Source organism: Xanthomonas sp. NCPPB 2922, assembly GCF_041520885.1.
GTDB classification, from domain to species: Bacteria; Pseudomonadota; Gammaproteobacteria; order Xanthomonadales; family Xanthomonadaceae; genus Xanthomonas; species Xanthomonas campestris.
This window is the reverse complement of record NZ_JBGOFY010000007.1, coordinates 115344-172816: the sequence shown is the minus strand read 5'-3', so window position 1 is coordinate 172816 and position 57473 is coordinate 115344. Positions and strand designations below refer to the sequence as shown.

Genomic DNA, 57473 nt, shown 5'->3' with positions numbered 1-57473 from the left:
TGAAGATCGGCGACGAGCTGGTTGACCCGTTCGCCAACACCATCCACGACCTGCCGTTGGACAGCATGTGCCGCACGGTGGAAATCGATGCGTTGCAAGCCATCGGTGAGCGCGCACCGGAGCCGATGCAGCCGGTGGATGGAGTGTTGTGGTGAAGGAATAAGGCGCCGAGCACGTGGCTGCGTGCTGTGGTGCGTTGTCTTTGGTGGTGCGGCAAATCGCTGAGCGATTGTGTGATGGCTGCATGCCGCGCGTGCCGCACGCGTGCGGATGCCAACTACACGCGCACTGCCAAAGGGCTTCGCGGAGATAGACGCGATCGCTCGGCAGCAAACATTGGGTGTCACTAATAGCGCGACGCGGATGCTTTAGCCCGGCGCTACATTCGCTCCGTCGCCACGCTCGACCTGCGTAGTGCAATGCGCATTTCTTGCCAAACTGGTGTGCGAGAAAAATCCACACACAGTGGCTCTACGGTGCAGCCATCAACGTGGCGCGGCTGCTCACCGCCTCCGCCTGCTGCCCACGCGTCAGCCACGCATCAGCGCGGCGGGCCATCGCGCTGTGCAGCACTCTGTTCGGACTGAGCCGCGGTGGCGGGGTGCGCGGCAGAGGGCTCACGCCGCGGGCCGCCGTGCGGTGTTGCGTCGATCAGCATCACCGGCACCTGCGAGCGCCGACGTTGTTCCACCCGATACGGCAGCGGCCCCAGTGCATCGCGCAGTGCGCTCAGTGCCGGGTCCACACCGCGCAGCGGGTACCACAGCCCGACCAGGCTGAAATGCCGGCTGTAACGCAGCGTCTGGGTGCTGCCGACCCACAGCGGTTGTGCGTCTGGCAGCAGTCGCGCGGTGGCCGGCCAGAGCCGCAGCACATGCACATGGCCGGGTGCGGCCGGGCGCACCATCAGCAGGGCTTCGACCTGCGTATCCAGGGTGGCCGGCAGGATCGGCACTTCATCCGGGCGCCCGCTCACATCCAGCAGATGCAGCGCCTGCTCCCAGCCGGCTTGCGGTTGCGCCCGCCAGCCACGTGCTTCGAGCTGACGCTGCAGCGGTGCCAGCGGGCCGGCGAGTTGCACATCCAGCGGCCAGCGCTGGTCGTCGTCGAACTCATTGCGGCGGGCCGGCAGCAGACGCCACTGGCCGCTCCACCAATCGCTGGCCTGCAATTCCATCAACAGCGGCGGTGGCGGTTCGAACTTGGCGAGTTTGGCCACCAGATTGCGCGGCGCGAATGCGATCGCGCAGGCCAGGAACACGCCGTAGAACAGCCATGACACCGGCTTGACCCAGAACGCGCGGGTGGCACGGCGGCGATAGGCGATGCCCAGCACCAGCAGCCAGAAGATGCCGAACAACATGCCGCCGACCACGTCGCTGAGCCAGTGCGCGCCCAGGTACAACCGCGCGAACCCGATCAGCGAGACGATTGCGCCGCTGACCAGGTACGGCCACACGCGACGCCGCCCGGGCAGCTCACGCGCAATCAGCAGTGCGAAGAAGCCGAACCCGATCGTGGCCATGGTGACGGCCACCGACGGGAAGCCGAAGCCGCTGCTTGCCGCCGGTGGGCGCACCACCTGCACGGTGGCGCCCAGCAGCTGGGTCAAGGCGAGCCCAAACGCCAGCGCGATCACCCAATGGGTCACGGCCATCCAGCGCCCACGCCAGGCCAGGTAGCCCATCGCCGCGGCGATCGCCGGCAGCAGCACCTGCCAATCGCCCAGCGAGGCCAGCGCCACCATCGGGTAGTCGGCCAGCGGGTTACGCAGGGCCAGCATCAGATCGTGCACGGCCAGGTCCACGCGCAGCGGCTCGCCGTGTGCCAGCACCACCATCAACAGCACGAACCAGCCCCAGCCCAGCAACAGCAGCATCAGCGCCATCATCGCCAGCGGCACCGACTCGCGGCGGCGCGGGTCGAACACGCTCACCGACCAGTTGCCCAGCACCGGGTGACGGTGCGACCACTCCAGCAGCCGTGCCAGCAGCGCATCGAGATGGCCGGCCGACCAGCGGTACGAATACAACACCACCGCCCAGGCCAGGCCGATCACCGCTGCCAGCAACGCCACCACCACAAACAACCGTCCGGCCACCGCGGCCACCGCGTCATACGCAGTGCCCAACACCCAGCCGGGCACCAGGAACAGCAACGCCCACGAGATGCAGGCCAGCCCGCTGGCGATCAGATAGCGTTTGAACGGCATGTGCGACATGCCGGCGATGGCCGGCACGAACGGCCGCACCGCCCCCACGTAGCGCGCGATCACGATGCTCTTGAACGCATTGCGCCGGAACAACAATTCGCCGCGCTCCAGCAATTGCGGGTAGCGGCGGAACGGCCAATAGGTGTGCAGCTGATGGCCCCAGCGATGGCCCACCCAGAAGCTCAGTGCGTCACCGATAAAGGCGCCCAACGTGGCGCAGATCACCGCATAGGGCCCGTTGATCTGGCCAAGCCCGATCAACACGCCAATGGCGAACAACAGCGGCAAAGCGGGCACGATGGCGCCCAGCACGATGACCGCATCGCAGAAGGCAATCGCAAAGATTACCACGCCAGCCAAGGTGGGGTGGTGTCCGATCCACTCCAGCGTGGCGTCGATCCATGAGTTCATCCCCCGAATTATAGGTGGGCCTGGCGGCGGCTGACTTGCGTGGTCCTCACATCGGCCGGCGCGCTTCACCTGCGGTTGCGACGCTGCGCGTGAAGGCGCGCGTGCTGCGCGCAGGTGCGCGCGCTTCGCTGTGATGGTGCGAGCGCCGCCTACAATGGGGGATGCATTCAGACCCTTCCGGCGAGCTGCCACTCAAGTCCGACACCTTCGGCCGCATTCTGCTGGTGCGCGAGGGCGAGCGCATGTTCGTGCGTCGCGATCTGAGCGCTGCGCCCTGGCTACTGCGCGGCGTGGCCTGGTGGCTGGCGCGGCGCGAGGCACTGGCCTTGCGGCAACTGGACGGAATGGCGCGCACGCCACGGCTGCTGGGCTGGAACGGCCGCCAGCTGGATCGCAGCTATCTGGCCGGCGATGCGATGTACCAACGCCCGCCACGCGGCGACCTGGCGTATTTCCGCGCCGCCCGCCGCCTGTTGCAGCAACTGCATCGGCGCGGGGTGGCCCACAACGATCTGGCCAAGGAAGCCAACTGGCTGGTGCAGGACGATGGCAGCCCGGCGGTGATCGATTTTCAGCTGGCGGTGCGTGGCCCGCCGCGCGCGCGCTGGATGCGTCTGCTTGCACGCGAGGACCTGCGCCACCTGCTCAAGCACAAGCGCATGTATTGCCCGGCGGCCATCACCCCGGTGGAGCGCCGCGTGCTCAAGCGCCCCTCCTGGATCCGCGAGCTATGGTTCGCCACCGGCAAGCCGGTCTATCGTTTCGTAACCCGCCGCGTGCTGCACTGGGAAGACAACGAAGGGCAGGGGCCCAAGCCCTGAGGGGCAGCGATTAGGCATTCGGGATTGGGGATTCGTCAGGGCGTAGTGCCGTGCGCTGTAAGCTTTTACCAATCCCCAATCTCGACTCCCTAATCCCATGACGTTATCCGGCAAAACCCTGTTCATCACCGGTGCTTCGCGTGGGATTGGCCTGGCGATTGCGTTGCGTGCGGCGCGCGATGGCGCGAACGTGGCCATTGCGGCCAAGTCGGCGGTGGCCAACCCCAAGTTGCCGGGCACCATCCACAGTGCGGCGGCGGCGGTCAACGCGGCGGGCGGGCAGGGGCTGCCGCTTAAGTGCGACATCCGCGAAGAAGACCAGGTGCGCACGGCGGTGGCCGCAACCGTGGATACCTTTGGCGGCATCGACATCCTGGTCAATAACGCCAGCGCGATCTGGTTACGCGGCACCCTGGACACGCCGATGAAGCGCTTCGACCTGATGCAACAGGTGAACGCGCGCGGCAGCTTCGTCTGCGCGCAGGCCTGCCTGCCGCATCTGTTGCAGGCACCTAACCCGCACATCCTCACGCTGGCGCCGCCGCCGTCGTTGAACCCGGCATGGTGGGGCGCGCATACCGGCTACACGCTGGCCAAGATGGGGATGAGCCTGGTTACCCTGGGGCTGGCCGCCGAGTTCGGGCCGCAGGGCGTGGCCATCAACGCGCTATGGCCTCGCACGGTGATTGCCACCGACGCAATCAACATGCTCCCGGGCGTGGACGCGGCCGCTTGCCGCCGGCCCGAGATCATGGCCGATGCCGCGCATGCGGTGCTGACGCGCGATGCGGCCGGGTTTCATGGTCAGTTCCTGATCGATGACGAAGTGCTGGCACAGGCCGGCATTACCGATCTGTCCGGCTACGCCGTGGACCCACAGCGTGCGCTGCTACCGGATCTGTTTCTGGAGTGACCACGGCGGGTTCACGGCCGCGTTTGCTATCGTGCGCTGCTGAAATCGTTTTCAACAAGGATGTGTGCCGGTGTGCGTGCTTGGGAAAGGAGCCGTCGTTGGAGTGTCTGTGGGCGTCAAGGTTGCGGCGCAGCCAGGTCAGCGGCATGTCAGTCCGAGGGTCTCTCCGTTCGGTAGCGCGACGCAGCACCGTTGCGCTTGCGAGCGCACGGCTGTAGCTGACGCAGCCGGTGCATTCTCCGGTAAGGCTGCGGCGCGCCGAGCTGCTGCGCGATACGTGCGCGCGGACGGGATGCCTCAGTTGACTGCACACATTCACGGCAGATCTCGCCGCGGTCGGCCCATCAAGGGCGCTGGCGTTTACCTTGTGGCCGCGTCGGCCCTGACGACCTCGTGGATCGGCATGCGCTCGGCAGCCTGGGCCTGCAGCGAATCTTCAGCGCTCCCCTTTCGGCAACCCACCGGTCGGGCGTGCATGGCACTGCCGCACCGGCAATCCACATGCCCGCATCTACACGCGTGCATGCCGTGAAGCATGTACCGCCATCCAATCACGGCCTCATCGGTGGGGACGCTACGTCCGCCCACTGTGGCCATCGCATCGCGCATTCCTACATCAACCCCATGGAGCTCTCATGACCCCGCATTCCCGCCTTGCGCCACTCGCCACGGCAATTGCATTTGCCGCACTGCTCGCCGGTTGCCACAAGGGCGACACCGCCGCCGCTGCCGTGGAAGGCGCCGACAAGATCAATGCCTACATCGCGTGTTTCAACGCGGTGGAGCAGCCACTGCACGAGAGCTACCAGCAATACATTGGCTGGATGAAAGACCCGGAGGCGGGCCCGACCGGCAAGGAATCGCAGATCCGCGGCCCGGGCACGGTGTTGTCGCATCGGGTCGAAGCCTGCGGCGCGCCAATGACCGCCGCGTTGGCGGAGCAACCGGCCAACGCGCAGCTGGATCCGGCAGCCAAGGCCTACCAGCAGCGCTTCACCGCGCTCAACGAGCGCATCGAAGAGGCCGCGCGTTATTACGACCGCGAGGACTATCGGCGTGATGACGCCAAGGGCATGCAGGCGCTGCACGCACCGCTGATGCAGGCCTACAGCGCGTTCTTCGAGGCTGGCGAGGCCATGGACGCGGCGCTGGAGCGCAACGAAGATCAACGCCGCAAGCAGCAGCTCGATGCGATTGAAAAGGACGAAGGCCGCAGCGCTGCCTGGTACCACCTGAAGATCATCGGCGAAGGCAAGCAGTTGGTGACCACGCTCAATAGCGACACGCCTGATCTGGCCGCCGCGCAAACGCAGCTGACCCGTTACCAGGGCATCCTGGAAGAGGCGCAGAAGGCGAAGATTGGTGATGGCGACCCGATGTGGGGCCATATGGAACGCTCCGCCGACAAGCTGGTCAGCGTGGCGGCGCGCCGCATCGAACGCGTGCGCAACAACGAGCCGTTGAGCCGCAGCGACCAGATGCTGCTGGAGAGCAACAGTTCGCTGCCGCCGGCCGGCACGCGACAGGCGCTGCTGGCGAGTTACAACGACCTGATCGACATGAGTAACCGCATGACGCGCTGAGTTGGGCGAGGACGCGCCTGATGAAATGGGCGCGTTCTTTTTGTTGCACGCATGTCCACTTTTTCTGACCGGCGGCCGTCATGGATGACGGAGCAGCCGCGCATCCTTACATGAAGTGGCGCGGCAATTGCGCTGGAGTAACAGCGCACGCTGACGCCAGTACAGCAGGCGCGCACACGCAGATGTCGTCGCACGCGACGGCACACCTCACCGCGTGCGCGTTTGCCTCAGTGAGTGAACGCAGCAGGGAGTGGCCCGGCACATTGCCGGCAGAACCGTGCGTCGGGCTCGTGGCCTTCCAGCCCGCAGGCCGGGCAGCCGCGCGCGTCGTGGTGCTGGGCGTCGTCCTTGCGCCGCAGATTGCTTGCCAGTTCGGCGGTGTAGATGCCGGTCGGCACGGCGATGATGCTGTAGCCGATCAGGATCAGCGCCGAGGTCACGAAGCGGCCCAGCGTGGTCTGCGGAACGAGGTCGCCAAAGCCCACCGTGGCCATGGTGACGATGGCCCAGTACATGCTGGTCGGGATGCTGGTGAAACCGTGCTGCGGGCCTTCGATCACGTACATCGTGGCGCCGGCAATCACGGTGATGGTGAGCACTGTGAACAGGAACACCAGCACCTTGCGCCGGCTGCGCCAGAGCGCATCGAGCAACTGGCCGCTTTCTTCCACGTAGCGGGTGAGCTTGAGGATGCGGAACAGCCGCAGGATGCGCAGCACGCGCACCACCAGCAGCGTCTGCGCGCCGGGCACGAAGAACGACAGGTAGCTGGGCAGGATCGAGAGCAGGTCGATCACGCCCCAGATGCTCAGCGCATAGCGCAGCGGTCGCCGTACTACCGCCAGGCGCAGCGCATATTCGATGGTGAACACCACGGTAAACGCCCATTCCAGCGGCACCAGCCAGTGCGCGGACTGCGCGTGGATGCGCGGCACGCTGTCGATCATGATCACCACCACGCTGGTGAGGATGGTGACCACCAGCAGCAGGTCGAAATTGCGCGACGGGCGGGTGTCGTGGCGGTAGATGATGTCGAACCACTGGCGACGCCAACCGTCGGTGGTGGCGGGATTGAGCTGGGGGTCGGAAAGCGGTCGCATGCGTGCATTGTGCCGCAGGCCGGCGAATGCGCGAGAATGCCGGTCTCCCTCCGCTTCCTCGACCCTGCCATCATGAGCACCGCTGCCGATTCGCCCCTGTCCCTCGCGCATTACTACCTGCCGGTGTACCGCCCGCGCCAGGTGGTGCTGGAGCGTGGCCAGGGCAGTCGCGTGTGGGACGACCAGGGCCGCGAATATCTGGATCTGTCCTCCGGCATCGCGGTCAGCGGGCTGGGGCACAACGATCCGGACCTGATGGCTGCGCTCACCGAGCAGGCCGGCAAGCTGTGGCACACCAGCAACGTGTTCTTCAGCGCGCCGCCGCTGAAGCTGGCCGAAGAGCTGGTCACTGCCTCGCGCTTTGCGCAGAAGGTGTTCCTGTGCAACTCCGGCACCGAGGCCAACGAGGCGGCGATCAAGCTGGTGCGCAAGTGGGCCAGCAGCCACGGTCGGCCGGCCGACAAGCGGGTGATCGTCACCTTCCGCGGCAGTTTCCACGGCCGCACGCTGGCCTCGGTCACCGCCACCGCGCAGCCCAAATATCAGGAAGGCTACGAACCGTTGCCGGGCGGATTCCGCTACGTGGATTTCAACGATGTGCCGGCGCTGGAAAGCGCCATGGCCAGCGGCGATGTGGCGGCGGTGATGCTGGAGCCGATCCAGGGCGAGGGCGGGGTGATGCCGGCCGCACCGGGCTTTCTGGCCCGCGTGCGCGCGCTGTGCGATCAGCACGACGCACTGCTGGTGCTGGACGAGATCCAGTGCGGCATGGGCCGCACCGGCAGCCTGTTCGCGCATTGGCAGGAGCAGGTCACCCCGGACATCGTCACCCTGGCCAAGGCGCTGGGCGGCGGCTTCCCGATCGGCGCGATGCTGGCCGGGCCGAAAGTGGCCGAGACCATGCAGTTCGGCGCGCACGGCACCACCTTCGGCGGCAACCCGCTGGCGGCGGCGGTGGCGCGGGTCGCGTTGCGCAAGCTGGCCTCGCCGCAGATTGCCGAGAACGTGGAGCGTCAGTCGGCCGCCTTGCGCGCCGGCCTGGAAGCGCTGAATGCCGAGTTCGGTGTGTTTGCGCAGATTCGTGGACGTGGCCTGATGCTGGGCGCGGTGCTGGCACCGGCGCATGCCGGCCAGGCGGGCGCGATCTTGGATCTGGCGGCCGCGCACGGCCTGCTGTTGCTGCAGGCCGGCCCGGATGTGCTGCGCTTTGTGCCGGCGTTGAATCTCACCGATGCCGAGCTGGCCGACGGGCTGGCACGCCTGCGCCTGGCGATCGCCGCGTACGTTGCGCAGCACTGACAGCAGCGACTGCGCGTTCTGCGCCATCGTGGCCGGCACCGCGCCGGCCAGCGTGGGGCACTGGCTCGCGTTCTATCGCGGCACGAGAGATTACTTAGATGCGAGCCTCAGCAGCAGCTGGGGCAGTGCCTGTTGATTGCATCGCGTCGTGCGTGCAATCCGTCATGCCTCTGGTCTCTGGCAACTGATGTCAAAACCGATGCGACGCAATGACTGGCCGCTGCCGCTGCGATCGGTTTGCGGCGATCAGCTCGAGTTGCAGTGAGTGGGAAAGCTGCAGCGTGTCTGGGCAAGTTGCGACGCGGCCTAGCAGACACATTCAGAAGCGCTAGGTAGCGCGACGACGCAGAGACACCCCAACCGCGCCTACGCCAGCCCATACCGCTTCAAGACCCGGCGCAATCCGCGTGCATCACGCACGGTGTCCGCTTCCAGGCCGGCCGCGCGTGCGCCGCGCACGTTGACGAACAAATCATCCACAAACAGCGTGTGTGCAGCGCGTGCGCCCAGCTGCGCGAGTGCGCGTGCATACACGCGTGCATCGGGCTTGCGGCCGCCCAGGGCACCGCTGCACAGCACCCGGCCGCGCAGCAGCGGGAACAGCGCCGGCACGATCTGCTCGATCGCCTCGACCATCAGCGGGCCGTTGTTGGTGAGCACGGCGACCGGAGTGTGTGCAGACACGGCAAGCACCTGCGCCACCACCGATGTATCGGCGCGGCAGGCGGCCACGCGTGCCGCCACCCAGGCCGCAGGATCGATGCGCTGGCCCACTGCATCGCTCAAACGGGCCAAGTACGTGGGCGTATCGATGTCGCCGCTGTCGTAGCTGCGCTCCAGCCCCTGCGCGAACAACACGGCGTGCACCTGCGCCGGCGTGCAGTTGGCCATCGCAGCCAGCGCCGCCATGCGTTTGGGCCGCGCATAGCTGGCCAGCACGCCATCGAAATCGAGCAATAACAGGGAGGGACGCGGGGTGGGCATGGCCGTGCTCGATGTGCAACGCGGCAGCGTCGTCGATCCGCGCATGCGCTGGCAAGTCGTCACTACCGCAGCGCACCTCCCCGCATACGGGTAGGGACATTCCAGCTTCATCTAGTTGAATTCGATAGCAGCCTACCCACCTGCGCCGCCCCTACCCTCCGCGCGCGGCATGCGCTGCGGTAGTGCTGGGTATGGTCGAGCTGTACCGCACAGCGCGGTGTCAACCGGGTTGGGGAGCTCCCGGTCATCCAGCACGTCACACGACTCCAGGGGTGGATTGCATGCGCAAGCGCTTGAAGACTGACCATCTGGCGACCTCGGTCGCCGCCGCTCTCACCACGCTCACCCGCCGCCCTGCCGCGGCCTCCATGGCACTGTTGCTGGGTGCCTCCAGCCTGCCAGCCATTGCACAGGAAGCACGCACGCTCGATGCCGTCAGTGTGGTGGGTACCGGCTCCACCCGCACCACCGCCTCCATCTCGGTGGCGGAAATCCAGGCGCAGGTGCCCGGTGTGGCCCCGCAGCAATTGCTGGCCAGCCTGCCGGGCGTGAATGTGCAGACCACCGACCCGTTCGGCCTGTACGAGTTCGGTGATTCGATGACCATCCGCGGGTTTTCCGCCAACCAGATCGGCGTGACCCTGGATGGCATTCCGATCGAAACCTTCGACACCCGCGAAGGCGGGCCGATCACCCGCTATGTGTCCAGCGAAAACCTGCTGGATGTCACCGTGTCTGCCGGTTCGGGCGATGTCACCCAGCCCTCCTACCATGCGCTCGGCGGGGCGATCCGCTACACCAGCCTGCCACCGAAAGGCGGTGATACCTGGAGTGGCAACCTTACCCAGACCATCGGCTCGGACGATCTGGTGCGCAGCTTCGTGCGGCTGGATACGCCGCAGTGGTGGGACGGTGGCCCGAGTGCCTACGTCTCGGCCTCGCGCACGCAGGGCGGGGTGTGGGACATGGAGCCGGCCACGCAAAAGAGCGATCACTTCGAAGCCAAGATCCGCCAGGCCTGGGACGCGGGCAGCCTGACGCTGGGCTGGATCTACAACAACCGCAAGGACTACGACGTGCAGTCGTACAACTCCGATGGCTCGGTGTCGTGGGACCTGCACGAACGCATCACCGGCAACCCCGAGGTGGACGCCGAGCACTACAGCGAGTGGCAGAACGGCCGCCGCGATTCCTTGCTAAGCCTGCATGGCGACTTCCTGTTCAACGATGCGATCGGATTCACCTTCACCGGCTACTACGAGAACAAGCACGGCTATGGCGTTGGCGGAACTCCGCCGAGCACGGCGACCGGTCTGTACAACGACGCCATCGCCGGCACGCCGGGGCGCACCGATATCGCCATCAACGACCCGCAGATTGTGGATGCCGCTGGTAACGTGACCCGCGTTGGTGCGATGACACGGCGCGAGGAAATCATGGGCGGCGACCGCTATGGCGCGACCACCGCGGTGTCGTGGGAAACCGAGCACAACAAACTCGAAGTCGGTGCCTGGTACGAGAACTACGATTTCGATCAGGTGCGGCCGTTGTACAACCTGGACCCGGCCACCGGTGCGTTGCTGAAAAGCGCCTTGCCGATCGTCATCTACTACGACAACCACTTCTCCACCGAAGTGAAGCAGCTCTACATCAAGGACACGCTGCGCCTGCTCGATGACCGGCTCACGCTGGAACTCGGCGCCAAGGGGCTGGATGTCAAACGCGACTACAACGGCATCGCCAATCTCGACGATTTCAATGTCGGCGTGCGCCGCGATGTCACCATCAAGAACAGTGACTGGTTCCAGCCGCAGGTGGGTGCCAGTTTCCAGCTGGGCGATGGCGTGCAGGTGTTCGCCAACTATGCGGAGAACTTCAGCTCCGCACCGCGGCTGGCACTGACCTCGGGCGCGTTCAATCCGGACATCGCGCCGGAAGAATCCACCAATATCGACATCGGCATTCGCGCCGAATCCAGCCAGTGGAGCGGCTACATCGCCGCCTACAAGATCGATTACGAAAACCGCATCATCGCGTTGACCGACCCGGACCCGTTGGTGGTGGCGCCCACGGTGTACGCCAACGTCGGCGACGTGCAGACCTATGGCGCAGAAGTCTCCGGCATGTGGAAGCCGGCACCAGGCTGGCGGCTGGGCGCCTCGCTGACCTGGAACAAATCCGAATTCCAGGACAACTATTTCGGCCCGGTCAGCGGCAGCCTGGTGCAGGTGGAAGGCAATGAAGTGCCGGATTCGCCGAAGGTGATGTTCAGCGTCAACGGCGGCTGGGAGGGCGAGAATTTCTTCGCCAACCTGGACACCAAGTACACCGGCAAGCGCTACGGCGACACGCTCAATACCGATCAGGTGGATGCCACCTTCATCGTCAATGGCAGTGTCGGCTATCAGGGCGGCAGTGACGGGTTTCTGGCCGGCGGCCGGCTGCAACTGTCGGTCTACAACCTGTTCGACAAGGACGACGCGATCGGCGCGGTGTTCCCGAATGAAAGTTCCGGCTCGTATCAGCTGATTGCACCACGGCAGGTGTTTGCGAGTCTTTCGTACAAATTTTGACGGCGCCAACGCGGCCGGTCGTGTTGCCGGCCGCGTGTGTGAGCGGTGCGGCAGGGTGCACGCGGTCGCCGCAGGCACAGCGCACGGTAGTTGGTCGCGTCCGGTCCATGACATGCAGGGGAACACGCGTTGATGCAAGGCAAACACACTGGGGCAATGACACGCCGGCAACTGCTGGCACGGATCGGCATGACCGCGGGCGGCGCGATGATGTATCAGGCGATGAGCAGCCTGGGCATGGCGGCCGAATCCACCTTTACCGGGCCGCTGCAGCTCGATGGTGACGCCAAGGGGGCATCGGTGCTGATTCTCGGTGCCGGCCTGGCCGGCATGACGGCGGCGTTCGAGTTGCGCAAGGCCGGGTACCGCGTACAGGTGCTGGAATACAACGACCGCCCGGGCGGCCGGAACTGGACATTGCGCGGCGGCGACCGTTACACCGAACTCGGTGGCGCGGCGCAGCACTGCCAGTTCGATGAGGGCCATTACCTCAATCCCGGTCCGTGGCGCATCCCGCATCACCACCGCGCGGTACTGAGTTACTGCAAGCAGTTCGGCGTGGCGCTGGAGGCGTTCAATCAGGTCAACTACAACGCCTTGCTGCACAGCCAGCACGGCTTCGATGGCAAGCCGCAGCGCTTCCGCGCCATCGATGCGGACTACAAGGGCCATGTCTCCGAGCTGCTCGCCAAGTGCACCCAGCAACACGCACTGGACAGCCTGGTGAGCAGCGAGGATCAGCAGATCCTGCTCGAATCGCTGCGCACCTGGGGCGCGCTCGACAAACGCTTTGGCTACGTCAAGGGCAAGGACAGCAGCGAGCGCCGCGGCTTTGCGCGCTACCCGGGCGGCGGTTTGTCCGGCAAGCCGGAGTTTTCCGATCCCTTCAGCGTGCAGGACGTGCTGCGGTCACGGCTGTGGACCACGCTGGCGGCCGGGAATAACTACGAAATGCAGACCACCATGTTTCAGCCGGTGGGCGGCATGGACCAGATCGGCAAGGCGTTTGCCCGCCAGCTCGGCAATGCCATCACCTATAACGCCAAGGTCACCAAGATTGATCAGGACGGCAGCGGCGTGCGCGTGTCCTGGCAGGATGCCGCGCGCGGTGGCGCCGAACAGGTGGCCAGTGCCGACTGGTGCATCTGCACGATTCCCCTCTCGGTCTTGAGCCGCATCCCGGTCACCGCCAGCGATGCGATGACCACGGCGATCGGCAAGGTGCCGTACGCGGCGTCGGTGAAGGTGGGGCTGCAGTTCAAGCGCCGCTTCTGGGAAGAGGACGAGGCGATCTACGGCGGCATCAGCTACACCGATCTGCCGATCACGCTGATCAGCTATCCCAGTACCGGCTATCACAGCCCCGGCAAGGGTGTGTTGCTGGGCGCCTACGTCTGGGGTCTGGACGCCTACCAGTTCACCTCGATGTCCCCGGAGCAGCGTGTGCGCAAGGCGGTCGAATACGGCACGCAATTGCATCCGCAATATCCGCGCGAATTCGAAATCGGCATTGCAGTGGGCTGGCATCGTGTGCCGTTTACGCATGGGTGCTTTGGCATGTGGAGCGAGGCCGCACGCGCCGAGCATTACGCGCCGCTGTGCCAGATCGATGGCCGTCTGGCGCTGGCCGGCGAGCACGTGTCTTATATCCCGGCCTGGCAGGAGGGCGCGATCTTGTCCGCGCACGACGTGGTCGGCCGCCTGCATCGCAAGGTGCTTGCCCAAGGAGCTCGCGCATGACGCTGTTCCCCCGTGTGTTCGCTGCGGCAGCGGTGCTGTGCATCGGTGCATTGCTGCTGCCGCCTGGCCTGCACGATGCACGCGCGCAGAGTTCCGATGCCACCGCGTTGTATCCGCAGAAAGGCTTTGCCACCGCCTCCGGCCAGCATGTCTACCAGGCCGTGTGCCAGGGCTGTCACATGCCCAGCGGCACTGGGGCGCAGGGGGCGGGCGAATATCCGGCGCTGGCCGGCAACCCCAAACTCGCCGCCGCGCCGTACGTCACCATGATGGTGCTCGACGGCCACGCCGGCATGCCGGGTTTCGGTGACATGCTCACCGACCGCCAGGTGGCCGAAGTGGTGAGCTATGTGCGCACTCATTTCGGTAATGACCACGCCGAAGTGGTGACCGTCGACGACATCAAACTGCTGCGCCACTGACCGTTTCCTCATGCAAGGAGTTGCCATGTTCCGTCCCGCCGTGATTGCCGCCACCGCCGCCGTGCTGTGGTGTGGAAGTGTTGCCGCCGCACAGGCCGCCGAGGTGATCCGCCACAAGATTCCCAACAGCGATTTCCCGATTGCCGCGGCCGTGGAGGTACCGGCCGGCAAGGCCACCGTGTATGTCAGCGGCAAGGTGCCGGCGGTGGTGGACACCACAGCGCCGAAGGGCTCGGCCGCCGCCTACGGCGATACCAAGGCGCAGACCATCAGCGTGCTTGCGCAGATCAAGCAGCAGCTGGAATCGCTGGGCCTGGGGATGGGCGATGTGGTGAAGATGCAGGTGTTTCTGGTCGGCGATCCGGCCATGGACGGCAAGATGGATTTCAACGGATTCATGGAGGGCTACCGGCAGTATTTCGGCACCAAGGAGCAGCCCAATCTGCCGGCGCGCTCGGCGTTTCAGATCGCCGCGCTGGGCAACCCGTTGTACCGGGTAGAGATCGAAGTGGTTGCCGTGCGTCCTTGAGTTCGTCTTTGTCGCCTTGCTGGAGGTTCACCATGCATACCGCTCTGTCGCGCCGCAGGTTCCTGCGTGATTCCGCCCTGTTTGCCGGTGCCGCCGGGAGCGCCCTGCCGCTGCTGGCCAGCGCCGCCGAACGCTCGGCCGCCATCGCGCCTGCCACAGCGGGCGCCTTGGCGCCGGTGATGATCGGCTCCAACGAGTTTCCCGATGGCCCGTGTGCCGCGGCGATCAAGGCAATCACCCAGATTGCGCCGCAGGGTGGGCGGTATCTGCGTGAGCTGCAGATGGAGCTGATGACCACCCTGGCCGCTGAGCTCAAGCTGCCGGTGAATCACCTGATGGCCTACGCCGGTTCCACCGAACCGCTCGACTACACGATGCTGGCCTTCACCTCGCCCAGTGCCGCGCTGGTCACCGCCGACCCCACCTACGAATCCGGCTGGCGCGCTGCGTCCCGCAACGGCGCCAAGCTGGTCAAGGTGCCGTTGCGCAAGGACTTCTCGCACGACGTGCAGGCGATGTGCGCAGCCGATGCCAACGCCGGCGTGATCTACATCTGCAATCCCAATAATCCCACCGGCTCGGTGACTGCGCGCAAGGACCTGGACTACGCGCTGGCGCACAAGCCCAAGGGCAGCATTTTGGTGGTGGACGAGGCCTACATCCATTTCGCGCAGAGCACCCGCAGCGTGGTGGACATGGTGGCCGCGGGAGAAGACGTGGTGGTACTGCGCACCTTCTCCAAGCTCTACGGCATGGCCGGCATCCGCCTGGGCTACGCGGCAGCACGCCCGGACCTGCTGGCCAAGCTGATGTTCTACAGCGTCAACAGCCTGCCGGTGACCGCGGCCGCGGCGGGCCTGGCCAGCCTGCGCGATGCCACGCTGGTGCCGCAACGGCGCGCACGCACTGCGGCCAACCGCACCGATGTCATCGACTTCCTCACCAAGCAGGGCTATGCCTGCACCGCCTCGGAAAGCAACTGCTTCATGGTCGATGTAAAACAGCCTGCGGCCGGCTTCAAGGACGCCATGGCCACCTTCGGTGTATTTATCGGCCGCAGCTGGCCCGTGTGGCCCACCTGGTCGCGGATCACGGTGGGCACGCCCGAGGAGATGGCGCGCTTCAAGCAGGCCTTCGTGCAGGTCATGGCCGGCAAACGCGGCCCGTTGCCGCTGCCCGACGCCACCGCAAGCGTACAGACGCCAATGGATGCCTTCTTCCGCTACGCCTAGCGCAGGGCGCCGCGTGCGACAAAAACATCGGGCAGGGGTTGCCTGCCGCGTGCCTGCTCGCGGTACCCTGACGGCGCCGACGCATGCGCGCCGCGTCAGGCATCCGGCACCGGCATCTACGTGGCCGGGCAGCGCGCAACCCTTTATTGCAGGAGTGTGTCCTTGAAGCTGCTTTCGACCATTGCCGTGCTTGCGCTGGTGTCATTGGCACCATCAGCGTGGGCGAAGACCTGTGCGGTGACCATCACCGGTACCGACCAGATGAAGTTCGACCAGAGCGCGATCACGATCGCTCCCGATTGCACCGAAGTCGCCGTGACGCTCAAGCACTCCGGCAAACTTGCCGCCACGGTGATGGGGCACAACTGGGTGCTGACCAAGAGCGATGACTTCCAGGCGGTGGCCAACGCCGGCGTGCGCTCCACCATCGCCGACAGCTACCTGCCCAAGGCCGACCCGCGCGTGATCGCGCACACCAAGGTGATCGGCGCGGGTGAAACCGCCACGGTGACCTTCCCGACCAGCAAGTTGAGCAAGGGCGGCGCGTATACGTTTTTCTGCTCGTTCCCCGGCCACTGGGCCATGATGAAGGGCACGCTGCGCTTTGGGTGATGCAGTGCACGCGCTGCATCGCTCTACGCCTGTCGCGCATCCAGCCACGGCTGTGATGCGCGGCTGAACTCAGGGTGTGGTTGGCCCTGTTGGTGGGTCCATCTCGCGCAACAAGCCGCGCTGCAAGGCCTGCGCCAGTGCAGCTTCGCGGCTGCGTGCATCGAGCTTGCGGTACACGTTCTTCAAGTGAAATTTGACGGTGTTTTCCGACAGGTGCAGGCAGCGTGCGATCTGCTTGTTGGAATAGCCGCGCGCCAGTTGCGCAAGCACTTCCAGTTCGCGTTCGCTAAACAGATCGTTGGCCGGATCGTCGTCGCCACTGAGCCTGTCCAGCAAGGCCTGGATGGTGAGCGCGCGGGTGGTGCCGCCCACGGTCTGCGGGTCGTGCTGGCGTAGCGAGCGCAGCATCGCTTTTGCCGGCAGCCCCAGTTCTGCAATGGCTTGCCAGCTGCGGGTCAGCGCAACGTGATCCAGCGCGCTGTACAGATACGGCAATGCCGCGGCCAGTTCGCCACGCTGTTGCAGTACCAGGGCGATGCGTGCGCGGGTGCGTGCCAGGTGGCAGAGGTTGTCGCTGGCAAGGCAGGCCTGTTCGATCTGGCCCAGGATGGTCAGCGCCGCGCTGCTGCGGCCGGCCAAACGATGCCAGCGCGCGAGCGCGAACCCCATCGCTGCTCGGTCGCGCCAGCGGTGCGGCGAGCGCAGGGTATGCGCCAGCCCGGATTCGCCGCCGGTGCGTGCAATCAGCACATCGATGGCGGCGTTGCCCGGGTGCTCCAGCATCACCATCAAGCGCCAGGCGGCGGCCAGTTCGGACAGGCGCGCGAGCTTGCGCCCGTGGGCGATCTGCTCCACGTGTTCCAGCAAAGCGGCCGCGCTGCGACCACTGTGATCGCGCAGGCGCTCCAGCCCCAGCGCGGTGTCGTAGCCGGCGGCCAGCACGTCGGTGCTGCCGTCGTGCTGCTCCAGGATGTCCAGCGCCGGATGCAGCAGGTCGGCGGCATCGTCGTGGTGCCCGCGTTCGTAATGCAATTGCGCCAGCAGGCAGTGTGCGGTGGCCTGCAGGACGCGGTCTGGCTGCGGCGCACGCAGGCAGCCGTTGAGTGCCTGCTGATAGCACGCCTCGGCATCGCCCAGCCGGCCGCGATAGAAAAAACTCTGCCCCAACACCAGCAGCGCATGGCCGGTGCCGAGCTCGCTGCCGCCGCGTCCCATGGCCTCGCGCCCGCCATGCGCATAGCGCTCGGCCAGCGCGAAGCCACCTTGCGCAAGTGCGGTGGCGGCGCAGATGCACAGCAGCATGCCGCGGCCAAGATGGTCGTCTTCGTCCAGTGCGGCCGCCTGGCCCGCGATCTGGGTCAGGCCATGCGGGTTGCCGCAGATTTCATCCAGCCGCTCGCGCAGTGCTGCCACCACCACGGTGTAGTCGCGTTGCAACGGCTCGCGCAGCGAGGCGGGAAAATCGCGGAAGCGCTCCAGCAGGAGACGTGCATGACTGAACTCGCCCAGCTTCATGTGCAGATGCGCCTGGGTGAGATTCAGTGCCGGCGTGTCGCGGATGGTGCGGTGGTCGAAGTGGCGCAGCAGCGCACGCACCTGATGGGTGCCATGGGTGAGCAGCAACTGCCAGGTGCCGGCGCGTGCCACGTAGCTGGCGGCCAGGTCGCCGCATTCGCCGCGCGAGGCGTGGCGGACCGCGTCGGAGAGGTACTGATGTTCGCCAAACCAGCGCGCGGCACGCTGGTGGATCTGCAGCGCGCCGGCGGGGTGTTCGCGATCGAGCAACTGCTGCAGGAAATCCGCGAACAACGGGTGGTAGCGGAACCATTCGCGCTCGCCATCCAGCGGGATCAGCAAGCCATGGAAATGTTCCAGCCCGGCCAGCAGCCGGCCACTGTCGTCGCGCTGGCGCACCGCATCGGCCAGTGCTGCGTTGACCCGCTCCAGCGGGCTGGTGCGCAGCAACAGGTCGCGCGTGTCCGCATCCAGGTCGTTGACCACCTGTTCGGCCAGATACGCCGCAATCTGCGCGTTGCGCCCGGAAAACCGCATGGCCACTTCCTGCTGGCGTTGCGCGCCGACTTCCAGCCACAGCCGGGCCAGATGCAGGGCGACCGGCCAGCCTTCGGTATAGCGGCGTAGTTCGTCCACCACCGGGGCCGCCACCTGCGCACCCAGCAGCGCCTGTGCTTCGTCCTCGTCCAGCGCCAGTTGGGTACTGCCGACGCGCGTGAGCTGGGCCTGCAATTCCAGCCGCGCCAGTGGCAGGCCGGGAACGCGGCGGGTGGACAACAGCAGGTGCAGGCGGCCGCCGGCGTGTTCGATCAGCCGCAACACCAGCTCGTCGATCGCGCTGCCGCCGGGGCGGTCGTAGTCGTCCAGGATCACGCTGATGCGGCGCGGTGCCGCGCGCAGCGCGCGGATCAGTGCATTGAGTGCGTCGCGCGGATCGTGGTCGCGGCCGTGCAGGGCTGGCGCACACAGGGCAGGGTCCGCACCGGCGCCTTGCAGGGCAAGCGCGAGGTGGCCGAGAAAGCGCGCCGGCTCGGCGTCTTCTTCATCCAGCGACAGCCATGCCACGGCGCCCGGCTCGCGCGCCAGCAGCTGCGCGTGCCACTGCGTCAGCAGCGTGCTCTTGCCGAAGCCGGGTGGTGCCAGCAGCAGGGTCAGCGGCCGCGCCTGCGCCTGATCCAGCACGGCCAGCAGGCCGCCACGCACAACCGCGCCGGCACGCGGCAACGGCGGCTCCAGCTTGCTGGCGAGCAGCCAATCGGGAAGGGTGAGGTCGCGCGACGGTGACGGGCGCGGGGTGAGCAACGCAACAGGCTTGAGCATGAGGCGAGGGCGGCCGTGGCAAAGCGTTGGCCGCGTGCCAACCGACACGCCGCGCAACACGATGAAGCAGCGGCGACGGCGCGGTGATCACCGCGAACGGTGAGATCGGCTGCACTGCGCTGCTTCGTGGGTCCCCACCCATGCCCATCCCTTGGCACCTGTCAGCAAGGTATGACAGCCACAAGACAAAAGCAAAGGTGGGACCAGGTCACAGCCGCGCGCCCGGGCTCAGCGCATGACGTCGGCAAATGCCTCGCGTGCGGCGGCCAGGGTCGCCTCGATGACGGCCTCATCGTGGGCGCTGGACAGGAAGCCCGCCTCGTAGGCCGATGGCGCCAGATACACGCCCTGCTGCAGCATCGCGTGGAAGAAGCGGTTGAAGGTGGTCACGTCGCAGGCGGTGGCCTGGGCGTAGTTCTCCACGATCTGGTCGGTGAAGAACAGCCCGAACATGCCGCCCACCTGGTTGGTGGTCACCGCTACCCCCGCGGCGCGGGCGGCGTCTTCCAGGCCTTCGCACAACAGGCTGGTGGTCTCGCTGAGGCGGGCGTGGAAGCCCGGTTCCTGCACCAGTTGCAGCATCGCCAGGCCCGCGGCCATTGCCACCGGGTTGCCCGACAAGGTGCCGGCCTGGTAGATCGGGCCGGCCGGGGAGATCTGTTCCATCAGGTCGCGGCGGCCACCGTAGGCGCCCACCGGCATGCCGCCGCCGATGATCTTGCCGAAGGTGGTCAGGTCCGGGGTCACGCCGTAGTGCGCCTGTGCGCCGCCCAGCGCCACACGGAAGCCGGTCATCACTTCGTCGAAGATCAGCAGCGCGCCGTGGCGGGTGCACAGCGTGCGCAGGTGCTGCAGGTAGCCGGCCTGCGGCGGAATGCAGTTGGCATTGCCGACCACCGGCTCGATGATCACCGCCGCCACTTCGGCGCCGATCTCGTCGAACAAGGCGGTGGCGCCTTCGAAATCATTGAAGCTGAGCGTGGCGGTGAGCTCGCTCAGGCCTGCCGGCACGCCTGGCGAGGTGGGCACACCCAGGGTCAGCATGCCGCTGCCGGCCTTGACCAGGAACGAGTCGCCGTGGCCGTGGTAGCAGCCCTCGAACTTGACGATGCGGTTGCGCCCGGTGGCGCCGCGCGCCAGGCGGATCGCCGACAGCGTGGCTTCGGTGCCGGAATTGACCATCCGCACCATTTCGCAGGACGGCACCAGCCGGGTGATGGTTTCGGCCATGGTCACCTCTGCCTCGCAGGGGGCGCCGAACGACAGGCCATCGCGGATGGCGCGTTCCACCGCTTCGCGCACGGCCGGGTGGTTGTGGCCGGCAATCATCGGCCCCCACGAACCCACGTAGTCGATATAGCGGTTGCCATCCACGTCGAACAGGTACGCGCCGTCGGCACGCGCGACGAAGAACGGCTCGCCGCCCACCGACTTGAACGCACGCACCGGCGAGTTGACGCCGCCGGGCATCAGGTTCTGCGCCTGGGAAAACAGGGCGTGGGAGCGGGAGTGGTTCATGAGCGCAGATCCTTGAGTGGTGCCGGTGGGGCGTCGGCACCCGGAGCGGGGCGACGCGCCGGCCATTGTCAGGCTTCGGCCGCCCGCCGCCTACCCACCAAGGCCATCCCTACCCGTTGCGGCCAAATTTCCGGGCAGGTGCGCTGCCTATTATCGAATGCGACAGCGGCCGCGACGTTTGGGCATGAGCTGATGGCGGCAGGTCATTGGCGAGCGGTCCACGTCTTCACACAGTGTTTCTGGCAACGCCGCGTCCGGCGTTGCCACGTTGGTCGCCTTGCGACCGTTTCAAACCCCGGGGAGAGAGCATGAACCGTAGTATCCAGAGACGTGCCTTGGCAGTGGCACTGCTCGTTGCACTCGGCGGCGCGCAAGCGCAGTCCACCACCGGCAGCATCGTCGGCAGTGTCGGCGAAGGTGTCGGCACCACCGTACTGGTCGAAAACAACAGCGGCTTCAGCCGCGAAGTGCCGGTAGACGCGCGCGGCCGCTACACCGCCGGCAACCTGCCGCTGGGCACCTACAAGGTCACCGTCAAGCGCGATGGCGCGGTGGTGGAAACGCGCGAGAACGTGGGCATCACGGTGGGCGCCAATACCGATGTGTCGTTTGCTGCCGCGGGGAGCGGCGTGCAGACGCTGGATAGCGTCACCGTCAACGCCGCCAGCCTGGCCACCATCGACGTCAGCAGCGTGGACACCCGCACCGTGGTCACTTCCGAGCAGCTGGCGCAGCTGCCGCTGGGGCGCACCGCCGAAGCGATCGCGCTGCTGGCGCCGGGTGTGGTGGTCAACAGCGGCGGCTTCGACAACGGCCCGCTCGGCGGCTCGCTGCCCAGCTTCGGTGGCTCGGCCGCCAGCGAGAACGCCTATTACCTCAACGGCTTCAACACCACCGCCATCAGCAACAACCTGGGCGGCCTGACCCTGCCTTACGGCGCCATCGACCAGCAGGAAATCTTCACCGGCGGCTACGGCGCGCAGTTCGGCCGCTCCAACGGCGGCGTGATCAACCAGATCGGCAAGCGCGGCACCAACGAGTGGAAGTTCGGCGCCGCGGTGATCTGGGAACCCAACGGCCTGCGCACCAACCAGCGCGACATCTATTGGCGCCCGGATGCACAGGCCGGCACCGTCAACAATGCCGCATACCGCTATGCGCGTGCAGCCAACGGCCTGTACCAGCCCTCCAGCGAAGCCGAAGCCAACCAGACCACCTACAGCGCCTATGTCGGTGGCCCGATCATCCAGGACAAGCTGTTCTTCTTCCTGGCCGCCGAGCAGGTGGATTCCGACGGCACCCGCACCGCGACCAACCGCGACTCGGACAACGGCCGCACCGGCGGCCTGACCGACTACGACTACAAGCAGAAGCGCTGGTACGCCAAGGTGGACTGGAACATCACCGACAACCACCTGATCGAGGTGACCGGTGCCAGCGATGAAGCCGAAACCAACGGCGCCATCTACCGGTACGACTATCTGGCGCGCGAACGCGGCAGCTACTTCACCAACGAATCCACCTGGAAGACCGGCCCAACGCTGTTCACCGGCAAGTACACCGGCTACATCGGCGACAACCTCACCGTGACCGCGCTGTACGGCAAGATGCGCACGCCCGATGAACTGACCGCCTTCAACTACGACCCGGCCGGCGGCCCGGTGATCAATAGCGCCGCGCTGCAGAATCCGGCCTACACCGGTGGCACGCCGCGCATCGGCAACCAGCTGGTGACCTCGGTCAGCTCGCCCGACCGCGAGTACAAAAAAGACAACCAGCGCCTGAATCTGGAATGGCGCGTGGGCCACCACACGCTCAACTTCGGTATCGACAACCAGAAATCCGAAGGCATCGACGTCGGCTCGGTACTTTCCGGCCCCGGCTACGCGTGGACCTACGGGCAGACCAACGATCCGAACGGCCTGGCGACTGGCGGCCTGGTCAGCCAGTCGGCCAACGAGGCTGGCGGCATCGGCGCGCCCAGCCCGGGCCTGGTCGATCCGGTCAACGGCTCCAGCGGCTATTACGTGGTGCGCAACATCAACACCAGCCTGTACTCCTACGAGGCCAAGCAGCGCGCCTACTACATCGAAGACAAGTGGCAGGTCACCGACAACCTGTTGCTGAGCCTGGGCCTGCGCAAGGACGAGTTCACCAACTACACCCCGTTCGGCGACCCTTATATCGAAGTCGACAACGCCTGGGCGCCGCGGCTGGGTTTCAGCTGGGACGTCAACGGCGATTCCAGCCTGAAGGTGTTCGGCAACATCGGCCGTTACTGCCTGGGTCTGCCGTTGTCGGCGGTGAGCCTGTTCACGCCGGCCACCACCACCGACACCTACTACACCTACAGCGGCATCAACGCCGATGGCACGCCGGTGCTGGCGCAGCAACTGGGGTCGGCGGTCTCGGCCAATTCGCGTTTCGGCCGCATCGCCGATGTGCGCACCGCCGTGGTCAAGGATATCGAGGGCGAAAACCAGGACGAAATCATCCTGGGCCTGAGCAAGCAGCTGGACAGTGGCTGGGTGTTCGGCGTGCGCGGCACGCACCGCCGCCTCAATGCCGGCATCGACGACCAGAACTACGACGTCTCCAACACCGCGCTGATCGATGCCGCCGCCGCGCAGGGCGTGACCATCGACTTCTCGCAGGTGGCCGGCGCCTCGCTGATCAACCCCGGCCAGACCAACAAGTGGGGCGTGATCGGCACCGATGGCCAGTTCCATGAAATCTCGGTCAGCCGCGAGGCGGCCGGGTTCCCGAAGTTCAAGCGCAACTATTCGGCCGTGGAGTTCAACCTGGAGCGCCCGTTCGACGGCAAGTGGTACGCCAAGGTCAACTACGTGTGGTCGCATAGCTACGGCACCACCGAAGGCCAGGTGCGTTCGGACCTGTGGCGCACCGGCGGCGCGTTGGGCAGCTACCAGGGCCAGGCCTCGGTCTCGACCACGCAGAGCTGGGACCACGCGGCGCTGATGGAGCACTTCAATGGCGATCAGTCCAACGATCACCGCCACCAGTTGAAGCTGTTCGGCTTCTATCAGTTCACCCCGCAATGGGGCGCGTCGGCCAACTTCAGCCTGATCTCGGGCGCACCGCACAACTGCCTGGGCAATTACTACGGCACCGAGTACAGCGGTCGCGATCCGGCCGGTTACGGCGGCAGCGCGATCACCGGTGGGCCGTATCACTACTGCTACAACCCGGAAACAGGCACCGGCAGTGCATCGCCGCCGGGCTCGCAGGGCCGCCTGGGCTGGATCGCCCAGCTCGACATGGGCGTGACCTACAAGCCGGCCTTCGCCGACGGCAAGCTGGCGCTGCGCTTTGATGTGTTCAACATCACCAACGAGCAGACCGCAACCAACATCTACCCGTTCTCGCAGTTGCCCGACAACACCACCAATCCCCTCTGGGACCAGGTCGTGGCCTACCAGGCGCCGCGCTCGGGCCGGGTGACGCTGAGCTACGACTTCTAATTGCGTTAGGCGACGGAGGCAAAACCAGCAGCGACGCGTAATGGCACGCGTCGCTGCTTTTTTTTTGCGCGGTATGGGGCTCTGACCAGCTTCAATCGTCTGAATAAGACGCGCGACGCGCGCGACTTTTTTACCGGGTCGACCAACGTTCTGGGTCGGCGAGGGCAGCGCGTCCCCGGCCCACTGCGCTGTTGCCTGCATCTATCCGACGCGACGACTCGATCATTCGCTTGTCTCGAGTGGGGTGGATGATGCGGATAGATCACTTGCAGAGCGGTTGATCTGCGGTTTGGCTGCAGGGCCCTTGCCCGCCTACCATCGCGGGACACGGCGCAAGTACGTCCATGTAGCCTCTTACGCGGCATCCATGCCGCGTAAGGTCCCGCGACGGTAGGCGGGCAAGGACCAGTCGAGATGGTCGGTATGCATGGTTGCCAGCAGGGCATGACGCGCTTTTAGTTCGTCAGCTAGCGTGTTCTGCGAACCATGCCAGCAAGCCTACGCAACTTGCGAGGCAGCCAGCTTTTGATCCGGCTACCGACCAACGTCCTGGTGCGGTGTCCTCGCCGATTGCGGGACTGTGTGGCGGCATGGATGCCGCCACCGAGCCTCAACGGGCGGACTCACGGTGTGTCGCGCGGGCGGTGGGGGCACCGCGCACGCGACGCATCTGGCGTTTCAAGCCAAGCACTGCGGCGAAAGAGATCTTGCTGTCTTGAAACGGATGACACCGCTGAGATAAAAATCTCAGCGCTTCACACTCGTTGCGCTACTGCGCAAATCCTGCGCGATACGCCTGCACTGCGGCGACCGGGTCCGCCGCCGCATACACGCCGCTGACCACCGCAATCAAGTCGGCGCCCGCAGTCACCAGCTCAGGCACCTGCGGAGGCGTGATGCCGCCGATCGCTACACGTGGCAATCCCAACGCAGCGGCCTCGTGCAGTAACGCAGGCGTGGCACGGCGCGTGGTCACCTTGGTGGTGGTGGGGAAGAACGCCCCAAACGCCACATAGTTCGCACCGGCCGCCGCCGCTGCGCGCGCGCGTTCGATCTCGTCGTAGCACGACACCCCGATGATGGCCGAGGCGCCTAGCAACGCGCGCGCTGCCGCCACCTCGCCATCGTCTTCACCCAGGTGCACACCGTCTGCGCCCACCTGCTGCGCAAGTGCCGCGTCGTCGTTGATGATCAATGGCACGCCATGCGCGGTGCATGCCGCGCGCAGTGCGGTGGCCTGGGCCAGGCGCAGCGCTGCATCGGCCTGCTTGTTGCGGTATTGCAACCAGGTGATGTGCGGCAGCAGCGGCAACGTGCGCGCAAGCAACTGCGCGGTGTCGCGGGTGTCGGGGGTGATCAGGTAGACGCCGCGGGCGTTTTGGAGGGTCGGCATGGCAGCGCTTCCGAAAGCGGTGGGTGGGATGGGACAATGCAGCCCCACCGTTGCGTGACCGCGATTATCCGATGAGCGAGACATCCACGACCACCTACCGCACCTGGATGTGCGTCGTCTGCGGGTTTCTCTACCACGAGGCCGACGGCATTCCCGAAGAAGGCATCGCACCGGGCACCCGCTGGGAAGACGTGCCCGACAGCTGGACCTGCCCGGACTGCGGCGTCACCAAGGAAGATTTCGAGATGGTGGAGATCGACTGAGCCTGCATGCGCAGCGCCGCAAGGCGTCTGCGCAACCGGCCTGATGCTGCCTGCGGTGCCCTGCAGCGCTGAGCAGTGCGTAGTGCGCAGTGCGTACCTAGTGCGCGCGCGAGCGCTGGCTGTTCAATTCCACCAGGTGCTCATGCAGGCTTGCGGCGTCCTGCGCGCTGGGGTGCAGCTGCAGGTAACGCGCCAGGTCGTGGCGGGCGCCGCTGCGGTGCCCGAGGTGCAGATACGCCATCCCGCGATCGCGCAGCGCTTCGGGCTGGTCCGGCACCAGCTTGAGAATGCGGTCGGCACTACGGGCGGCGCGGTCCCAATGCTCGGCATCGGCGTAGACGCCATGCAGGTTGCGCAGGATGCGGATCAGGATCGCCCGGTGCGGCGCCGGGTCCAGGATCTGCGCCAGTGCGCGGTCGTCGGGGATTTCCCCGCCCAGATGCGGGCGCGCGCGTTCGCGCAGCTCGTCCACGCCCAGCGGGCGGCCGCCGTTGAACGGGTCCATCACCAGCACCCCGTCGTCTACCGGCAGGCGCACCAGGAAGTGCCCTGGGAACGACACCCCGGCCAACGGAATGCCCAGCCGGCGCGCGACTTCGATCTGCACCATCGCCAGCGAAATCGGGTTGCCCAGCCGGCGCTCGAACACTTCGTTGAGGTAGCTGTTGCGCGGGTCGTAGTACTCGTCGTGGTTACCCGAGTAGCCCAGCTCGTCGAACAGGTAGCGGTTCACCGCGGCCATCTTCAGCGGCCACAGATCGATTGCGTCGACCTCGCGCCGCAAGTGCTCCACATGGCTTTGCACGAGCGTGTCATACAGCTCGGCGTCCAGCTGCGGATACTCGTCGCGCGCGATCAGCAGCGCGGTGGACATCAGCGGCACCGCGTCGTCGTCCAGGCTGGCGAGCGCGGTCCAATGGGGAAGTGGGAGCATGTCGACCATGACGACAAGAGTGTCGGCAAGCGGCGCGGGGTTCAAGTCCGGCACTTCCTGACAGGAGACACCACATCGCTGTGAATCACTTCAGCTTGGGAATATCCGGGCTGAAAACAAGCTCGGCCCCGTCACGCAGGTCGAGCTTGGCGGCCTGGCCGGCGTTGAGCTCGAGCACGTAGCGCGCCGGTTGCTTGCTGGGGTAGGGCGGGCAGGCATCGCCGGCCGAGCACGGCGGCACGTCGCGCTGTTGCGACACCAGCCGGCGCTGGTTGTCGAAATACAGGATGTCCAGCGCGATCTTGGTGTTCTTCATCCAGTACGCCTGCGGCGTCTGGCTGTCGTGGATGAACAGCATGCCGTGGTCTTCCGGCATGGCATCGCGGAACATCAGCCCTTGCGCACGGTCGGCATCGTTTTGCGCCAGCTCCACGCTGTAGCGGGTGCCGGCCAGCTCCACCCAGGAACTGCCGGCACTGGCGCAACCGCTGAGCGCCAACAACAGGGCCAGGCCAAACAGATGGAAAAGACGCATGGGCGATGCACCGCTGGAGGGGGAGCGCGCACCTTCTGCCAAGCGCCAGCGTGCGTCAAGCCGGTTCGGCCATCGCACGGCTGTGGCCGCAGCCTGTGGTGTGCCCAGGCTGCGGCCGCATGCGGCTGTGCTTACAGCACGCGCGGTGGCTCGCCGCCGACGATCACCACGTCGGCCGGGCGGCGCGCGAACAGGCCCACGCAGACCACGCCGGGAATCTGGTTCAAGTTCCGCTCCAGCGCCACCGGATCGGTGATGTGCAGGTTGTGCACATCCAGCACCACGTTGCCGTTGTCGGTGACCACGCCGTCACGCCAGACCGGCTGCCCGCCAGTGAGCGCCAGGATCTGCCGGGCCACCAGGCTGCGCGCCATCGGGATCACCTCCACCGGCAGCGGGAAGTTGCCCAGCACCGGCACCTGCTTGCTCGGGTCGACGATGCAGATGAAGCGCTCGCTCGCCTCGGCGATGATCTTCTCGCGCGTGAGCGCCGCGCCGCCACCCTTGATCAGGCAGCGGTTCGGGTCGCACTCGTCGGCGCCATCCACATACAGCGACAGCGTGCCGGTGTGGTTGAGGTCCAGCACCTCGATGCCGTGCTGGCGCAGCCGCGCGGTGCTCTGTTCCGAGCTGGACACCGCACCCTTGATGCGATGGCCGATGCGGCCGAGTGCGTCGATGAAATACGCCACCGTCGAGCCGGTGCCGACCCCGACGATCATGCCGTCTTCCACGTAATCGATCGCCTTCTCGGCGGCCAGGCGTTTTGCTTCGGACATGGGTAAGAGCTCGGGATTAGGGAATCGGGATTGGGGAATCGCAAGAGCGGCTGGGCTGAGCCGGGATTTGCAAATCTCAAATCCCGAATCTCTACTCCCGGCTACTCCATCGCCAGCAGCAACTTCCACTGCGCTGCGGTCACCGGCAGGATGGAGAGGCGGTTGCCGCGTGCGATCAGCGGGAAGCCGTCGCCCAGGGCATCGGCATGCTGCTTGATCTCGTCCAGCGCGATGGTGCGTTTGAGTTTGCGCTCGAACGCCACGTCCACCAGCATCCAGCGCGGGTCTTCGCGCTTGGCCTTGGGGTCGTGATAGTCGGATGCCGGATCGAACTGGGTCTCGTCCGGGTAGGCGGTGCTGGCCACCTTGGCGATGCCGACAATGCCCGGCACCTTGCAATTGGAGTGGTAGAAGAACACTCCATCGCCGACCTGCATGCCATCGCGCATGAAGTTGCGCGCCTGGTAGTTGCGCACGCCGTTCCACGGTTCGGTGCCAACGCGTTCCAGGTCATCGATGGAAAACGTGTCCGGCTCGGACTTCATCAGCCAATAGCGCTTGCGGGCAGTCATGCGGGAACGGTGTCGTCTTTCAGGAAGGTGGCGTGTTCGGTGCAGATGGCATCCACCGGCACGTCCCAGGTGGCGACGGGCAAGGCGGGAACCTGCTGCGCGGCAAAGCCCACGCCGACCAGCCAGGGCGGCGGCGCCTGGCGATGCCGGAACGCGAAGCTGCGATCATACCAGCCGCCCCCCATGCCCAAGCGCCCGCAGGCGGCGTCGAAGCCGGTCAACGGCGTCACCACCAGGTCCATGTCTTCCGGGCCCAACGTGTCGGCACGGTCCACGTCTGGCTCGGGGATGCCATAGCGGTTGCTGACCAGGCCCTGGCCCGGCTTCCACGGTGCAAAGCGCAGCACGCGCCCGTCCAGCACCGGCAGGCAATAGCGCACGCCTGGTGGCAGGCTCAGTTGCCAGCGGTGCAGCGCGATCTCGCCATCCATCGCCCAGTAGCCGGCCACCGCGCCCTGCTGCGGTGCAAACGGCAGCGCCAGCAAGCGCTCGGCCAGCGCGTCGGCGGCGGCGAGGCGTTGCGCAGCCGGCAGGCTGCGCCGCGCGGCACGTAATTGCTGACGCAGCGCATCTCGGTCGTCGGACATCGTGATCTCGGCGCAAAGGGAAGAGGCATTGTCGGCCGCGGGCGCGCGCATGCCTAGCTGCGCGGTGCTGCGTGGATAGCCGATCGCAGCGTGCCGCGTGGAGGTGCGGTCGGCGGTCGCACCCGGTTGCGGGAGTGCGAGGCGGCGCAGGCCACGTGATTCGCCGGAGCGCATTGAACACCAGTGAGTGCGTCACCACATCGCGGAGCGCGTGCGCCCGTGACATTGGACAACGCACAAAAAGAAACGACGCCCGAAGGCGCCGTTTCAGAAAAATTGCATTCTCCGCCATGACGATGTGTGCGAAACGACCTTGAACCCGGGGTTCAAGTGGGGACGTTGTGAGGCCATCGGGCTTCCCGCTACAAGGCGGACTTGCACTCCCGGCTTCGTCGCGCCCCCGTGGTCGTAATTAAGGGACAAGGCGAATGTTTTGCACACCGTCGTTCACAGCAGAGAACGCAGGTGAATTATAGACCTCCGCGCCCCGATGGCTAGCCCATTCGTCGGTAATGCGTTCCTGGAGATTCATATTTGCGATGACAGTGCGTATTGCACTTCAACGCGGTGTATCGATCACGCCATCTAGACGCCGATTCATGCTGTCCAGCGTGTTGGTGAGCTCGCGTTCGTACACGGCCTGCTGCTCGCGCAACTGCTGCAACTCATGCGCCAGATTCAACGCGGCCAGCACCGCGACCCGATCCACCGCCGCCATGCGGTTGCTGCCGCGGATCTCGCGCATGCGCAGATCCAGCAGGCGCGCGGCGGCGGTGAGGCTCTCGCGTTCCTCGGCGGTGACGCCCACCGTGTATTCACGATCCAGAATACGGACACTGACCGGCTCGTTGCTCACGTGTGCTGCTCCAGTGACTTCAATCGCACGATCATGGCCTCAACGCGCGAGCGTGCCTGTTCGTTCTTGGTCAGCAACTGCGCGCGCTCGCCGATCAACTGTTCCTGTTGGTGGCGCAGGCTGCGGTTTTCGTCGGTGAGCCGCTGGGTGCGCTCCACCAACGCCTCCACACGGGCGGCGAGTGCGCGGAGCTGGGCGAGGGCGGCGGCGTTGTCCATCCGCCCACGATAGGGGCGCGTGCGCGCGCCGGTCAAGCGCCTGCATGCGCCGGCCGCAAACGCCGCAATCGCAGCCGCCGCAAGGGCTGGCGCAGCGTTGACGGCCCACCGGACCCGTCGCGTGGAACGCGGCATGGAACATGGCAGTGGGGCGAGCGGCGGGTGCCTTGGTACACTGGGCAGTCATATCGCCGGCCCTGGGCCGGCATCTTTTCGACTCAGCCTGGATGACCTGATGGATCTGCCCGATGTAGCCGCTGTGCAACACGAAAGTCGCCAGTTGGACCTGGCTTACTCCGCGGCGGAACTGCATGGCGGCCTGTGCGGCTGGCTGTCCGGCGGCGGCGCCGACAGTGCCGACTGGCTGGCGCGCATCCTGGCCGACACCGCGCAGGTGGCCCCCGCGCAGGGCGGCGCCCTGGACCAGATGCGGCAGGCCACCGTGGCGCAGCTGGAAGACCGCGACTTTGCCTTCGAACTGCTGCTGACCGAAGACGGCGCGCCGCTGCCGGCCCGCACCGACGCGCTGTTCGACTGGTGCCGCGCGTTTCTGGGCGGGTTTGGCCTGGCGGCGCAGCAGCGCCCGGCACTGTCCGAAGAAGGCGAAGAAGCGCTGCAGGATCTGGCCCGGCTCGCGCAGGCGTCCAGCGACGACTTCGATACCGCCGAGGAAGACGACACCGCCCTGGCCGAGATCGAGGAATTCGTGCGCGTGGCGGTGCTGTTGCTGCATGGCGACTGCGTGATGGGGCCGCGTTTTCGCCAACGCCTGAACTGACCGCCGCACGATATGAAGAAGCTCACCGGCATCGGCGCAGCCGAGTATGCGCGCCGACGCAAGCAGCTCATGCAGATGGCCGGCGAGCAGGCCATCCTGATCCTGCCGGCGGCACCGGAGCGGGTGCGCAGCCACGACACCCATTACCCGTACCGGCAGGATTCGGATTTCTGGTACCTGAGCGGGTTTCCGGAACCGGAGGCGGTGCTGGTGCTGGTGCCGGGGCGCAAGCACGGTGAGGCGATCCTGTTCTGCCGCGAGCGCGATGCCGAGCGCGAGGCCTGGGACGGCCCGCGCGCGGGCCAGGAAGGTGCGGTGGCGCAGTACGGCATGGACGATGCGTACCCCATCGACGATGTCGACGAGATCCTGCCCGGCCTGCTGGAAGGACGCAGCCGCGTCTACTACCACTTCGGCCGCGATGTGGATTTCGATCTCAAGCTGATCGGCTGGCTCAAGCGGGTGCGCGAGCAGGTGCGCCATGGCGCGCAACCGCCGCATGAATTCCTGGAGTTGGGGCATCTGCTGCACGAGCAGCGCCTGTTCAAGTCACGCGACGAAATCGCCTTGATGCAGCAGGCCGCCGACATCAGCGTGCGTGCGCATCGCGCGGCGATGCAGTTGGCACGCCCGGGCCTGCACGAATATCAACTGCAGGCCGAGATCGAACGCGAATTCCGCGCCGCCGATGCGTGGCCGGCGTACGGCAGCATCGTCGGCACCGGCAGCAATGCCTGCGTGCTGCATTACCGCGCCAACAACGCGCGCAGCCGCGATGGCGAGCTGGTGCTGGTGGACGCCGGCGCCGAATACCGCGGCTATGCGGCCGACATCACTCGCACCTTCCCGGTCAACGGCCGCTTCAGCGCGGCGCAGCGTGCCCTGCACGATCTGGTCGGCGCCGCGCAGGCGGCCGCCCTGGCGCAGGCACAACCGGGCATTGCCTACGAGGCCGGTCACCTGGCGGCGGTGCAGACACTGACCGAAGGGTTGCTGCGCCTGGGGCTGCTCAAAGGCACGCTGGAGCGCAACCTTGCCGAAGGGCACTACAAGCGCTTTTATCGGCACAAGACCGGCCATTGGCTTGGCCTGGATGTGCATGACGTTGGCGAGTATCGCCTCGCGGGCGAGTCACGCCTGCTGGAGCCGGGCATGGTGTTCACCATCGAGCCTGGGTTGTATGTCTCGGCCGACGATACGAGCGTGGACGCCAAGTGGCGCGGCATCGGCATCCGCACCGAAGACAACGTGCTGATCACCGCCGACGGCCACCGCGTGCTCACAGATGCCTTGGCGCGCAGCGCCGACGAAATCCAGGGGGCGATGGCTGGAGGAAACCGGGAATAGGAAATGCCAATGGAGAGCGGTGGTTGTGCTAGACGCACGTGACTGCAGACAAACTCTCAATCGATGAAAGTTGTTTTCAATGTCTGAAAGCAGTGTCGTGCTGATCGGCTGATTTCTGGCGATAGGTTGACCGATCGAGACATGAGTGTATCGAGATTTTCACCAATCGTTTTGCGCTTGAAGTAACAAGTCGAGATTTTTCGCATTTTAGTTTCAATCTTCGCCTGCCGGGATGAGGTGCTTTCCGACGTCGGATTGTTTGACTCCCCCGAAGGTTGAATTGACTATGACAATATCGACGCGGCATCCGACTATTGAAATAAATCGCTATCGCAGCGCGGATTACCCGGATCGGGTGGATGCTGCCTTGGCCAAGATTGAAAGTACTCCCTCAGGGAATCACTTGCTTGAAGGTTTGAAGCCTTTGGCTGCGCGTGGAAAAAAGGTCTTGCTCAATGAGTCGCCTCCCTGGAATCCTGCTCCAAGCGCAGGTGCGGTGTTTACCGATAAACAAAGAAGAAAATACGGAGAGCGTGAATCGGAAGGTGAGGCTGCTGTAGAACTTGGCCTCATCACAAAAGGTCGCTTCTGTAAGGGCGAAGGTACCAACGCAACAGTGAACTGGAGCCCTGGTGTTGGTTTGATGGTCGATAGTGAAGGCCGTCCCCAGGGGCAAAGTTCCGAATATGCAGAACAGGCATTTGTGGGGCTTGCGCACGAGTTGATTCATGCAAAGCACATCATGTCAGGAGACTTCAAGCACGGTGGTGACCGTCTTGATCCGAAAAGTAAGTCTGGCAAAGAAGAGCTGCGTGCAACTGGGCTCGGAAAGTATGCTTCAGAGCGTGTTTCCGAAAACAGTATTCGTGCGGAGAATGGTCTCCCGATAAGAAAGCATTATGCCGGTTAAGGATAGCCCGCCTGCGCCCGCAACCTCCGTTGCGGGCGCAGGCGGGTTGCAAAAGCTGATCGTCTGGCACGAACTGGCAGGGGTTGGACGATGTGCTGTGGGTGTTACCGGCATGTAGCGGCCGCTGCCCACACAAGATTCAGCGCGATCTGGCTATCGCGCTATTGAATGGGAGCATCGTAATCGATGCTGTCGGAATATCAGGCACCGACTCGCGTACGGACTGATCCTTGATGGTCACGGCGCCGCAAACACCGGGCGGGTGAGGTTTTCCGGTGCGCCGTCGGTGCAGACCACTTCATCTTCGATGCGGATGCCGCCGTACGGCGCGAACTGCGCCACGCGGTCCCAGTTCACGCTGGCGGCATGGCCGTTCTTCTTGACCTCGTCCAGCAACATGTCGATGAAGTACACGCCGGGCTCGATGGTGACCACCATGCCCGGTTCGAGCACGCGGGTCAGGCGCAGATACGGGTGGCCGTCCGGGCGCTCGATGCGCCCGCCGCGATCGCTGGCTGCAAACCCGGCCACGTCATGCACCTGCAGGCCGATCAGGTGGCCGAGGCCATGCGGGAAGAATGCGGCGCTGACGCCGGTGGCCAGCGCGGCTTCGGGCGAAACGGTGATGATGCCGAAGTCGTGCAGGATGCCCATCAGCGACAGGTGCGCGTCCACATGCAGTTGCTTGTAATCCACGCCGGCACGTACCGCATTGCCCATGCGCAGCTGCGCGGCATCCACCGCATCGATCAGCGCCTGGAACTCGCTGCCGGCATCGGCGGCGTAGGTGCGGGTGATGTCGCTGGCATAGCCATGTGCCGAGGCGCCGGCATCGATCAGAAAGCTGCGCAGTGGCTGCGGCGCCTGCCGGCCGAGTTCGGTGTAGTGCAGCACCGCACCGTGTTCGTTGAGCGCGATGATGTTGCCGTACGGCAATTCGTTGGCGTCCTGGCCGACTGCGCTGCAGTACGCCATGTGGATGCCGAACTCGCTCTGGCCCGCGCGGAACGCAGCCTCGGCGGCGCGGTGGCCACGCACCGCCAACTGCTGCGCCAGCCGCATCACCGCCAGTTCGTACGGTGTCTTGAAGGCGCGTTGATAGTCCAGGAAGTCGAGCACCGCGGCCGGGTTGCTGGGCACGCACGCGCCCAGCGCACTGGCGGCCTCGCCCAGGATGGCGCAGCGCTCGGTGCGGGCGGGCAGCAGCGGCAATGCGGCCTCCGGCGTGCGGATGATGTGGATGTCGCAGTGCTCCACCCACCAGCCGCTGGGCGCATCGGGCACCACGTGCCAGTAGTCGAACGGCTGATAGAAAATCACCGTCGGCCGCTTGCCGGGCGTGTAGACCAGCCAGCTGTGCGGCATGCGGGTAAGCGGCACCCAGGCCTTGAACTGCGGATTGACCGCAAACGGGTAGTCGCGGTCGTCGAACAGCTGGTAATGCGTGGTGCCGCTGGGAATGACCAGATGATCGAAGCCGCCACGCTGCAGCGCCTGGTCGGCGCGCGCGGTGAGCGTGCGCAGGTGGTCGGAATACAGGACGCTCAGGGATGGCTGGGTCATACGGGCTCGATCGCGTTGCAAGGCAATGCGCAATTTTGCCGCAATCGTTGTGAGGCTGTCCTGGTGCGGCGAGCGTGAGCTGCGCTGGGGAAGTTGGTTGCGTGCTGCCGCCAGCGTGGATCTGCCTGCCGCGACCCGCTCACCTGCGGCGTTGCAATTCTGCGCGAACGCGGCGGGCGTCGTCACGCCCCTGGGCGCTAGACCAGATGCTCTTCCGCAATCCAGGCGCGCAGGCGCTGGCGGTGCGGCTCGGACATGGTCAGGAAACGGAAGCCAGCCCAGGCCCGGCCTGGCGCGTGCGCCGCCTCGGACCACAGCAGGTGCACGCCGACGTCGATTTCGGTGGCGCGGCCGGCGCGCTCGGGCAGGGCGAACCGCAGCTGGTACAGCGCATCGTCGTGCAGCGGTACCGAGGCCAGCAGCAGCATCCCGGTTTCCGAAACATTGCCCAGCCGGCCAATCTGCGCCTCGCTGAGCATGTCGGTGACCGGCACCAGGTCGGTCGGCTGGCGGCGTGGGGCGCGGCGGGTGTCCTGGATCATGCGCGCGCCTCTGCGTCCGCTGGAGTGGATTGGCCGGCCAGCGTGCGCAGCGTGCGCACAGTGGCGTGCCAGGCACGATCGATCAGCCGCGATTTTTCTTCGACCAGCAAACGCACCTGGCCGGCGGCCATCAGCCGTGCCAGGCCGTCGAGCGAATGGTCGGCCACTTTCTGCCCGCGTTGATTGACGAACAGCGCGTGGTCGGTCATCGGGCTGTACCAGGACAGCCGCTGCCGGCGCAGATCGCCTTGCTGATTGACCACGAACTCGAACCAGGTGCCGAACGGCAGGCTGCGCAGCTGCGTGTAGCAGGCCTCTTCCTCCGGGGAACGCGGCACTGCGTTCTGCTTGCGCGCCGCGCTGTCGCCTTGATCGCCCAGGCGCGTGCGTGCCTTGAGCTTGGCGGTCAGCTCGGTGCGCGAGGTCAGCGCGTCCTCGCCGCCGGGCGTGGAAAGGCGGCGCGCAATCGCCGCCGCTTCATCGCCGTGGTAGCCCACCTGCAACAGGGCGGCTTCCACCTCGCTGCCCAGCGCGGTATCGGTGGGTTGATCCTTGGTGCGGCAGGTGACCTCGGCGATCCGGGCGGTCAGCGCCTGGCGCTCGTCCCATTCCGGCGACTGTTCGCCCTGGCGCAGCAGGGTGAGCGTGAGCACATCCGACCAGGCCTGGCGCAGCAGCGATTGCACAAAGCGCGGAGGCGGAGCCGCGTCCTCGCAGACCTGTTCGATACGCGCCTGCGCCTGCTGCTTGGCCGATTCCAGCCGTTCCTTGCCGCGTGCGGCGTCCACATGGCGCCGCTCGGCCACCTCGGCCTTGCGGGCCAGCGTGCGCAGATGGCTCTGGATGTCCTCGTTGGCGGCGGCGAACACCGCTTCATCGCCCTGGTAGGTATGCACGATGCTGTCGACCGCAGTGCCCAGTTTCTGCAGTAGCTGCGGGTCGACGTCATCTTCGCCCAGCCACACGGCGCCGGACTCGGCCACGGTGTTGAGCAACTCGCGCACCGGGTGCTGGTCGCGGACGAAGAAATGCGCATCGGCCAACGCGGCGCGCACGACCGGTACCTGCAACTTGGCCAACAACGCCTGCGCCGGGGTCTGCTCACGCACCTCGCGCTGCATCTGCGCGTACAGCAGGCCGAGCAGGTCGAAGGTGTCGGTCTCCTGCGCCGACAGCGCGGCCTGCGGCCCGTGCTGGGCCCGCAGCACGTCCAGCAGCTGGCGCTGGATTGCTTCGATGCCAACTGGTGCAGCGGTCGGCGCGGCGGCAGGCGCAGCCATGGCGCCTTGCAGGCTGGCCAGTGCCGCGTTGAGCGCGGCCTTGGGCACGGCGGTAGCAGGCGGCTGCGCGCTGGCGGAGTGTCCGGCGGCCGCCGCTGCGGCGGTCATGGCGCCTGGCTGCGCGAGCGACGACGAGGGCGTTTGCCTATTGCCTGCCTGCGCTGCACCCGCCTGGCCCTGGCGCGCGGACGACATCAGCCCGCCGAGCGCCTGCACCGCATCGGCCAGCGCCGGTGTGGTCGCTTGATCCTGCGCTGCAATCGATGCCGGCGACGACGCTGCGGACGGTTCAATCAAGGCGCTCTGCCAGGCGGTCGGCGCGGCCTGGCCGCTCCACCCGGTGGCTGGCCGTGACGCCGGCGTGTGCTTGCCCGCGCCCGCGTCCTTGGTCATGCCCTGCGCAGCAGGAGCGGACCGGCGGCTTTGCACCTGTGTCGGCTTGACCAGATAGGGGTGATAGATCAGCCCCGGCAGGATGCCTTCGTGGGCCAGCGTGGCGTTGATGCGCTCGAACAGATCGCCCAGGCGCTCGATCACCTGGCGTTCGAACACGCGATACAACGTGAGCTGGCCGTCCAGACTCAGGCCCAGCGTCTCACCGCAGTGGCGCAATACCCGGCACAAGGCCCAGGGACCCAACGGCACCGCTTCCAGTTCGAATTCCGGCACCGCGCCGACCACCGCCAAGCGCTGCGCCAGCAACTGCAACACACCGGCACGTCGCGCGGTTTCGCGGCGCGCGATGTCGTTGAGCACGATGTCGCGATCGATGTCGGTGTCTTCCACCAGCGTCAACATCTGCGGATGCGTGGGCGCGTCGGCCACTGGCGCAGCGGCCTTGGACGCACGCAGTTCGGCCAGCGCCTGCGCCAGGTGGTGCAGGAACGCCTGCGGAAACCGCTCCACATGCTCGCGCAACCCGCGCATCTGCGCATACGCCTCGGCCTGCTGCTGGCTGTTACGGGCGAATTCGGCTTGGTGCAGCAGTTCGCGCTCCAGCTCGACAATGGTCAGTCGCAGCGGGCCGCCCAGGGTTTGCGCGCATTGCGCATGCACGGCGGCCAGCAGGCGGCGGCCACGCGCAGACACCGGGGCGTCGGCAATCGGGCCGGTGAGGGCGTGCGGCAGGGAAGAAGCGGGCGTGGACATCCGTGCAGGGCTCGTTTCGAAGCGTGAGCTATGTAGCACGTTTCGCCAGCGACCGCCCGCGTCCGGCTCAGGGCAGGAACAGCTCCACCACATCGTTGGTGAAGCGCCGGCCCAGCTCGGTCGGCACGATGCGGCCATGCTGTTCGACCAGCCAGCCCTGCGCCATTGCGCGTGCCAGCGGTGCCTGCAGCACCTGCGCCGGCAGACCGGTGCAGGCTTCGAAATCACTCAGCCGGAAGCCTTCATGCAAGCGCAGCAGGTTGAGCATGTATTCGAACGGCAGCCGCGCGGCAGGCACGTGCTCATCGCCGCCGATCGCTGCTGCGCTGCCGGCACTGGCCAGATAACTCTGCGGATGCTTGTGCTTCCAGCGCCGCAACACCTGTTGCTCGGCACCGGAACTGATCTTGCCGTGCGCGCCGGCACCAATGCCGAGATAGTCGCCAAACCGCCAGTAATTGAGGTTGTGCGCGCACTGCCGCCCGGGCCGGGCATAGGCGCTGACTTCGTACTGCGCATAGCCGGCCGCAGCGAGCAGGCGCTGGCAGTGCTCCTGCATGTCCCAGGCGTCGTCGTCGTCGGGAATGCCTTGCGGCGGGCGCGCGAAGAACACCGTGTTGGGTTCCAGCGTGAGCTGGTAATGCGACAGGTGCGTAGGTTGCAGGGCGAAGGCGCGTTCCAGATCGTGCTCGGCCTGCGCCAGCGTCTGCTCGGGCAGCGCGTACATCAGGTCGATGTTGAAGTTGTCGTAGCCGGCGTCCTGCGCCAGCTTGATCGCGCGCTCGGCTTCGGCGCTGTCATGGATGCGCCCCAGGCGCTGCAAGGCGGCGTCGTCGAAACTCTGCACGCCGAAGCTCAACCGGTTGACCCCGGCCGCACGGTACCCGTCGAAACGCCCGTGCTCGGCGGTCCCGGGATTGGTTTCCAGGGTGATTTCCAGATTGGGCGCAAAGCGCAGGCGCGCGGCGGCGGCCTGCAGGAAGCGATCGATCGCTTCGGGCGGAAACAGGCTGGGCGTGCCGCCGCCGAAGAACACCGAGTGCACCACGCGGCCCCACACCAGCGGCAGGTCCGCATCCAGGTCGCGGATCAGCGCATCCACGTAGTCGTCGAACGGCAGCGCGCCCTTGGCCGCATGCGAATTGAAATCGCAGTACGGGCATTTGCGCACGCACCAGGGCAGGTGCACATACAGCGCGAGCGGCGGCGGGATCAGGTCGGGCACAGCGGCGTGTCGTGGATCAAAGTGACAGGGCGTGCAGCTTGTGCTGCAGCGTGGCCAGCGCTACTGCGCGGTGGCTCAGGCGGTTCTTCAGCGCGGTGTCCATCTCGGCGGCGGTCAGACCGTGCACCGGGTCCAGGAACACCGGGTTGTAGCCGAAGCCGCCGGTGCCGCGCGGTGCGGTGGTGATCACGCCTTCCCAGCTGCCTTCGGCGATCAGCGGTTGCGGATCTTCCGGGTGGCGCAGCAGCACGATCACCGCATAAAACCGCGCGCTGCGGCGCTCGGCCGGGATTTCGCGCATGGCCTCGAGCAGCTTTGCGTTGTTGGCGTTGGCATCGGTCGGGCTGCCCGCGTAGCGCGCGCTGTACAAACCGGGCGCACCGCCGAGTGCATCGACGATCAACCCGGAGTCGTCGGCCAGTGCCGGCAAACCGGTCACCGCGCTGGCGTGGCGTGCCTTGATCAAGGCGTTCTCGACGAAGGTGAGCCCGGTTTCGGGCACATCCTCCACGCCGAGCTCGCCTTGCGCCACGATCTGCAATGGCAGATCGGCGAGCATGGCACGCAGTTCTTCCAGCTTGCCGGCGTTGCCGCTGGCCAGGACCAGGTGTTTCATTGCTTGGGCTCCAGTAGATCCCACTTGGTGCCGTAGAGGTCGCGGAACACGGCCACGGTGCCATACGGTTCTTCGCGCGGGGTTTCCAGAAATTCCACGCCAAACGCCTGCATCGCAGCGTGGTCGCGCCAGAAGTCGTCGGTGTAGAGGAAATGATCCACACGCCCGCCGGTCTGGTCGCCGATCCGCGCTTGCTGCGCGGCGTCGGCCGGCTGCGCAAGCAGCAAGCCGGCGTCGCGCGTGCTGCCCGGGCCGATCACCACCCAACGTTTGCCCTCGCCGAGCGCGCGGTCTTCCAGCACCTGGAAGCCCAGTGCGCCGGTGTACCAGGCAATCGCCGCGTCGTAATCGGCAACCAGCAAGGTGGTCAGGGCAATGCGGCGCTTCATCCGGCGAGTGCGGCGCGTTGCAGTGCGAACAATTCGCCCACGCCCTTTTCGGCGAGTGCGAGCAGGGCGTTGAGTTCGTCACGGCGGAAGGCATGGCCTTCGGCCGTGCCCTGCAACTCGATGAAGCCGCCACCGTCGTTCATCACCACGTTCATGTCGGTGTCGCAGTCGCTGTCTTCCGGGTAATCCAGATCCAGCACCGGCTCGCCGCGGTAGATACCCACCGACACCGCAGCCACCGCGCCGATCAGCGGATGCTTCTTGATGTCGCCACGCTTGAGCAGCAGGTTCACCGCGTCGGCCAGCGCCACGTAAGCACCGGTGATGGCGGCGGTACGGGTGCCGCCGTCGGCCTGCAGCACGTCGCAGTCCAGGGTGATGGTGCGTTCGCCCAGGGCATTGCGGTCGACGCAGGCGCGCAGTGCGCGGCCGATCAGGCGCTGGATTTCCAGCGTGCGTCCGCCCTGCTTGCCGCGCGCGGCTTCGCGGTCGGAGCGGGTGTGGGTGGAACGCGGCAGCATGCCGTATTCGGCAGTGACCCAGCCTTCGCCCTTGCCGCGCAGGAAGTTCGGCACGCGGTTCTCCACGCTGGCGGTGCACAGCACGCGGGTGTCGCCGAAGCTGACCAGCACCGAGCCTTCGGCGTGACGGGTGAAGGCGCGTTCGATGCGCACGGGGCGCAGCTGGTCGGCCGTGCGGCCGCTGGGACGGGAGAAAGACATGCGTTGGATCCGGAAGTCGGGAGGTGGTCGTCAGGCCAGTACGCGGCGGGCTGCTACCGGCCGGCATGGCCTGCTAGGGTACCATTCGCGCTTTGCAGGCACTGGACTCACGATGATCCGAAGCATGACCGCGTTCGCCGGCGGCGAACGCATCACGCCATGGGGCACGCTCGGTTGCGAGCTGCGCTCGGTCAACCACCGTTTTCTGGAAGTGGGCGTGCGCCTGCCCGAAGAATTGCGTGCGCTGGAGCCGCTGTTGCGCGAGCGCGTGGCTGCCCGCAACAGCCGCGGCAAGCTGGACCTGGCGCTGCGCCTGCGCGCGCCCGACAGCGGTCAGACCCTGGCCGTCAACGAGGCGCTGCTGCAGGAACTGGGCGCGCTCGCCACGCGGCTGGATGCAAGCATGCCCAAGCTGCAGGTGAGCTTCACCGATCTGCTGCAATTGCCCGGCGTGTTGCAGGTGCAGGATGTCGATGCACCGGCGCTGCAGGCGCAGGCACTGGCGTTGCTGGACGAGGTGGTGTCCGGGTTTGTGGCCGCCCGTGAGCGCGAAGGCGCCAAGCTGGCCGAGGCGATCAGCGAGCGCGTGGATGCCATCGAGCGTATTGCTGGTGAGGTGCGCACGCTGATTCCGGTGATTCGCGAAGGCCAACGCGCCAAATTGGCGGCCCGCCTGGCCGATCTGCCGCATCCAGTGGACCCGGGCCGCGCCGAGCAGGAACTGGTGCTGTGGCTGCAAAAGCTCGATGTGGATGAAGAGTTGGACCGCCTGTCCAGCCACATCGGCGAGATCCGGCGCGTGCTCAAGCAGTCCGAGCCGGTCGGGCGGCGCCTGGATTTCCTGCTGCAGGAATTCAACCGCGAAGCCAATACCCTGGGCTCCAAATCGGTGGACAGCCGCACCTCCAACGCGGCGGTGGACCTGAAGGTGTTGATCGACCAGATCCGCGAACAGGTGCAGAACATCGAGTAGCCGGAAATAGGCAATCGGGAATGGGGAATCGTCAAAGCAGGTACGATTCCCCACGGCCTGCATGCCTGGCGCGGCGCCCCATTCCCTATTCCCGACTCTCGATTCCCTAAAATGCGCGGCACCCTCTATATCGTTGCGGCCCCTTCCGGCGCCGGCAAGAGCAGCATCGTCAACGCCACCCTGGCGCGTGACCCCAAGATCGCCTTGTCGATCTCCTTCACCTCGCGCGCGCCGCGCCCGGGTGAGCGGCATGCCGAGCACTACCATTTCGTCTCTGCCGAGGAATTCCAGGGCATGATCGAAGCCGGTGACTTCTTCGAGTACGCGCTGGTGCATGGCGACTGGAAAGGCACCGCGCGGCAGTCGGTGGAGCCGCAGCTGGCGGCCGGGCACGACGTGCTGCTGGAGATCGATTGGCAGGGCGCGCGCCAGGTGCGGCAGAAGGTGCCGGACGCAGTGAGCGTGTTCATCCTGCCGCCGTCGCGCCAGGCTTTGGACGAGCGCATGCGCAAGCGCGGGCAGGACAGCGAGGACGTGATGGCGCAACGCCTGGCCGCCGCCCGCGAGGAAATGCTGCATTTCGAGGAATTCGACTACGTGATCATCAACGAGACCTTCGACACGGCGGTTTCGGAGATGTGCGCGATCTTCACCGCCAGCCGGCTGCGTCGGCAGGCCCAGCAGCAGCGCCATGCCGGGCTGATCCAGGCGTTGCTGGACTGAATCTGCCAGCTAGCGCGCGGGGCACCGCAGGGTGCCGGGCCGCTGCTCGCCGCATCGGACTGGGCGCAGCAGGCAGCGCCAACGCGCGCCACAGCGTCATGCGCCAGCCGCCGCAAGCCGCCCAAGCGGCTGATTCCAAAGGACACTGAATAAGCGCCGGTTGCCGCCACCGCGGCCCGGGCGTACACTCCGCCCCCTTTCCCTCATTCGATGCGCGGCCGTTGCTGGTCGCCGGGAGCCCGCATGGCCCGCATTACCGTAGAAGATTGCCTGGAAGTCGTGAACAACCGTTTTGAGCTGGTCATGATGGCCTCCAAGCGTGCGCGTCAGCTCGCCAACGGCGTGCAGCCGCTGATCGAGAACGCCGACGCCAGCGACAAGCCCACCGTGATGGCGCTGCGCGAAATCGCGGCACGCCGGATCGACAACGCACTGATCGATGAAGTCGAGAAGGCCGAGCGCGAGCGCGCCGAGCGCGAAGCCCTGGAATGGGCCGCCGCCGAAGTGGTCGCCGACGAAGACATGTCCAAGAACGACGACTGATCCAGGCGCGCGATCGCCTGCATCGTTGCGATCGATCCAAGCAGCCCGCCTTGTCGCGGGCTGTTTTCGTTTTGAGCGTGTGTGCAGTGAGTAAGCGCATGCAACCGTTTGCCGTCACTGCCGCGCTGGCATAGTCTTCCGGCATGAACCCAGGCCCCACTGCCCAGGCGACCGTTGCGACCGCTGCGTCTACCGACGCGGCCATTCCCGACTACGTCCTGCACCTCGAACGCGCCGCCAGCTACCTTCCCAAGGAGCAGCTGCCGATCCTGCGCCGTGCGTGGGAAGTCGGCGCCAGCGCGCATGCCGGCCAGACCCGCAAGTCGGGCGAGCCCTACATCACCCATCCGGTTGCCGTGGCCGGTGTGCTGGCCGAGCTCGGCCTGGACATGGAATCGCTGATTGCCGCGATCCTGCACGACACCATCGAAGACACGCCGCTGACGCGCGAAGAACTGGCGTCGGAATTTGGCGAGGCGGTGGCCGAGCTGGTCGATGGCGTCACCAAGCTGGACAAGCTCAAGTTCCGCGACCGCCAGGAAGCGGCGGCGGAAAGTTTCCGCAAGATGTTGCTGGCGATGTCGCGCGACCTGCGCGTGATCATGATCAAGCTGGCTGATCGTCTGCACAACATGCGTACGCTGGGCGCGCAGAGCACCGAAGCGCGCGGCCGCATCGCACGCGAAACGCTGGAAATCTACGCGCCCATCGCCCAGCGCCTGGGCATGAGCCTGATCAAGTCCGAGCTGCAGAACCTGGGCTTCCGCGCGCTGTATCCGTGGCGCCACGCCATCATCGAAAAACACATCCGCAGCCAGCCGGTGGTGCGGCGCGAATCGATGGCGCAGGTGGAGGTGCAGCTGTCGCAGCGGTTGGCCAAGGAAGGGCTGGAGCATCGCCTGGTCAGCCGCATCAAGACGCCCTGGAGCATCTATTCCAAGATGCACGAAGAGAACAAATCCTTCGACCAGGTGATGGATGTGTTCGGTTTTCGCCTGGTAGTGCGCTCGGTGGCCGATTGCTACCACGCACTCGGCGCGGTGCATGCCACCTTCAAACCGCTGGACGGGCGCTTCCGCGATTTCATTGCCATTCCCAAGGCCAACGGGTATCAATCGCTGCACACGGTGCTGTTCGGGCCATACGGCTCACCGATCGAAGTGCAGATCCGTACCGAAGAGATGGACCTGATCGCCGAGCGCGGCGTGGCTGCGCATTGGACCTACAAGGTTGGCTCGGCGGCGCCCAATAGCGCGCAGAGCCGTGCGCACGACTGGATCGTGGAGCTGATCGATTCGCAGCGCGCGGCCGGCTCGTCGCTGGAATTTCTGGACAACGTCAAGGTCGATCTGTTCCCGGACGAGGTCTATCTGTTCACGCCCAAGGGCAAGATCCTGGCGCTGCCGCGCAATTCCACCGCGCTGGATTTTGCCTACGCGGTGCACACCGACGTGGGCAACCGCGCGGTCGCCTCGCGCGTGGACAAGAAGCTGGTGCCGCTGCGCACCAAGCTGGTCAGCGGGCAGGCGGTGGAGATCATCACCGCGCGCTCGGCCACGCCCAAGCCGCAGTGGCTGGAGTTTGTGGTCAGCAGCAAGGCGCGTACGGCGATCCGCCACCAGCTCAAGCAGCTCGAACACGAAGACGCAGTGCAGCTCGGCCATCGCATGCTCGACCGCGCGCTGGAAGCGATGGACAGTTCGCTGGAGCGGCTGCCGAAGGGCCGGCTGGATGCGTTTCTCAGCGAGCACCGCTACCCGCGACTGGAGGCCTTGCTGGCCGATGTGGCGCTGGGCAACTGGATGCCCACCCAGGCAGCGCAGGCCTTGATGGCCTACGCCGAGTTGCGCGGCGGCGGGCATTCCAAGCATTCGCACGAAAAGATCCTGATCGATGGCAGCGAGCGTGGCGTGATCAGCTTCGCCAATTGCTGCCAGCCGATTCCCGGCGACGAGATCATGGGCTACCACACCGCCGGCAAGGGCATCGTGGTGCACCGGCTGGATTGCCCCAACCTGGCCGAGCTGCGCAAGTCGCCCGAACGCTGGGTGCCGATCGACTGGGACTCCAATGTCACCGGCGACTACGACACCGCGCTGGTGGTGGAAGTGGAAAACCGCACTGGCGTGCTTGCGCAGTTGGCTGCGGCGATCGCGCAGAGCCAGTCCAACATCGAGCGGGTGGATTACCTGGACCGCGATTTCAATGCGGCGGTGCTGCGCTTCAACATCCAGGTGCGCGACCGCCGCCATCTGGCCGAAGTGATGCGCCGCCTGCGTCGCCTGCACGTGGTGCAGAGCGTGGGCCGGCAGTAGCCGCGCACCACTGCGGCGCATGTCGGCGCAGGCCGGCGATGCGCCACGCTTAAGCGGCTAACAAAACGTAGCGAGCAGTCGTCAGGTAGGTGCGGACGGCGCGGAGAAGCCGGGGTCTAAGTAGGTACATGCCGATTTCGAGCACCGGCCGCGCCCGCCTGGCGGCTGCGCAGTCGTTTTGATAGCTGCTTTTAGTGGATGAAGTTGCGCAAGGCCGGGTTGTCGTTGTCCTGCTTCCAGACCAGATGCAGTTCCACTGGCGTTGCCGGCGCGTCGTCCTGCAGCGGCAGATAGACGATGCCCGCATAGCGCAGGCCACTGGCACCTTCCGGCACCAGCGCCATGCCCATGCCGCCGCGCACCAGTGCCAGCACCGAATGGATCTGGCTGACGTATTGCACCGAACGTGGCGCGATGCCGCGCGCGCCGAATAATTGCGCTAGCAGGTCGTAGAAATACCGCGCTTCGTCGGGCGCGTAATTGACCAGCGGTTGCTGGTCGAAGTCCTGCAGACGCAGGCTGCCGCGCTGCGCGAGCGGCGAATCCTTGGCCAGCGCGGCGATCAGCGGCTCGCGCGCCACGCACCGGCTGCGCAGGCCCGGTCGCTGGATCGGTGGACGCAGCAGGCCGATGTCCAGCCGGCCGGCATCCAGCGCATCGAGTTGCGCCAGGCTGACCATCTCCTTGAGTTGCAGATCCACATCTGGCGCCTCGCTGCGCCAGCGTGCAATAGCCTCCGGCAAGAAGCGGTAGCTGGCGCCGGCAGTGAAGCCCACCGACACGCTGCCGGCGTCGCCTGCACCAATGCGGCGCGCCCGCAGCCCGGCGTTTTCGGCCAGGCGCAGGATCGCGCGCGCTTCGGCCAGCAGGCTGCGCCCAGCCTGGGTCAGCCGCACATGGCGGCTGTTGCGCTCCAGCAGCGGCGTGCCGACGTTGTGTTCCAGCAGCTGGATCTGCCGGCTAAGCGGTGGCTGGGTCATGTTCAAACGCTCGGCCGCGCGCCGGAAATGCAGCTCGTCGGCGACCGCGACAAAGCAGCGCAACTGTTGCAGATCGAACATGGCGCTATGACCTCTCGACGCTCGCTGGCGGGCAATTCGATGCTGCAACTGCAACATCGGCGGGCCCGGCATGCAGATGAATACGGCGCGGCTGACACCGACAGCCGTACTGAAAAGCGGCTCACGTAATTACAGTGCCGCCAAAAACCGTTGGAAAAGCAGGCATTTGCGATGGAATAGCACCACTCGTGGCTCGATCGATTCAATTTATGTATCAAACAATACGTCCTTTGGTTTGGACCGGCAACGATGCGTCTTCCTAGCATCACTCCACCCCCGCCTAGGACCGTTCGCCTCATGAGCAGCAGATACACACCTTCGGAAATGGCCCAAGCGCTTGGTGCCGGGCTCCTGTCATTCCCGGTGACGCACTTCGATGCGGACATGGCTTTCGACGAGCCCGCCTACCGCAGCAATCTGGACTGGCTGTCCTCGCACCCGGCCGCCGGGTTGTTTGCTGCCGGCGGCACCGGCGAGTTGTTTTCGCTGACCCTGGACGAAGTGGACCGCGCAGTGCGCGCGGCCGTGACCCAGACCGCCGGGCGCATGCCGGTGATCGCGCCGGCCGGCTATGGCACGGCGATTGCCGTGGCCATGGCGCAGGCTGCCGAGCGTAACGATGCCGATGGCATCTTGCTGTTTCCGCCGTATCTCACAGAATGCGATGCCGACGGCGTGGCCGAGCATGTCGAGCGCGTCTGCAAGGCGACCTCGCTGGGCGTGATTGTCTACGGCCGCGCCAATGCCCGGCTCGATGACGTGGCGCTGGCGCGGTTGGCCGAGCGCTGCCCCAACCTGGTGGGCTACAAGGACGGCATCGGCGATGTAGACCGCATGACGCGCATCTACGCGCGGCTGGGCGATCGCCTGCTCTACGTCGGCGGGCTGCCGACGGCCGAAACCTTTGCGCTGCCGTACCTGGAAATGGGGGTGACCACGTATTCGTCGGCCATCTTCAATTTTCTGCCGGAATGGGCGCTGTCGTTCTATGCGGCAGTGCGCGCGCGCGATCACGCAACCATCTACCGCGAGCTCAACGACTTCGTGCTGCCGTACACCGTGCTGCGCAATCGCCGCGCCGGCTATGCGGTGTCGATCGTCAAGGCCGGCATGCGTGCCGTGGGTCGCCCGGCCGGCCCGGTACGTACGCCGCTGGCCGATCTGACCGAAGACGAATTCGCCCAGCTCACGCAGCTCATCGGAGGTCGCCGCTGATGCACACGATCCTGGGTGAATCGTTGATCGGCCAGCGCAGCGTGCAGGGTGCCGGCGTTGCCTTGCGGGGCGTGGATGCGACCACGGGCGAGGCGCTGCAACCGGTGTTCGGCTCGGCTACCGCGCCGGATGTGGAGCAGGCCTGCGCGCTGGCGCAAGCGGCCTTCGATCCTTACCGCGAGACCACGCTGGAGGCACGTGCGCAGTTTCTGGAGACCATCGCCGAGCAGATCCTGGCGTTGGGCGATGGCTTGATCGAACGGGCCATGCGCGAAAGCGGCCTGCCGCGTGCACGCCTGGAAGGCGAGCGTGGGCGCACCGTGGGCCAGCTACGCCTGTTCGCCAGCGTGGTCCGCGAAGGCAGCTGGCTGCAGGCGCGCATCGACCCGGCACTGCCGCAACGCATGCCGTTGCCGCGTGCGGACCTGCGCCAGCGGCACATTGCGCTGGGGCCGGTGGCAGTGTTCGGTGCCAGCAATTTCCCGCTTGCGTTTTCGGTGGCTGGCGGCGACACCGCCTCGGCGTTGGCCGCCGGTTGCCCGGTGGTGGTCAAGGCGCACAGCGCGCATCCGGGTACCTCCGAACTGGTGGGCCGCGCGATCCAGGCGGCGGTGGCGCAGTGCGGGCTGCCGGAGGGTGTGTTCTCGCTGTTGTTCGATGCCGGCATCGAGATTGGCGCGCAACTGGTCGCCGACGCGCGCATCAAGGCGGTGGGGTTCACCGGCTCACGCGCCGGAGGCATGGCGCTGATACAGATTGCCGCCGCACGCCGCGAGCCGATTCCGGTGTATGCGGAAATGAGTGCGATCAACCCGGTGTATCTGCTGCCGCAGGCGTTGCAGGCACGCGCACCGGATCTGGGCAAAGCGTTTGTCGGCTCGCTGACCTTGGGCGCCGGCCAGTTCTGCACCAATCCCGGTCTGCTGCTGGCGATCGATTCGCCGGCGCTGGATGCGTTCATCGCATCGGCAACGCAAACGCTGCAGGCGGTGTCGCCGGCAGCAATGCTCACCGCAGGCATCGGTCAGGCCTATGCGCAGGGCGTGCAGCGTTTGGCCGCGCATCCGAAGGTCAGCACACTGGCACGTGGTGCAGCACCGGAAGCCGGGCGCTGCCCGGCGGCATTGTTCGGCACCGATGCCGACGCATTTCTGGCCGATGAAGCGCTGCAGGCCGAAGTGTTCGGTGCGTCGTCGCTGCTGGTGCGCTGCAAGGACGGCGCGCAGTTGCGTGCCCTGAGCGAACACCTGGAGGGGCAACTCACCGCCACCGTGCACATGGCGGCAGACGACATGGCGCTGGCCGCATCCCTGCTGCCGGTGCTGGAGCGCAAGGCCGGCCGCATCCTGTTCAACGATTGGCCCACCGGTGTGGAGGTCTGCCACGCCATGGTGCACGGCGGCCCATTCCCGGCCACCTCCGACAGCCGCAGCACCTCGGTGGGCACGCTGGCGATCGACCGCTTCCTGCGCCCGGTCTGCTACCAGGACCTTCCGGCCGAACTGCTGCCCGCGGCCGTGGCAGATGGCAATCCACTCAAGTTATGGCGACGCGTCGATGGCGCGCTGGGACACGACTGAGCACGCTGCACACGCCCATGCCTGAGGCGTGCCGGAGGAGGGTCCGGCACGCCATCCCCAGGCGTCCTGAAGTATCGAAGCGCACTGCGCTTCCATCGTCATAGGTGAGGAACGATGATGGCTCCCGATTCGAAGACAGTTCCGCGCAGGCGTTATCTGATCTTGCTGATGTTGTTCGTGGTGACCACGATCAACTATGCGGACCGCGCCACCTTGTCCATTGCCGGCTCCGCCGTGCAGGACTCGCTGGGCATCGATGCACTGCAGATGGGTTTCATTTTCTCGGCATTCGGCTGGGCCTACGTGGCCGGGCAGATTCCGGGAGGCTGGTTGCTCGACCGCTTCGGCTCACGGCGCGTGTATGGCCTGTCCCTGCTGACCTGGTCGCTGTTCACCGTGCTGCAGGGATTCATCGGCTGGGTGCCGGTGGCTTGGGCGGTCACCACCTTGTTCGTGCTGCGCTTTTTGGTGGGCATCGCCGAAGCGCCCTCGTTCCCGGGTAACAGCCGCATCGTGGCGGCGTGGTTTCCCACAGCCGAACGCGGCTTGGCCGCCTCGATCTTCAACTCCGCACAGTACTTCGCCACCGTGGCCTTCGCGCCGCTGATGGGCTGGCTGGTGCATGCCTGGGGATGGGAGCACGTGTTCCTGGTGATGGGTGCGGCCGGCGTGCTGCTGGCCGCGCTGTGGAGAAAGACCATCTATGCCCCGCGCGAGCATCCGCGCTTGTCGGCGCAGGAACTGGAGTACATCCAGCGCAACGGTGCACTGGTGGACATGGAGCAGCGCAACACGCCAAGCCAGCACGTCAAGGGAGCGCAATGGCATTACGCCAAGCAGCTGCTGGGCAATCGCATGTTGCTGGGCGTGTACATCGGCCAGTACTGCATTACCACGCTGACGTACTTCTTTTTGACCTGGTTCCCGGTGTATCTGGTCAAGGAGCGTGGCATGTCGATCCTGGAAGCAGGCTTCGTTGCCTCGCTGCCGGCGGTGTGCGGCTTCATCGGCGGCGTACTGGGCGGTTACGTGTCCGATCGCATGGTGCGGCGCGGCTATTCACTCACCGTGGCGCGCAAGACGCCGATCGTGGTTGGCATGCTGATGTCGGTGACGATGATCGGCTGCAACTACGTGCAGGCCGAATGGATGGTGGTCGGCTTGATGGCGCTGGCGTTCTTCGGCAAAGGCATCGGCGCGCTCGGCTGGGCGGTGGTGGCCGATACCTCGCCCAAGGAAATCGCAGGGCTCTCGGGCGGCCTGTTCAACACCTTCGGAAACATGGCCGGCATCACCACGCCGATCGTGATCGGCTACATCGTCTCCAACACCGGCACCTTCGAGTGGGCCCTGGTGTTCGTTGGATTCAATGCCTTGCTGGCGGTGGTGTCGTACCTGGTGGTGGTCGGCCAGATCAAGCGGGTGGAACTGAAGGCGCCGCCTGGCGGCCCGTCCATGCCCCTTCCTGCAGCGCTGTGATTCACGCGGAGATCCTTCAATGAACATCCATTCTTCAAGTGCGCGCAGCAGCGCGACACCACGCATCAACGACATGCGCGTGGTGCCGGTCGCCGGGCAGGACAGCATGCTGCTGAACCTGAGTGGCGCGCACGCACCGTACTTCACCCGCAACGTGCTGGTCTTGCGCGATTCCTCCGGGCGCATCGGCGTGGGCGAAGTGCCGGGCGGCGAGGCGATTGCCGTGCTGTTGCGCGAGGCCGCCGGGTTGATCCTCGACCGGCCCATCGCCGACTACCAGCGCATCCTCAATCAGGAGCGCGCAACCTTTGCCGACCGCGACAGTGCGGGCCGTGGCCTGCAGACCTTCGATCTGCGCATCACCATCCATGCGGTCACCGCGATCGAGTCAGCATTGCTGGACCTGCTTGGGCAATTTCTGGAGCAGCCGGTGGCCGCGTTACTGGGCGACGGCCAGCAACGTGACGCGGTGGACGTGCTTGGCTATCTGTTCTTCATCGGCGACCGCCGCAAGGCCAGCGTGGCCTACCGCGATGGCAGCGGCGCGCGTGATCGCTGGGAATCGCTGCGTGACGAGGAAGCGTTGACGCCGCAGGCCGTGGTTGCACTGGCGGAGGCGGCCTACGACAAATATGGCTTCCGTGATTTCAAGCTCAAGGGCGGCGTGCTGCGCGGCGAGCAGGAGATCGAGGCCATCCGCGCCTTGCATGCACGCTTCCCGCAGGCGCGCATCACGCTCGACCCCAATGGGGCGTGGTCGTTGGAGCAGGCCATCGCGCTGTGCCGCGATCTGCACGGCGTGCTGGCGTATGCCGAAGACCCATGTGGTGCGCAGGATGGGTATTCCGGGCGCGAAGTCATGGCCGAGTTTCGGCGTGCCACCGGCCTGCCCACGGCCACCAACATGATCGCCACCGACTGGCGCCAGATGGGCCACGCCATCCAGCTGCAATCGGTGGATATTCCATTGGCCGATCCGCATTTCTGGACGCTGCAAGGTTCGGTGCGCGTTGCGCAGATGTGTCGCGATTGGGGCCTGACCTGGGGTTCGCATTCCAACAATCACTTTGATATTTCGCTGGCCATGTTCACCCACGTGGCCGCCGCCGCACCCGGGCGCGTAACGGCGATCGATACGCACTGGATCTGGCAGGACGGTCAACGCCTGACGCACGCGCCGTTGACAATTGCAGGCGGCCAGATCCAGGTGCCTGCCAAGCCGGGCCTGGGCATCGAGCTGGACATGGACGCACTGGATGCGGCGCATCGCACCTATCAGAGCCTGAGCCTGGGTGCCCGCGACGACGCGGCAGGCATGCAGTGCCTGATTCCGAACTGGGCGTTCGACAACAAGTGTCCGTGCCTGGTGCGCTAGCTGTGGGTCGCAGGCCAACACGGGTGCATTGCGCCAGGTTGCAAGCACCGCTTCACCACCGCGGAGGGCGGTTGACATGAAACACGTACTGGCACTCGGCAGCGCCGCGCTGCTGGCGGTTGGTGCCGCCGGGCGCGCACGCGCACAGGCACCGGACGATGGGTTCTGGGATGGCGCGGGCGTGGACGTCACTGCGCTCAACTTCTATTACAACCGTGACTTCCGCAGTGGCGAAGGGCAGGGCAAACGCGCCGAATGGGCGCAGGGCTTCGTGGTGGATGCCAAGAGCGGCTACACCCGTGGTCCCGTCGGTGCCGGCCTGGATCTGCTCGGCATCGGCGACTTCAAGCTCGATGGCGTGCGCGCCGAGGGCGGCACCGGCTTGCTGCCCAATAACGACGATGGCACCGCGCAACACGCGCTGATGCGGGTGGCGCCCACACTCAAACTGCGTGCCTCGCAAACCGAGTTGAAGTGGGGCAGCTTCATTCCCAACGAGCCGCTGGTACGCGCCAGCATCACCCGCATCATGCCGGAGACGTTTCAAGGCGTGACGCTGGAATCCAAGGACGTGCCCAAGCTCGATCTGCTGCTCGCGCGTTTCACCAGTGCCTGGTATCGCGACGGCGATTCGCGCGTGCCGATCACCTTGACCAACAAGAACCGCCGTTTTCTGGGGACGCCGGATGCGGATGCGTTGAATCTGGTGTCGGCCACCTACAGCGTTGCGCCCGGCACGCAGCTGCGCTATCAGGGCGCGCTGATGGAAGACATCTATCGCCAGCAGCTCTACAACCTGATCCAGACGCACGCCTTCGGCAAGGATCAGTTGCGTGTGGACCTGCGCTATTTCCGCACCGATGACGTCGGCCAATCGCGTGCCGGGCCAATCGACAACCGCATGTTCAGCAGCATGGTGTCCTGGCGCACTGGCGGGCATGAATTCGGCGCCGGCTATCAACGCCTGTCCGGTCCCAGCGCCATGCCCTGGCCAGGCGGTACCGACGGCAATGTCTTCAACTGGACCTTCATCAACGACTTTCTCGAACGCGGCGAGCGCAGCTGGCAGGTGCGCTACAGCATCGATGGCAAGAGCATCGGCATCCCCGGTCTCAGCGTCATGGCACGCTACATCCATGGCGATGACGCGCGGCCTGCGACCTATGCAGGCGAAGGCCGCGAGTGGGCGCGTGACGTGCTCACCACCTACCGGTTTCAGAGCCCGCGTCTCAAGCATTTCAGCGTGATCTGGTTCAACGGCACGTTTCGCTCCAACTACCAGCGCAACGTCGACGAGAATCGATTGATTCTGCAATACAAGCGCCAGTTCGATACGCCTGGCCAGTGATGTTCCTCCCCCCTGTTTGCAAGGTAAGCCCATGATGTCCGCCACCCAGCAACTACCGCGCTGGCTCAGTCTGCAAGCGCATCCTCAGGACAACGTCGCCATCGTCGTCAACGATGGCGGTGCGCCGCCGGGCGCCACATTCCAGGACGGGATGACCGCGATCGAGCACATTCCGCAAGGTCACAAGATTGCATTGCAGGCGCTGCGCAAGGGCACGGCAGTGCGCCGCCTGGGCGCGGTCATCGGCACCGCGGCCGACGACATCGCACGCGGCGCCTGGGTCAGCGAGCAGTTGCTGGAGATGCCCACCGCACCGGAGCTGGCAGCACTGGATCTGACGCCGCAGCCACCGGCTGCCGTCGCGCCACTGGAGGGGTACACATTCCAGGGCTATCGCAATCGCGATGGCAGCGTCGGCACCCGCAACATTCTCGGCATCATGACCAGCGTGCAGTGCGTGGTGGGGGTGCTGGGCCATGCGGTTGCGCGGATCCGCGCCGAACTGCTGCCCAAGTATCCCAATGTCGATGACGTGGTGGCGATCAATCATGTCTACGGCTGCGGCGTGGCCATCACCGCGCCCGAGGCCATCATTCCCATCCGCACGCTGCGCAATATCGCGCGCAGCCCCAACTTCGGCGGACAGGCGTTGATCGTGGGCCTGGGCTGCGAAAAACTCGCGCCCGAGCGACTGCTGCCGGACGATGCCAGCGCCGACGACAGCGGCATCTATCGGCTGCAGGAGGCCAGCCTGGGCTTCGCCGACATGGTTGGCTCGATCATGCAGATGGCCGAAGAACGGCTGCGCCACCTCGACACCCGCCGCCGCGAAACCGTGCCGGCCAGCGAGCTGGTGGTGGGCATGCAATGTGGTGGCAGCGATGCGTTTTCAGGCGTCACTGCCAACCCGGGCCTGGGCATCGCGGCCGACCTGCTGGTGCGTGCCGGCGCGACCGTGATGTTTTCGGAAAACACCGAAGTGCGCGATGGCATCCACCTGCTGGTGCCACGCGCCGCCAATGCCGAGGTCGCCAAGGCGCTGGTGCGCGAGATGGCCTGGTATTACGCCTACTTGACGCGTGGCCAGGCCGACCGCAGCGCCAACACCACCCCGGGCAACAAGAAGGGCGGGCTGGCCAATATCGTGGAAAAGGCGATGGGCTCGATCGCCAAGTCCGGCTCGTCACCCATCAACGGCGTGGTGCCGCCAGGAGAGCGCGTCAAGGGGCGCGGCTTGCAGTACTGCGCCACGCCGGCCAGCGATTTTGTCTGCGGCACCTTGCAGGTGGCCGCCGGCATGAACCTGCACGTCTTCACCACCGGGCGTGGCACGCCGTACGGGCTGGGCATGGTGCCGGTGATCAAGGTAGCCACGCGCACCGAGCTGGCGCAGCGCTGGTCCGATCTGATGGATATCGATGCCGGTGGGGTGGCGAGCGGGGCCAAGACACTGGACCAACTCGGCTGGGAACTGTTCCAGCGTTATCTCGATGTAGCCAGCGGGCAGCGCACCTGGACCGAGCAACACCGCCTGCACAACGACCTGGCCTTGTTCAATCCGGCGCCGATCACCTGAGCGCCGGCTGCCGAGGACGGCCGATGGCCGCCGAGCGCTGCCGCGTAGGGCGCGTCGGCGGCGGGCACGCTGTCATTGGCCCGTGCCTGGCGTGCGCCGATACAATGGGCGTTCGTTTTCAGTGTTGACGGAGTTCCCATGTCCCAGATCATCCATACCGATCAGGCGCCTGCCGCCATCGGTCCGTATTCCCAGGCCGTGCGTGCCGGCAACACCGTGTATTTTTCCGGGCAGATTCCGCTGGACCCGGCCACCGGCGAGATCGTGCCCGGCGACATCGGCGCGCAGGCGCGGCGTGCGTTCGACAACCTCAAGGCCGTGGCCGAAGCCGCGGGCGGCTCGCTCGACAAGATCGTACGTTTGGGCCTGTACCTGACCGATCTGGGCCAGTTCGCCGCCGTCAACGCGGTGATGCAGGAATACTTCCAGGCGCCGTTCCCGGCGCGCTCGACCATTGAGGTGTCGGGCCTGCCCAAGGGCGCTGGCTTCGAGGTCGACGCAGTGATGGTGCTCGACTGACCGAAGGCGCGATTCGCCGTGCCGCGCGCGCGTTCCGTCACCCCAAGCCTGGCCGTCGCTGGCCAGGCGCCGCTTTCCAGCTTGCCCGGGGTCGGCCCGAAAGTGGCCGAGAAATTTGCCGCGCGCGGCATTCTCAGCCTGCAGGATCTGTGGCTGCACCTGCCGCTGCGCTACGAAGACCGCACCCGCCTGACCACCATCGCGCAGTTGCAGGGCGGGGTACCGGCGCAGATCGAGGGGCGTGTGGAGGCGATGGAGCGCGGCTTCCGCTTCCGCCCGGTGTTGCGCGTGGCGATGTCGGATGACTCGTACGGCACGCTGGTGCTGCGCTTCTTCCACTTTCGCGCGGCCCAGGTTGCGCAGTTTTCCCCGGGCACGCGCTTGCGCGTGTTCGGCACGCCCAAGCCCGGCCAGAACGGCTGGGAAATCGTTCACCCCAGTTACCGCGTCCTGGCGCCGGATGAAGATGCGGGCCTGGGCGATTGCCTGGACCCGGTGTATCCGGTGCTGGAAGGTGTCGGGCCGGCCACGCTGCGCAAGCTGATCGGCCAGGCATTGGAGCGCTTGCCGCCGGAGGCCGCGCTGGAACTGCTGCCGCCGCACTGGTTGCAGGACGAACAGCTGCCGTCGCTACGCAGCGCGCTGCTGACCATGCATCGCCCACCGGTGGACACCGACCCGCAGCAACTGCTGGCCGGCGGACATCCGGCGCAACAGCGATTGGCCATCGAAGAACTGCTGGCGCATCAAGTGAGCCTGCGCCGGCAACGCATCGCGCTGCAGCGCTTCCGCGCACCGCAGTTGCGCGGTGGCCGCTTGGTGCAGCAGTTACGCAAGGCCTTGCCGTTCCAGCTCACCGGCGCGCAGCAGCGCGTGTTCGAGCAGATCGCCCACGATCTGGCGCAGCCGGCACCGATGCTGCGGCTGGTGCAGGGCGATGTGGGCAGCGGCAAGACCGTGGTGGCGGCACTGGCCGCGATGTTGGCGGTCGAACACGGCAAACAAGTGGCCCTGGCTGCGCCCACCGAGCTGCTGGCCGAGCAGCATCTGGCCAACCTGCGTGGCTGGCTGGAACCGCTGGGCGTGCGCATTGTCTGGCTGGCCGGCAAGGTCACCGGCAAGGCGCGCGTCGCGGCGATGGCCGAAGTAGCCTCCGGGCAGGCACAGGTGGTGGTGGGCACGCATGCGCTGATGCAGGACGCGGTGGTCTTCCACGATCTGGCGCTGGCCATCATTGACGAGCAGCACCGCTTCGGCGTGCATCAGCGCCTGGCGCTGCGCGACAAGGGCGCGGCTGCCGGCAGCGTGCCGCATCAACTGGTGATGACCGCCACGCCGATCCCGCGCACGCTGGCAATGGCGGCCTACGCGGATCTGGACGTCTCGGCCATCGACGAACTGCCGCCCGGTCGCACGCCGGTGCAGACCATCGTGCTGAGCGCCGAGCGCCGGCCCGAGCTGGTGGAGCGCATTCGCGCAGCCTGTGCCGAAGGCCGGCAGGCGTACTGGGTCTGCACCCTGATCGAAGAAAGCGAAGACACCGACAAGGGCGCGCAGAACGGCCCGCCGCGCATCGAAGCACAGGCCGCGCAGGTCACCTTCGAAACGCTCTCGGCGCAGCTGCCGGGCGTGCGCGTGGCGCTGGTGCACGGGCGCATGAAGCCGGCCGAAAAGCAGCAGGCCATGCTGGATTTCAAGCAGGGCCGCACCGATCTGCTGGTCGCCACCACCGTGATCGAAGTGGGCGTGGATGTGCCCAACGCCTCGCTGATGATCATCGAGAACGCCGAGCGCCTTGGCCTGGCCCAGTTGCACCAGTTACGCGGGCGGGTCGGGCGCGGC

General features: G+C 66.1%; 49 protein-coding genes and 2 other RNA genes (2 of these 51 cut by a window edge). 28 read left to right on the top strand and 23 right to left on the bottom strand.

The features are described from left to right. Positions 1-155 carry the 3' end of a bestrophin family protein gene (locus tag ACD584_RS10845; RefSeq protein ID WP_042596922.1) on the top strand. It extends 730 nt beyond the left edge of the window, so only the last 155 of its 885 coding nucleotides appear in the window; the start codon falls outside the window, past its left edge; it ends in the stop codon at positions 153-155. A gap of 386 nt (positions 156-541) precedes the next feature. Here the strand turns inward: ACD584_RS10845 and ACD584_RS10840 are convergent, their stop codons facing one another. Then, complete coding sequence (locus tag ACD584_RS10840) at positions 542-2623, bottom strand: bifunctional DedA family/phosphatase PAP2 family protein (RefSeq protein ID WP_042596920.1); 2082 nt, start codon at positions 2621-2623, stop codon at positions 542-544. Between the two features lie 161 nt (positions 2624-2784). On the opposite strand from ACD584_RS10840, the gene ACD584_RS10835 reads away from it, so the two are divergent. The 3 genes from ACD584_RS10835 (at position 2785) to ACD584_RS10825 (ending at position 5940) form a co-directional block, all read left to right on the top strand. After that, entirely contained in the window at positions 2785-3444 is a 660-nt protein-coding gene (locus tag ACD584_RS10835; RefSeq protein ID WP_076037135.1) for a serine/threonine-protein kinase, read from the top strand. Between the two features lie 97 nt (positions 3445-3541). Continuing rightward, positions 3542-4357 (top strand): NAD(P)-dependent oxidoreductase, encoded by an 816-nt coding sequence (locus ACD584_RS10830; RefSeq protein ID WP_076037134.1) that lies wholly within the window; start codon positions 3542-3544, stop codon positions 4355-4357. A 635-nt stretch (positions 4358-4992) separates the two neighbouring features. Further along, complete coding sequence (locus ACD584_RS10825) at positions 4993-5940, top strand: YiiG family protein (RefSeq protein ID WP_076037132.1); 948 nt, start codon at positions 4993-4995, stop codon at positions 5938-5940. 227 nt (positions 5941-6167) lie between these two features. On the opposite strand, the gene ACD584_RS10820 is transcribed toward ACD584_RS10825, so the two are convergent. Next, positions 6168-7040, bottom strand: coding sequence for an ion transporter (locus tag ACD584_RS10820; protein ID WP_012437465.1), 873 nt, complete (start codon positions 7038-7040; stop codon positions 6168-6170). A gap of 72 nt (positions 7041-7112) precedes the next feature. Between ACD584_RS10820 and ACD584_RS10815 the strand changes: the two genes are divergently transcribed. Further along, a complete protein-coding gene (locus ACD584_RS10815; RefSeq protein WP_042597573.1) occupies positions 7113-8339 on the top strand; it encodes an acetylornithine transaminase in 1227 nt (408 codons plus the stop codon). A 366-nt stretch (positions 8340-8705) separates the two neighbouring features. On the opposite strand, the gene ACD584_RS10810 is transcribed toward ACD584_RS10815, so the two are convergent. Then, positions 8706-9323: an HAD-IA family hydrolase gene (locus ACD584_RS10810; protein WP_115006858.1), complete on the bottom strand. Its 618-nt coding sequence runs from the start codon at positions 9321-9323 to the stop codon at positions 8706-8708. Positions 9324-9616: 293 nt separating this feature from the next. Between ACD584_RS10810 and ACD584_RS10805 the strand changes: the two genes are divergently transcribed. The 6 genes from ACD584_RS10805 to azu all read left to right on the top strand — a co-directional run bounded on the left by ACD584_RS10805 (position 9617) and on the right by azu (position 16431). Beyond that, the gene (locus ACD584_RS10805; protein ID WP_175611865.1) at positions 9617-11896 is read left to right on the top strand and encodes a TonB-dependent receptor; all 2280 of its coding nucleotides are present in this window, start codon (positions 9617-9619) and stop codon (positions 11894-11896) included. A gap of 132 nt (positions 11897-12028) precedes the next feature. Then, positions 12029-13636 (top strand): NAD(P)/FAD-dependent oxidoreductase, encoded by a 1608-nt coding sequence (locus ACD584_RS10800; protein WP_175611677.1) that lies wholly within the window; start codon positions 12029-12031, stop codon positions 13634-13636. Continuing rightward, the gene (locus tag ACD584_RS10795; protein ID WP_076037128.1) at positions 13633-14058 is read left to right on the top strand and encodes a cytochrome c; all 426 of its coding nucleotides are present in this window, start codon (positions 13633-13635) and stop codon (positions 14056-14058) included. The genes ACD584_RS10800 and ACD584_RS10795 overlap by 4 nt, the downstream gene beginning before the upstream one ends. Before the next feature lie 25 nt (positions 14059-14083). Next, positions 14084-14587 (top strand): RidA family protein, encoded by a 504-nt coding sequence (locus ACD584_RS10790; protein WP_012437470.1) that lies wholly within the window; start codon positions 14084-14086, stop codon positions 14585-14587. 32 nt (positions 14588-14619) lie between these two features. Then, on the top strand, positions 14620-15819 hold the full coding sequence (locus ACD584_RS10785) for a pyridoxal phosphate-dependent aminotransferase (RefSeq protein ID WP_076037127.1): 1200 nt from the start codon (positions 14620-14622) through the stop codon (positions 15817-15819). A gap of 162 nt (positions 15820-15981) precedes the next feature. Next, the gene (gene azu / locus ACD584_RS10780) at positions 15982-16431 is read left to right on the top strand and encodes an azurin (protein ID WP_011038376.1); all 450 of its coding nucleotides are present in this window, start codon (positions 15982-15984) and stop codon (positions 16429-16431) included. A 69-nt stretch (positions 16432-16500) separates the two neighbouring features. Here the strand turns inward: azu and ACD584_RS10775 are convergent, their stop codons facing one another. Both ACD584_RS10775 and hemL read right to left on the bottom strand, forming a co-directional pair. After that, complete coding sequence (locus tag ACD584_RS10775) at positions 16501-19266, bottom strand: LuxR C-terminal-related transcriptional regulator (protein ID WP_076037126.1); 2766 nt, start codon at positions 19264-19266, stop codon at positions 16501-16503. A 228-nt stretch (positions 19267-19494) separates the two neighbouring features. After that, on the bottom strand, positions 19495-20784 hold the full coding sequence (hemL, locus tag ACD584_RS10770; protein ID WP_076037125.1) for a glutamate-1-semialdehyde 2,1-aminomutase: 1290 nt from the start codon (positions 20782-20784) through the stop codon (positions 19495-19497). A 308-nt stretch (positions 20785-21092) separates the two neighbouring features. Between hemL and ACD584_RS10765 the strand changes: the two genes are divergently transcribed. Continuing rightward, positions 21093-24266 (top strand): TonB-dependent receptor domain-containing protein, encoded by a 3174-nt coding sequence (locus tag ACD584_RS10765; protein WP_175611676.1) that lies wholly within the window; start codon positions 21093-21095, stop codon positions 24264-24266. A gap of 769 nt (positions 24267-25035) precedes the next feature. Here ACD584_RS10765 and thiE read toward each other — a convergent pair. After that, entirely contained in the window at positions 25036-25659 is a 624-nt protein-coding gene (gene thiE / locus ACD584_RS10760) for a thiamine phosphate synthase (protein WP_076037122.1), read from the bottom strand. A gap of 23 nt (positions 25660-25682) precedes the next feature. On the opposite strand from thiE, the gene ACD584_RS10755 reads away from it, so the two are divergent. Beyond that, entirely contained in the window at positions 25683-25922 is a 240-nt protein-coding gene (locus tag ACD584_RS10755) for a rubredoxin (RefSeq protein ID WP_161962035.1), read from the top strand. Positions 25923-26019: 97 nt separating this feature from the next. Here the strand turns inward: ACD584_RS10755 and ACD584_RS10750 are convergent, their stop codons facing one another. The 8 genes from ACD584_RS10750 to ACD584_RS10715 all read right to left on the bottom strand — a co-directional run bounded on the left by ACD584_RS10750 (position 26020) and on the right by ACD584_RS10715 (position 30403). After that, positions 26020-26901: a SirB1 family protein gene (locus ACD584_RS10750; protein WP_014508844.1), complete on the bottom strand. Its 882-nt coding sequence runs from the start codon at positions 26899-26901 to the stop codon at positions 26020-26022. Positions 26902-26941: 40 nt separating this feature from the next. Beyond that, on the bottom strand, positions 26942-27391 hold the full coding sequence (locus ACD584_RS10745; protein WP_076037121.1) for a DUF192 domain-containing protein: 450 nt from the start codon (positions 27389-27391) through the stop codon (positions 26942-26944). Positions 27392-27522: 131 nt separating this feature from the next. Further along, entirely contained in the window at positions 27523-28170 is a 648-nt protein-coding gene (gene rpiA, locus ACD584_RS10740) for a ribose-5-phosphate isomerase RpiA (RefSeq protein ID WP_014508842.1), read from the bottom strand. Between the two features lie 101 nt (positions 28171-28271). Beyond that, positions 28272-28742: an EVE domain-containing protein gene (locus ACD584_RS10735; RefSeq protein WP_042597592.1), complete on the bottom strand. Its 471-nt coding sequence runs from the start codon at positions 28740-28742 to the stop codon at positions 28272-28274. Further along, a complete protein-coding gene (locus ACD584_RS10730) occupies positions 28739-29329 on the bottom strand; it encodes a 5-formyltetrahydrofolate cyclo-ligase (RefSeq protein ID WP_076037894.1) in 591 nt (196 codons plus the stop codon). Before ACD584_RS10730 ends, ACD584_RS10735 begins: the two co-directional genes overlap by 4 nt. Positions 29330-29607: 278 nt before the next feature. Next, a non-coding RNA gene (gene ssrS / locus ACD584_RS10725) (6S RNA) lies at positions 29608-29791 on the bottom strand. A 97-nt stretch (positions 29792-29888) separates the two neighbouring features. Beyond that, positions 29889-30185: a cell division protein ZapA gene (locus tag ACD584_RS10720; protein ID WP_076037120.1), complete on the bottom strand. Its 297-nt coding sequence runs from the start codon at positions 30183-30185 to the stop codon at positions 29889-29891. Then, positions 30182-30403: a TIGR02449 family protein gene (locus ACD584_RS10715; RefSeq protein ID WP_011038363.1), complete on the bottom strand. Its 222-nt coding sequence runs from the start codon at positions 30401-30403 to the stop codon at positions 30182-30184. Before ACD584_RS10715 ends, ACD584_RS10720 begins: the two co-directional genes overlap by 4 nt. A 235-nt stretch (positions 30404-30638) precedes the next feature. On the opposite strand from ACD584_RS10715, the gene ACD584_RS10710 reads away from it, so the two are divergent. From ACD584_RS10710 to ACD584_RS10700, 3 genes are all read left to right on the top strand, one after another. Further along, a complete protein-coding gene (locus ACD584_RS10710) occupies positions 30639-31181 on the top strand; it encodes a YecA family protein (RefSeq protein ID WP_076037119.1) in 543 nt (180 codons plus the stop codon). 12 nt (positions 31182-31193) lie between these two features. Next, positions 31194-32528 (top strand): aminopeptidase P N-terminal domain-containing protein, encoded by a 1335-nt coding sequence (locus ACD584_RS10705; protein WP_076037118.1) that lies wholly within the window; start codon positions 31194-31196, stop codon positions 32526-32528. 232 nt (positions 32529-32760) lie between these two features. After that, positions 32761-33438, top strand: a complete 678-nt coding sequence (locus ACD584_RS10700) for a type III secretion system effector protein (protein ID WP_337998632.1) — start codon at positions 32761-32763, stop codon at positions 33436-33438. Positions 33439-33675: 237 nt separating this feature from the next. Here ACD584_RS10700 and pepQ read toward each other — a convergent pair whose 3' ends face one another. The 7 genes from pepQ to rph all read right to left on the bottom strand — a co-directional run bounded on the left by pepQ (position 33676) and on the right by rph (position 40924). Further along, positions 33676-35001, bottom strand: coding sequence for a Xaa-Pro dipeptidase (pepQ, locus tag ACD584_RS10695; protein WP_076037117.1), 1326 nt, complete (start codon positions 34999-35001; stop codon positions 33676-33678). Between the two features lie 197 nt (positions 35002-35198). After that, complete coding sequence (locus tag ACD584_RS10690; RefSeq protein WP_040940723.1) at positions 35199-35543, bottom strand: PilZ domain-containing protein; 345 nt, start codon at positions 35541-35543, stop codon at positions 35199-35201. After that, on the bottom strand, positions 35540-37972 hold the full coding sequence (locus tag ACD584_RS10685; RefSeq protein ID WP_076037116.1) for a DUF1631 domain-containing protein: 2433 nt from the start codon (positions 37970-37972) through the stop codon (positions 35540-35542). The genes ACD584_RS10690 and ACD584_RS10685 overlap by 4 nt, the downstream gene beginning before the upstream one ends. A gap of 67 nt (positions 37973-38039) precedes the next feature. Continuing rightward, a complete protein-coding gene (gene hemW, locus ACD584_RS10680; RefSeq protein WP_019237300.1) occupies positions 38040-39197 on the bottom strand; it encodes a radical SAM family heme chaperone HemW in 1158 nt (385 codons plus the stop codon). Positions 39198-39213: 16 nt separating this feature from the next. Beyond that, positions 39214-39813, bottom strand: coding sequence for an RdgB/HAM1 family non-canonical purine NTP pyrophosphatase (rdgB, locus tag ACD584_RS10675; protein ID WP_040940726.1), 600 nt, complete (start codon positions 39811-39813; stop codon positions 39214-39216). Beyond that, positions 39810-40202: a VOC family protein gene (locus tag ACD584_RS10670; protein WP_076037115.1), complete on the bottom strand. Its 393-nt coding sequence runs from the start codon at positions 40200-40202 to the stop codon at positions 39810-39812. The genes rdgB and ACD584_RS10670 overlap by 4 nt, the downstream gene beginning before the upstream one ends. Continuing rightward, on the bottom strand, positions 40199-40924 hold the full coding sequence (gene rph, locus ACD584_RS10665) for a ribonuclease PH (protein WP_040940728.1): 726 nt from the start codon (positions 40922-40924) through the stop codon (positions 40199-40201). Before rph ends, ACD584_RS10670 begins: the two co-directional genes overlap by 4 nt. Positions 40925-41036: 112 nt before the next feature. On the opposite strand from rph, the gene ACD584_RS10660 reads away from it, so the two are divergent. The 4 genes from ACD584_RS10660 (at position 41037) to ACD584_RS10645 (ending at position 45478) form a co-directional block, all read left to right on the top strand. Next, positions 41037-41897, top strand: a complete 861-nt coding sequence (locus tag ACD584_RS10660; protein ID WP_042597606.1) for a YicC/YloC family endoribonuclease — start codon at positions 41037-41039, stop codon at positions 41895-41897. A gap of 111 nt (positions 41898-42008) precedes the next feature. Next, positions 42009-42620 carry a guanylate kinase gene (gene gmk, locus ACD584_RS10655; RefSeq protein WP_011038351.1) on the top strand — a complete coding sequence of 204 codons (612 nt, stop codon included), beginning with the start codon at positions 42009-42011 and terminating at the stop codon, positions 42618-42620. A gap of 243 nt (positions 42621-42863) precedes the next feature. After that, positions 42864-43163: a DNA-directed RNA polymerase subunit omega gene (gene rpoZ, locus ACD584_RS10650; RefSeq protein WP_002812428.1), complete on the top strand. Its 300-nt coding sequence runs from the start codon at positions 42864-42866 to the stop codon at positions 43161-43163. 143 nt (positions 43164-43306) lie between these two features. Then, entirely contained in the window at positions 43307-45478 is a 2172-nt protein-coding gene (locus ACD584_RS10645) for a bifunctional (p)ppGpp synthetase/guanosine-3',5'-bis(diphosphate) 3'-pyrophosphohydrolase (RefSeq protein WP_011269543.1), read from the top strand. Between the two features lie 55 nt (positions 45479-45533). Here the strand turns inward: ACD584_RS10645 and ACD584_RS10640 are convergent. Beyond that, positions 45534-45608: non-coding RNA, sX9 sRNA (locus ACD584_RS10640), on the bottom strand. A gap of 61 nt (positions 45609-45669) precedes the next feature. After that, positions 45670-46539, bottom strand: coding sequence for a LysR family transcriptional regulator (locus tag ACD584_RS10635; protein ID WP_076037114.1), 870 nt, complete (start codon positions 46537-46539; stop codon positions 45670-45672). Between the two features lie 297 nt (positions 46540-46836). Here ACD584_RS10635 and kdgD point away from each other — a divergent pair, with 297 nt between their 5' ends. From kdgD to recG, 8 genes are all read left to right on the top strand, one after another. Then, positions 46837-47754 (top strand): 5-dehydro-4-deoxyglucarate dehydratase, encoded by a 918-nt coding sequence (gene kdgD / locus ACD584_RS10630; protein ID WP_076037113.1) that lies wholly within the window; start codon positions 46837-46839, stop codon positions 47752-47754. After that, entirely contained in the window at positions 47754-49334 is a 1581-nt protein-coding gene (locus tag ACD584_RS10625) for an aldehyde dehydrogenase (NADP(+)) (protein ID WP_076037112.1), read from the top strand. Before kdgD ends, ACD584_RS10625 begins: the two co-directional genes overlap by 1 nt. Positions 49335-49448: 114 nt before the next feature. After that, entirely contained in the window at positions 49449-50813 is a 1365-nt protein-coding gene (locus ACD584_RS10620; RefSeq protein WP_076037111.1) for an MFS transporter, read from the top strand. Positions 50814-50832: 19 nt separating this feature from the next. Then, positions 50833-52188, top strand: coding sequence for a glucarate dehydratase (gene gudD, locus ACD584_RS10615; RefSeq protein ID WP_076037110.1), 1356 nt, complete (start codon positions 50833-50835; stop codon positions 52186-52188). A 76-nt stretch (positions 52189-52264) separates the two neighbouring features. Then, the gene (locus ACD584_RS10610; RefSeq protein WP_076037109.1) at positions 52265-53536 is read left to right on the top strand and encodes an OprD family porin; all 1272 of its coding nucleotides are present in this window, start codon (positions 52265-52267) and stop codon (positions 53534-53536) included. A 34-nt stretch (positions 53537-53570) separates the two neighbouring features. Further along, on the top strand, positions 53571-55112 hold the full coding sequence (gene garD / locus ACD584_RS10605) for a galactarate dehydratase (protein WP_076037892.1): 1542 nt from the start codon (positions 53571-53573) through the stop codon (positions 55110-55112). Positions 55113-55250: 138 nt separating this feature from the next. Next, on the top strand, positions 55251-55631 hold the full coding sequence (locus ACD584_RS10600) for a RidA family protein (RefSeq protein WP_011038342.1): 381 nt from the start codon (positions 55251-55253) through the stop codon (positions 55629-55631). An 18-nt stretch (positions 55632-55649) separates the two neighbouring features. After that, a protein-coding gene (gene recG, locus ACD584_RS10595; RefSeq protein ID WP_014508822.1) for an ATP-dependent DNA helicase RecG crosses the window boundary here: on the top strand, positions 55650-57473 show its 5' portion. 318 nt of this gene lie beyond the right edge of the window; the window shows 1824 of its 2142 coding nt (coding positions 1-1824); the start codon lies at positions 55650-55652; its stop codon lies beyond the right edge, outside the window.

Excerpts from the sequence above, each read along its gene's own strand:
- ACD584_RS10620 (WP_076037111.1), top strand. The coding sequence starts at position 49,449 with ATGATGGCTCCCGATTCGAAGACAGTTCCGCGCAGGCGTTATCTGATC.
- rph (WP_040940728.1), bottom strand. The coding sequence starts at position 40,924 with ATGTCTTTCTCCCGTCCCAGCGGCCGCACGGCCGACCAGCTGCGCCCC.
- garD (WP_076037892.1), top strand. The coding sequence starts at position 53,571 with ATGTCCGCCACCCAGCAACTACCGCGCTGGCTCAGTCTGCAAGCGCAT.
- rdgB (WP_040940726.1), bottom strand. The coding sequence starts at position 39,813 with ATGAAACACCTGGTCCTGGCCAGCGGCAACGCCGGCAAGCTGGAAGAA.
- ACD584_RS10705 (WP_076037118.1), top strand. The coding sequence starts at position 31,194 with ATGAAGAAGCTCACCGGCATCGGCGCAGCCGAGTATGCGCGCCGACGC.
- pepQ (WP_076037117.1), bottom strand. The coding sequence starts at position 35,001 with ATGACCCAGCCATCCCTGAGCGTCCTGTATTCCGACCACCTGCGCACG.
- ACD584_RS10835 (WP_076037135.1), top strand. The coding sequence starts at position 2,785 with ATGCATTCAGACCCTTCCGGCGAGCTGCCACTCAAGTCCGACACCTTC.
- ACD584_RS10735 (WP_042597592.1), bottom strand. The coding sequence starts at position 28,742 with ATGACTGCCCGCAAGCGCTATTGGCTGATGAAGTCCGAGCCGGACACG.
- ACD584_RS10810 (WP_115006858.1), bottom strand. The coding sequence starts at position 9,323 with ATGCCCACCCCGCGTCCCTCCCTGTTATTGCTCGATTTCGATGGCGTG.
- kdgD (WP_076037113.1), top strand. The coding sequence starts at position 46,837 with ATGAGCAGCAGATACACACCTTCGGAAATGGCCCAAGCGCTTGGTGCC.
- ACD584_RS10815 (WP_042597573.1), top strand. The coding sequence starts at position 7,113 with ATGAGCACCGCTGCCGATTCGCCCCTGTCCCTCGCGCATTACTACCTG.
- ACD584_RS10710 (WP_076037119.1), top strand. The coding sequence starts at position 30,639 with ATGGATCTGCCCGATGTAGCCGCTGTGCAACACGAAAGTCGCCAGTTG.
- ACD584_RS10635 (WP_076037114.1), bottom strand. The coding sequence starts at position 46,539 with ATGTTCGATCTGCAACAGTTGCGCTGCTTTGTCGCGGTCGCCGACGAG.
- ACD584_RS10825 (WP_076037132.1), top strand. The coding sequence starts at position 4,993 with ATGACCCCGCATTCCCGCCTTGCGCCACTCGCCACGGCAATTGCATTT.
- thiE (WP_076037122.1), bottom strand. The coding sequence starts at position 25,659 with ATGCCGACCCTCCAAAACGCCCGCGGCGTCTACCTGATCACCCCCGAC.
- ACD584_RS10830 (WP_076037134.1), top strand. The coding sequence starts at position 3,542 with ATGACGTTATCCGGCAAAACCCTGTTCATCACCGGTGCTTCGCGTGGG.
- ACD584_RS10625 (WP_076037112.1), top strand. The coding sequence starts at position 47,754 with ATGCACACGATCCTGGGTGAATCGTTGATCGGCCAGCGCAGCGTGCAG.
- ACD584_RS10795 (WP_076037128.1), top strand. The coding sequence starts at position 13,633 with ATGACGCTGTTCCCCCGTGTGTTCGCTGCGGCAGCGGTGCTGTGCATC.
- ACD584_RS10660 (WP_042597606.1), top strand. The coding sequence starts at position 41,037 with ATGATCCGAAGCATGACCGCGTTCGCCGGCGGCGAACGCATCACGCCA.
- ACD584_RS10670 (WP_076037115.1), bottom strand. The coding sequence starts at position 40,202 with ATGAAGCGCCGCATTGCCCTGACCACCTTGCTGGTTGCCGATTACGAC.
- ACD584_RS10690 (WP_040940723.1), bottom strand. The coding sequence starts at position 35,543 with ATGATCCAGGACACCCGCCGCGCCCCACGCCGCCAGCCGACCGACCTG.
- gudD (WP_076037110.1), top strand. The coding sequence starts at position 50,833 with ATGAACATCCATTCTTCAAGTGCGCGCAGCAGCGCGACACCACGCATC.
- ACD584_RS10820 (WP_012437465.1), bottom strand. The coding sequence starts at position 7,040 with ATGCGACCGCTTTCCGACCCCCAGCTCAATCCCGCCACCACCGACGGT.
- rpiA (WP_014508842.1), bottom strand. The coding sequence starts at position 28,170 with ATGTCCGAAGCAAAACGCCTGGCCGCCGAGAAGGCGATCGATTACGTG.
- ACD584_RS10840 (WP_042596920.1), bottom strand. The coding sequence starts at position 2,623 with ATGAACTCATGGATCGACGCCACGCTGGAGTGGATCGGACACCACCCC.
- ACD584_RS10600 (WP_011038342.1), top strand. The coding sequence starts at position 55,251 with ATGTCCCAGATCATCCATACCGATCAGGCGCCTGCCGCCATCGGTCCG.
- ACD584_RS10715 (WP_011038363.1), bottom strand. The coding sequence starts at position 30,403 with ATGGACAACGCCGCCGCCCTCGCCCAGCTCCGCGCACTCGCCGCCCGT.
- rpoZ (WP_002812428.1), top strand. The coding sequence starts at position 42,864 with ATGGCCCGCATTACCGTAGAAGATTGCCTGGAAGTCGTGAACAACCGT.
- gmk (WP_011038351.1), top strand. The coding sequence starts at position 42,009 with ATGCGCGGCACCCTCTATATCGTTGCGGCCCCTTCCGGCGCCGGCAAG.
- ACD584_RS10700 (WP_337998632.1), top strand. The coding sequence starts at position 32,761 with ATGAGGTGCTTTCCGACGTCGGATTGTTTGACTCCCCCGAAGGTTGAA.
- ACD584_RS10685 (WP_076037116.1), bottom strand. The coding sequence starts at position 37,972 with ATGTCCACGCCCGCTTCTTCCCTGCCGCACGCCCTCACCGGCCCGATT.
- ACD584_RS10790 (WP_012437470.1), top strand. The coding sequence starts at position 14,084 with ATGTTCCGTCCCGCCGTGATTGCCGCCACCGCCGCCGTGCTGTGGTGT.
- ACD584_RS10765 (WP_175611676.1), top strand. The coding sequence starts at position 21,093 with ATGAACCGTAGTATCCAGAGACGTGCCTTGGCAGTGGCACTGCTCGTT.
- ACD584_RS10775 (WP_076037126.1), bottom strand. The coding sequence starts at position 19,266 with ATGCTCAAGCCTGTTGCGTTGCTCACCCCGCGCCCGTCACCGTCGCGC.
- ACD584_RS10745 (WP_076037121.1), bottom strand. The coding sequence starts at position 27,391 with ATGCGTCTTTTCCATCTGTTTGGCCTGGCCCTGTTGTTGGCGCTCAGC.
- ACD584_RS10800 (WP_175611677.1), top strand. The coding sequence starts at position 12,029 with ATGCAAGGCAAACACACTGGGGCAATGACACGCCGGCAACTGCTGGCA.
- ACD584_RS10785 (WP_076037127.1), top strand. The coding sequence starts at position 14,620 with ATGCATACCGCTCTGTCGCGCCGCAGGTTCCTGCGTGATTCCGCCCTG.
- ACD584_RS10645 (WP_011269543.1), top strand. The coding sequence starts at position 43,307 with ATGAACCCAGGCCCCACTGCCCAGGCGACCGTTGCGACCGCTGCGTCT.
- ACD584_RS10730 (WP_076037894.1), bottom strand. The coding sequence starts at position 29,329 with ATGTCCGACGACCGAGATGCGCTGCGTCAGCAATTACGTGCCGCGCGG.
- hemL (WP_076037125.1), bottom strand. The coding sequence starts at position 20,784 with ATGAACCACTCCCGCTCCCACGCCCTGTTTTCCCAGGCGCAGAACCTG.
- ACD584_RS10610 (WP_076037109.1), top strand. The coding sequence starts at position 52,265 with ATGAAACACGTACTGGCACTCGGCAGCGCCGCGCTGCTGGCGGTTGGT.